The following is a 57671-nucleotide window of genomic DNA, read 5'->3' on the forward strand; positions in this document are numbered from 1 at the left end:
AGACGATCGCGGTCAGCCACTTCGGCCATTGGTGCATCGCTTAAAATCGAAAACGCCAGCGTTTGCAGGGCATCACCCGCGAGAATGGCATTCGCTTCGCCAAACTTGATGTGGCAGGTTGGCTGACCACGACGTAAATCGTCGTCGTCCATGGCCGGCAAATCATCATGGATCAGCGAATAAGCGTGAATGCATTCAACGGCAGCAGCCGGCGCATCCAGGGTGTTTTCGCTGATGCCAAACATCTTTCCGGTGGCGTAGACCAGGAACGGGCGCAGGCGCTTTCCACCCAAGAGTGCGCCATAGTGCATGGCCTCAACCAGTGGAGTGTTCTGAAAAGGCTGCGGCTCAATAAAGCGGCGCAACGCATCGTTGGCACGCACAACGCACGCCTGAAGCTGTGTGGAAAAATCCATTTACTCGGCGTCCGGTGTGAAAGGTGTTGTCGCGGCGTCTTCGGCTTCGGAGAGCAGGATCTGCACACGCTGCTCAGCCTGCTGTAATTTAATCTGCCCCTGGCGTGCGAGCTGCACCCCACGTTCAAATTCGTTGAGGGCGTCTTCCAGCGGCAGATCGCCACTCTCAAGACGGGTGACAATTTGCTCCAGTTCACTCAGCGCAGTTTCGAAACTGGCCGGTGCGTCATTTTTCTTCGGCATAGTGAATGTCTGACTCTCATATTTTCTGCCCTGTCATGGTAACGGACTCGGGCGGATAAGCAAATAACGCGCAATGTGCACAGGAGTCGCGCGATGGTGGTATACTTGCGCGCCTGGATGCAGCCTTCGGTATAGGGGCTGTTGTACTTTTCCATTACAAGCCTTAATAAGCTTGCCTAAGAAACATTGCCGCCATGAAGTTTATCATTAAATTGTTCCCTGAAATCACTATCAAAAGCCAATCTGTGCGTTTGCGCTTTATTAAAATTTTGACCGGGAACATCCGTAACGTTCTGAAGCATTATGACGAAACGCTGGCCGTTGTTCGTCACTGGGATCACGTTGAAGTTCGCGCCAAAGACGAAAACAAGCGTCTTGATATCCGCGATGCGCTGACCCGTATCCCGGGGATCCACCATATTCTGGAAGTGGAAGATGTCCCGTTTACCGATATGCACGACATCTTCGAAAAAGCGCTGGTGCAATACCGCGACCAGATCGAAGGCAAAACCTTCTGTGTCCGCGTGAAGCGTCGTGGTAAACACGAATTCAGCTCCATTGAAGTGGAACGTTACGTGGGCGGTGGTTTGAACCAGCACGTTGAGACTGCGCGTGTGCGCCTGACCAACCCGGACGTGACCGTTAACCTGGAGATCGAAAACGATCGCCTGTTGCTGGTGAAAGGCCGCTATGAAGGTATCGGCGGCTTCCCGATCGGGACGCAGGAAGATGTGTTGTCCCTGATTTCCGGCGGTTTTGACTCCGGTGTTTCCAGCTATATGCTGATGCGCCGTGGCTGCCGCGTACACTACTGCTTCTTCAACCTGGGCGGTGCGGCGCATGAAATCGGCGTTCGTCAGGTGGCGCATTACCTGTGGAACCGCTTCGGCAGCTCCCACCGCGTGCGTTTTGTGGCGATCAACTTCGAACCTGTGGTCGGCGAAATCCTTGAGAAAGTGGACGACGGCCAGATGGGCGTGATCCTGAAGCGCATGATGGTGCGTGCAGCCTCTAAAGTGGCTGAACGCTACGGCGTGCAGGCGCTGGTGACCGGTGAAGCGCTGGGCCAGGTGTCCAGCCAGACGCTGACCAACCTGCGTCTGATCGACAATGTGTCTGATACCCTGATCCTGCGTCCGCTGATCTCTCACGATAAAGAACACATCATCGATCTGGCGCGCGAAATCGGCACCGAAGATTTTGCCCGCACCATGCCGGAATACTGTGGCGTTATCTCCAAAAGCCCAACCGTAAAAGCGGTGAAGGCGAAGATCGAAGCGGAAGAAGAGAACTTCGATTTCGCTATTCTGGATAAGGTGGTGGCGGAAGCGTCCAACATCGATATCCGTGAGATTGCCCAGCAGACCCAGCAGGACGTGGTTGAAGTTGAAACCGTCAGCGGTTTTGGTGCCAACGATGCGATTCTGGATATCCGTTCTGTTGATGAGCAGGATGATAAGCCGCTGAAAGTTGACGGTGTGGAAGTGGTTTCCCTGCCTTTCTACAAGCTGAGCACGAAGTTTGGCGACCTCGACCAGAGCAAAACCTATCTGCTGTGGTGTGAGCGTGGGGTGATGAGCCGCTTGCAGGCGCTGTATCTGCGTGAGCAGGGCTTTGCTAACGTGAAGGTGTATCGCCCGTAGCGAAGTGCGGCCTGATGCCCTCACCCCGACCCTCTCCCACGGGGAGAGGGAGAAAAGATGAGCACGTGTGGGCCGGGTAAGGCGTAGCCGCCACCCGGCTTTTTTATGCTCTACGCTTCGTAGTAATTATAAATCCCCGCTGGCATGACCAGCGACGACGCAACCTCGTATGCCTTTTCACGCCCGGCCAGCAGGTCGATAATCTTCAGCGCAAAATCAATTGCGGTTCCCGGACCCTGGCTGGTGAGCAGGTTGACGCGCGGATCCCAGACCACGCGTTTATCGACCCACTGGTCTTCCGGGATACGGTCTTTCAGCGTCGGGAAACCGGTCATATTGCCGATCGGGAAAATATCGTGTGGTACCAGCACCGTTGCAGCCGCGGCGCAAATGGTGGCGACGATACGGCCGGAGAGGTGAAACTGCCTGACCGTTTCGACGAGCAGTGGACTGTCGCGAAAACACTCTGCACCCTTCAGGCCGCCGGGCAGAACGATAATGTCGTAATCACCGTCAGCCACCTGGACCAGTGGGGCATCCGCAAGGATTTTTACCCCGCGTGAGCAGGTGATAGCCAGATTACCATCGCTCGCAACACTTGCGGTGGTGACATTAATACCGCCACGCACCATCAGGTCGATGGTGGTGACAGCTTCCATTTCTTCGCTACCAGGGGCGAGGCATACCAGTGCCGACGCGCTCATACTCACTCTCCTTACGTTTAACCAGGTCATACAGGCGGGCGTTTTCCGGTACAGCAATACCGTGCGCACGGGCGCGCTTTAAAAGATAGCCGGTGATGTAGTCTATTTCGGTGTGGCGCAACGCCCGAACGTCCTGCAACATCGAAGAAATATTTTCTGCCGTACTATCAATAACCTGCTCGACATAATAGCGTAAATCGTCTGCCGACGTGTGTAAGCCTTCACGCTCAATAACAGAGGCCACTTCAGCGCACAGGGCGGCAACCTCTTGCGGATGGTTTTTTAGCTCGCCGTTAGGGCAATCCAACAGCGCCGTAAGCGGGTTAATGACGCAATTAACCGCCAGCTTGCGCCACAGCTGCGGGCGAATGTTGTTGTGCCAGGCGACGTCTGGCAGCACCTTTTGCAGAACGTCAGCCAGATAACTGTAATCACCATCCTGTTCGCGGGCCGGGCCAATATGCGTGACGCCGCTGGCGACATGCACAATGATATTGCCATCACGCCGTGCAGCATGGGTGGTTGTCGCCATCAGCAGCGGCTGCGGGATGCTTTTCAGCTCATCAATGGTTCCCATGCCGTTATGTAGCAGCAGGATGGGTGATGTCGGGGGCAGTTGAGCCGCCAGCGCTTTCACGGCATCCGACACCTGCCACGCTTTGAGCGTGACCAGCAGCAGATCGCTTTGCGCCAGGAAATCAGGATCGTTTGCAGTGAGTGATTCGTTAAAGATGCTTCCGTCTTCATCTATCAGGTTTACACTACAGTAGGGCTGGGGCACACGCAGCCAGCCTTGTACCTCGTGTCCGTGTTTGCATAGTGCCGTCAGCCATAATTGACCAAGGGCTCCGCATCCGAGCACTGTAATTTTCATTGTTCCTCCTCACCTGCAACTGCGCCAGGTGTTACGGCCTAAGTATAGCGCCGTCAGCTAAGCTTCTCGTTATGCCTCGTTGCGGGTATTATGCAACGCAACAAAAATGAAGGGAGAAGAAAAGATGCCATCTTTCGATATTGTTTCCGAAGTTGATATCCAGGAAGTTCGTAACGGCGTTGATAACGCAAGCCGTGAAGTTGAGTCACGTTTTGATTTTCGTGGTGTAGAGGCGACTTTTGAGCTGAACGATGCAAATAAGACTATCAAGGTTCTGAGCGAGTCTGATTTCCAGGTCAATCAGCTGCTTGATATTCTGCGTGCCAAGCTGCTGAAACGCGGCATTGAAGGCGCGTCTCTTGATGTGCCAGAAGAGTTCGTGCATAGCGGTAAAACCTGGTTTGTTGAAGCCAAACTGAAACAGGGCATTGAGAGCGCGGTGCAGAAAAAGCTCGTTAAGCTCATCAAAGACAGCAAGCTGAAAGTGCAGGCGCAAATTCAGGGTGAAGAGATCCGTGTGACCGGGAAATCCCGTGACGATCTGCAATCCGTTATGGCGCTGGTTCGCGGCGGCGATCTGGGACAACCGTTCCAGTTTAAAAACTTCCGCGATTAAGACAGAAATGCCCGGTTTAACCGGGCATTTTTTCAGGCTTTCAGCGCCTGCTCTACTTCAAAGCGGTTGGTCACTTTGCTGTCGATTTTGACATACGCACTGCGTTCATCCGGCACAATCATCACTTCGTTTACGCCGTCTGTGGCTTCCAGCCGCTGTTTAAGCGCATCGCTAATTTCAACGTCATCCGGGATTTCTACGCGCAGGCTACTGACATAGCGCGGCTCTTTCATGGTGCTGGCGACCAGCAGCCAGACCATTGCCAGCAGTGCGCCCGCCAGGAACACGGTTTGCGAATCAAACAGGCCATCCACCCAACCGCCTAGCGAGCCGCCAATAGCGACGCCGATAAACTGGCTGGTGGAGTAAATGCCCATTGCTGTGCCTTTATATCCCGCAGGGGACTCTTTGCTGATAAGCGAGGGCAGCAAAGCTTCCATCAGGTTAAATGCCAGGAAGAAGAGCTGAACGCCCGCCACCAGTTCCCAGAAGTGCGGGCCGGAACCCCACAGTACGATCTCCGCAATCAGCAGTAGCGCAACACAGGCGAGAAACACGCGTTTCATCTTGCGTTTCACTTCGGCGTAGATGATAAACGGCACGACGGAGACGAACGAAATCAGCATGGTCACCAGATAAATTTTCCAGTGCTCAGACGCCGGGAAACCCGCTGCCGCCAGCTGGCCTGGCAGGGCAACGAAGGTCGACATCAGCAGAATGTGCAGGCACATAATGCCAAAATTCAGCTTCAGCAGACGCGGCTCGACAATGACTTTGCTAAAGCAGCCTTTGACCATGCCGGACTCACGGTTCAGCACGTGGTTTTTACTGTCCGGCACGACCCACAGCGTTAACGCAATGCCGATGGTCGCCAGAATGGCAATCATCCAGAACAGGGCATGAAGACCCAGTTGATGCGTAATGATCGGGCCGAGCACCATCGCAATCGCAAAAGTCACACCAAAGCTTACGCCAATAAACGCCATGGCTTTGGTGCGGTTTTGTTCGCGGGTTAAATCCGACAGCAGCGCCATTACCGCGGCGGCAATCGCTCCGGAACCTTGCAACGCGCGGCCGAGAATAATGCCCCAGATGGAGTGGGAGAGGGCGGCTATTACGCTACCGAGCACAAAGACCAGCAGCCCGCCGACAATCAGCGGCTTACGGCCTACGCGGTCAGAAAGCAGGCCAAAGGGGATCTGGAATACCGCCTGTGCTAAACCATAGATACCAATCGCCAGACCAATCAGCGCTTCGCTGGCGCCTTGCAGTGCCATACCGTACGTGGTCAGAACAGGCAGGACCATAAACATGCCAAGCATCCGTAGCGAGAAAACAGTCCCTAAACCCCAGGTCGCGCGCAATTCGCCTGGCGTCATTTTATTATCGTTCATTACCACCTCAGTTCAAAAGCAGGCCATAGTGTAGGCGGGGTATAAAGCGCGGTAAACAGATGTTTGTTTAAGAGATATTACCGGTGTTATTCGAGCGAAAGATCCCGTAGGCCCGTGCAAGCGTAGCGCCGCCGGGCAAAAAAAAAGCCAGGTGATTAACCTGGCTTTTTCAATTCAGCACATTTACCAGACGTAAGTCAGCAGGTTGTGAGAATCTGGCACCATAAAGTCGACAGACATCATTACGGACAACGAGGTGATGGCAACGATTGAGAACACAAACAATTTGCGTGCCCAGACTTTGTCATCTTCCACTTTGTAGCCACGCAGAGCCATACCGAGCCACCAGACACTTACTGCGGCTGCAACCACCAGATATTTGTATCCAGCGTAACCGCCCAGAGAGAGCATCAGCGTCGCTACTGCGAAGGCAATGATGTACAGCGTGATATGGTTTTTAGCAACCGAGATACCTTTCACGACCGGCAGAACCGGGATGTTCGCTGCCTGATAATCCTTGAAGCGGAAAATCGCAATGGCGTAGGAGTGCGGCATCTGCCACAGGCTAAAAATAGCCAGCAGGATAGCCGCACCGCTGTCAAACTCGTTCGTGACGGCACAGTAGCCAATCACCGGCGGCGCAGCGCCGGAGAGAGAACCAATCAGCGTACCGTAGACGGAGTGACGTTTCATATACAGGCTGTAAACGCCCACATAAACCACGAACCCCATTACCCCCAACCAGCAGGCCAGAGGATTAGCACCAAACCACAGCAGCATAAAGCCAGCAATACCCAGCAAGGTGGCGTACACCAGCGAGACGGAAGGGGCGATCAGGCCTTTAACCAGCACCCGATTTTTAGTCCTTTCCATCTTCTTGTCGATATCCATGTCGATGTAGTTGTTAAATACACAACCGGACGCAACAACCAGTGACACACCGATCAGCGTATAGATAAAGAGGGTGTAATCAATGCTGCCCTTAGAGGCCAGCAGGAACCCTCCGATCACGGAGATCAGGTTGCCAAAGATGATGCCTGGTTTCGTTACTTGCAGGTATTGCTTAAACATACTCGCCGCTCTTAGTGAACCATCATGTTGTAGTTGAGGTTCCACATAATCCAGATGGAACCGACTACCAGGATAGCGATGATAATCACGGTAAAGATAAAGGCAGTCATATTCCAGCCTTCATCGGACTTGGTGTTCATGTGCAGGAAGCAAACCAGATGCACCAGAATCTGCACCACTGCGGTGACCAGGACAGTGCCCAGAATCGCCGCGTGAGAAGCAGAACCGCTCATCACCATCCAGAACGGGATAACCGTCAGGATGATCGACAGGATAAAACCTGTCATGTAGGTTTTTACGCTACCGTGGGAAGCGCCATGATCGGTTGAATGACTCATTACATCGCCCCCATCAGATAGACAACAGAGAACACGCAGATCCATACCACGTCCAGGAAGTGCCAGAACAAGCTCAGGCACATGATACGGGTACGGTTAGTGCTGGTCAGGCCGCGACGGGATACCTGGAACATCAGTACCGCCATCCAGATAAGCCCAGAGGTCACGTGCAGACCGTGAGTACCTACCAGTGCGAAGAACGCAGACAGGAAGCCGCTACGATCCGGGCCCATACCTTCGGCAATCAGGTGATGGAATTCATAGAGTTCCATCCCGATAAATCCAGCACCAAACAACCAGGTCAACGCCAGCCAGGAGACAACCTGGCTCTTGTTGTTTTTGTACATGGCGATAGCCGCCATGCCGTAGGTGATGGAGCTGAATAACAGCAGCGCAGTTTCTACCAGAACGAACGGCAGTTCAAAAATGTCCTTACCGGTCGGGCCGCCAGCAGTGCCGTTCACCAGAACGGCATACGTCGCGAACAGACAGCAGAACAGAATGCAGTCGCTCATCAGGTAGATCCAGAAACCGAATACTTTCGTCGGCCCTGTATCGTGGTGCGCATGGTCATGCGCGTGGGCAGTTGAGTGTGCCAAAGTATCAGTTGCCATTTTTCAGCCCCGCTTTAGAAATCTCATCGAAATGCTGGTTTTCCAGTTTTTCGACTTCACGGACTGGTACGTAGTAGTCCACGTCCTCGTCAAAGCTCTTCACAATCCAGCTGATCAGGATGCCGGCAAAGCCAACAATCGCCAACCACCAGATGTGCCAGATCATTGCGAAACCAAATACCGTTGCGAAGGCGGCAATAACAATGCCCGCACCGCTGTTTTTCGGCATGTGGATCTCTTCGTAATGAGCAGGTTGCTTGTACGCTTCACCTTTTTCTTTCATTTCCCAGAATGCGTCGCGCTCATGGATCTGCGGCACAATGGCGAAGTTATAGAACGGAGGTGGAGAAGAGGTCGCCCACTCCAGCGTACGGCCACCCCATGGGTCACCGGTCAGGTCACGGTTCTGTTCGCGGTCGCGAATAGACACGTAGTACTGAATCAGCTGGCACGCGATACCGCAGGCAATCAGCGCCGCACCACACGCTGCAACAACCAGCATTGGGTGGAACTGCGGATCAATCTGCTGGCTCAGACGACGGGTCATGCCCATGAAGCCCAGCACGTACAGCGGCATAAATGCTACGAAGAAGCCGATGATCCAGAACCAGAACGCGCGTTTACCCCAGGTTTCGTTCAGCGTGAAGCCAAACGCTTTTGGCCACCAGTAAGTCACGCCAGCGAAGCAGCCGAAGACCACACCACCGATGATAACGTTATGGAAGTGCGCAATCAGGAACAGACTGTTGTGCAGAACGAAGTCAGCACCCGGTACAGCCAGCAGTACGCCGGTCATACCACCCACGGAGAAGGTCACGATGAAGCCGATGGTCCACAGCATTGCTGAGTGGAACACGATGCGACCCTGATACATGGTGAACAGCCAGTTGAAGATCTTAACCCCTGTAGGGATTGCGATAATCATGGTGGTAATACCGAAGAAGGCGTTTACGTTCGCGCCTGCACCCATGGTGAAGAAGTGGTGCAGCCAAACGATGAACGACAGTACGGTAATACACACAGTTGCCCACACCAGAGAGGTGTAACCAAACAGGCGCTTACGTGAGAAGGTTGCTGCGATTTCGGAGAACACACCGAACACAGGCAGAACCAGGATGTACACTTCCGGGTGACCCCAGGCCCAAATCAGGTTGATGTACATCATCATGTTGCCACCCATATCATTCGTGAAGAAATGGGTGCCCAGGTAGCGGTCCAGGGTCAGCAGCGCGATGGTAACAGTCAGAATTGGGAATGAAGCAATAATCAGGATGTTGGCGCACAGAGATGCCCAGGTAAACACTGGCATCTTGAACATGGTCATGCCAGGGGCACGCATCTTGATAATGGTCACGAAGAAGTTAATACCGGTCAGGGTTGTACCGATACCGGAAAGCTGAAGCGCCCAAATCCAGTAGTCGACACCAACGCCAGGACTGTATTCAATTCCTGAAAGCGGCGGGTATGCCAGCCAGCCGGTCTGTGCGAATTCGCCCACACCCAGTGACAGGTTAACCAGAATTACACCGACAACCGTGAACCAGAAGCTCAGGTTGTTCAGGAACGGGAACGCAACGTCACGCGCGCCGATTTGCAGCGGCACAACCACGTTCATCAGACCGATAACCAGCGGCATCGCCACGAAGAAGATCATGATAACGCCGTGAGCGGTAAAGATCTGATCGTAGTGGTGCGGCGGCAGGAAGCCCGCTTCGCCCGCAGAGGCAAGCACCTGCTGGCTACGCATCATGATAGCATCCGCAAAGCCACGAATTAACATGACGATACCGACGATGCAGTACATGATACCGAGTTTTTTGTGGTCAACCGAAGTCAGCCACTCGTTCCACAGGTAGCTCCACTTACCGAAGTAAGTGATTAAGGCCAGTAAGGCCGCACCACCGATGATAATTGCAGCCACCGTAACCACGATAATGGGTTCATGGTAGGGCACTGCATCCAGTGTCAATTTTCCGAACATTTTCTTCCTCGGCCCCTTAGTGAGCGGTTTCCGCGTGGCTCATGTCCATGCCTTCCATACCTTCATGCGCGCTATGCTCGCCTTCTGGCTGGGACATGTTCATGCTCTTGCCGTGGTCCATAAATTTGCCAACAACATCTTTGAACAAATCTGGTTTCACGTTAGAGAAGTACTCCACCTTGTTGTATTCGCTAGGTGCAGCCACTTTGTCGAACGCCGCCATGTCAGACATGGTGTTCTGAGACTGCTTCGCTTTTTCAACCCACTGGTCGAATGCGGCACGGTCCGGCGTCGCGATAGCTTTGAACTTCATACCTGAGAAGCCCGGGCCGCTATAGCTGGCGGAGATACCATCGTAGGTGCCTGCTTCATTCGCGATCAGGTGCAGGTTAGTCTGCATCCCGGCCATCGCGTAAATCTGGCTACCCAGACGCGGGATGAAGAAGGAGTTCATCACGGAGTTGGAGGTCACTTTGAACTGAACCGGAGTGTTCGCCGGGAAGGCGATTTCATTCACGGTAGCAATGCCCTGTTCCGGGTAGATGAAGAACCATTTCCAGTCCATGGAGACGACTTCGATGGTGATAGGTTTTTCATCGTGAACCAGCGGTTTGCTTGGCTCAAGCGAGTGAGTGGTTTTCCATGTCAGCACGGCAAGGAACAGGATGATCAGAATAGGCACTGTCCAGACCACAGCTTCCACTTTATTGGAGTGTGACCAGTTAGGGCTATACTTCGCATCTTTATTGCTCGCACGATACTTCCAGGCGAAACCAACAGCCATCAAAACGGCAGGAATAACCACAATCATCATCAGGCCAAATGCCGTCAGAATCAATGAACGTTGTTCCAGTCCTATCTGTCCTTTGGGGTCAAGTAGTGCAGAATCGCAGCCACTGAGTAATACAGTGCTTGCAAATAATGACAACCATCCCAAACTTTTATTGTATTTCCTGAGTCTCATTTAACGACCTCAATTCCACGGGAGTCTGGTGGCGTTTAAAGTGTGGGGGCATTTTACGGGAAGGTTACATTACTGTAAACATCATTAGGCCTGTGTCAGGAAGGTGTTACCGGGTTCTGCCGCACATGTCACAAGTGTTGCAAATTATGTCGATTTTTAAGGCGAAAGCCGCGTGGTACGGGCGTTATAACGAAAGGACCCCCAAGCATACCCTAAAAGGGGCAATTGGTATAACCATTATCAAAAATATACAAATAATTAACAATTAATTATCAATAAAAAGACAATTAAAAAACGAAAATTCAATCTTTCAAATGCTGAATCGTTTAATGAAAAATAGCTCAGCGGAATGGGCTCCAATAATTTCCAAATTCTATCCCGCACAAAACAACAAATATTTTTTTTACCGACTGGCGGTTATTTCACCGTTATAATTTCGCCTGGTGATTACAACGGGAAATAACCTTTCGTTTTTTACTTCAGGTTGTGGGCATTTTACGTAATGCCAGGAAATCGAGCGCGCCGCCAGTCAGGATCCCGGCGATAGCCAGCAGGGCTCCAGCGTCGAGCAGAAGGGCTTCGAAGGGAAGCGTAAGAGGGGTTGTTGCATTAAAAATTAACACTACGAGCCATAATGCGAGCGCCAGGCAACCCACCATCAACAGGCGTAAAGCAAATCGATAGGCGTGTTGATATTCGGTGCGTGGCATAAAATGTTCGGTTTTCTGCGTATATTCCAGCGTCTGACGACAAACCAGTAACAATAAGATCCCCGGCACCGCAGCGACGACCGAGAAAAGATAGAATGTCGGCCAGCCGTGTGCTTCAACAAACCAGCCAGCAATCGGGCCAACATAAACACGCCCTACGGCCGAAAGCGCCGAGAGCAAGGCAAACTGGGTGGCGGAAAACGACTTATTGCACAAGGTCATCAGCAGCGCGACAAATGCCGCAGTTCCCATGCCGCCACACAGGTTTTCAAAGAAAACGGCGGTGGCCATGGTGATCATGTGCTTGTCGGTAATCGACAGCATCCAGTACCCGGCGTTTGAAATACCCTGCAAGATACCGAAGATTAACAACGCCCGGAACAGCGTCAGCCGTTGCATCAATACACCGCCGTACAGCGCGCCGACAATAGTGGCAAAGAGCCCCAGCGTTTTGTTGACCACGCCGACTTCACCCGCATCAAACCCGACGCCGCGGATCAGGAAGGTTGTCGTCAGGCTCATGGCAAATGCATCGCCAAGCTTATAAAGGACAATCAGCAGCAGAATAAGCCAGGCATTATTGCGGCCAAAGAAGTCACGCAGGGGTTCGGCAACGGCCTGTTCCAGGGAGCGAGGTACAGGGATCACATCGCTCGGTTCAGGTGCGAAGAGGGTGGCGATAATGCACGGGATCAGCAGTGCGGCCATTAGCCAGTACATGCCCTGCCAGCCGAGGTAACGGTCGGCAAGCCACAGCGCCAGCCCGCCGGAAACCAACATACCCAGACGATAGCCCAGCACGCTGATTGCCGCGCCAGCACCGCGCTCTTCTGCGGGCAGAACGTCCGTTTTCCAGGCATCAAATACGATGTCCTGAGAGGCAGAACAGAATGCAATCACCACGGCCAGTGCTGCCATCCAGCGCAGCTGGGTCGCAGGCTCCAGGAACCCCATGGCGGCAATCGCCAGCAACAGCAGAATCTGGGTCATCACCAGCCAGCCGCGACGACGCCCCAGGAACGGTGGGGTGTAGCGGTCCATAACCGGTGACCACAGGAATTTGAAAACGTACGCCTGCCCCACCAGAGAGAAGAAACCGATGGTTTTAAGATCGATGTTTTCTACTGTCATCCAGGCCTGAAGCGTGCCGGAGGTGAGCGCGAGCGGTAAACCGGAGGCGAAGCCGAGGATCAGCAGAATGGCTGATTTCGGTTGCTGGAAAATGCGTAAGTAGTGACTGGACATGAGTCTATAGCGCTGACCCGGCGAAGCGCCGGGTCAGGAAGCAGGATTAACGAGCGTTCTGCTTGATAAAGTCGTGGATGCTGGTGTCCTGAGCCATATCTGCGATGGTGTCGGTCAGCACGCTGTTAACAGCGTCAGCAATATTTTTGTTGGAAGCCTGGAAAGCCCCTTCAACGGAGTAGCTGGCGCGGTAGTTTTTGTTCATCTTATTGCCGTTCTTCGCGGTGGCGATGATGGCGATATCCGCTTTGGTGGCAATATTGTAACGCACGTTACCCTGGGAAACGTCTGCGTACAGGTTGTTGACGATGATCTGCAAATCAACAGCGCCGCTTGGGCCAACCATATAACCGCGCGCGGTCATTTGCTTCTCGAGCACTTCCTGCAACAGGAAGCGCAGGTCGCGGGAGGCGGTCAGCGTTACCTGCTGGTTGTCACGGGTCACTTTTGCCAGTGCCTGATCCTGACGCTGGTCAGCACCGTTAATGCTCACGGTCACGCCCATCAGACTAGGATCCTGCTGAGGCAGGGTGATTTTTGGTGAGACATCAATAGTTGTTGGCGGGGTAGCGCAGCCTGCCAGCATAAAAAGTGCTACCAACGGAAAGAAGATTTTTTTTAACATTTTCAGGTTCTCAACGAATCGTAAGCATATAGAGAGAAAAATTGCCGCCATCATAACATCGCCAACGGCCAGGGGAAGTGGTCAACGCATGTAAATTCATCGCCTTGTCTGAAAACTGACCAGCTTACTGTTTTTCTCCGCCTGTGAATGACAAAACGTATGAGCCTCACAGTGAACTTCATTCGTTTGGCTGAGAAAATCAGACGAAAGCTAAATATTTGTTGTGTTGTTGTAATGGAACCGGTAAAAGCGGCTAACATTTAAAGGGATGGGTGACATCTTAGCGTTGTCGGAGGAGTAATTTCATGATGATACGTGAGCAAATAGAAGACAAATTAAGGGCAGCGTTCAACCCCGTTTTCCTCGAAGTCGTCGATGAAAGCTATCGTCACAACGTACCGGCAGGGTCTGAAAGTCATTTTAAAGTGGTGTTGGTAAGTGACCGCTTCGCTGGAGAGCGTTTTCTTAATAGACACCGTATGATCTACGGCACGTTAACCGAAGAACTTTCGGCAACGGTTCATGCACTGGCGCTTCATACATACACCATCAAAGAATGGGAAGGCTTGCAGGATACGGTTTTTGCATCGCCACCTTGTCGCGGTGCAGGCACTATCGCCTGAAAAATCGTATTTGCAACCGCTGGAGTTTTTCCAGTATGTTGCTAGCAGATTACGTCAAAACGGCCTCCGGGCCGTTTTGTTTTGTCTGAGTTTTGAGCGTATGGTGCGTTTTTAAGGCTAAAAATAGCCTTAAAGTGTGAAAAAAGCCGCAGCAACATGCCCTAACCGTTCTCGACTCACCTAAGTGATGCCGCTATAATGCCGCGTCTTAATGAATGTCTTCGGGATGATTCTGGCGACAGGGAATGTGAATCTGCTAAATAGAGAGCATCCCGGTATTGCGAGACAGATTCAGAGTTGACCGAGCACTGTGATTTTTTTGAGGTAACAAGATGCAAGTTTCAGTTGAAACCACTCAAGGCCTTGGCCGCCGTGTAACGATTACTATCGCTGCTGACAGCATCGAAACTGCTGTGAAAAGCGAGCTGGTCAACGTATCAAAAAAAGTACGTATTGACGGCTTCCGTAAGGGTAAAGTACCGATGAATGTTGTTGCTCAGCGTTATGGCGCCTCCGTGCGTCAGGATGTGCTGGGTGACCTGATGAGCCGCAACTTTATCGATGCGATCATCAAAGAAAAAATCAATCCAGCTGGCGCGCCGAACTACGTTCCAGGCGAATACAAACTGGGCGAAGACTTCACCTACTCTGTAGAGTTCGAAGTGTACCCAGAAGTTGAGCTGAAAGGTCTGGAATCTATCGAAGTTGAAAAACCGATCGTTTCCGTTACCGACGAAGACGTAGACGGGATGCTGGATACCCTGCGCAAGCAGCAGGCGAACTGGAAAGATAAAGAAGGCGCTGTTGACGCGGAAGACCGTGTAACCATCGACTTCACCGGTTCTGTAGACGGCGAAGAGTTCGAAGGCGGTAAAGCGTCTGACTTCGTACTGGCAATGGGCCAGGGTCGTATGATCCCGGGCTTCGAAGACGGTATCAAAGGCCACAAAGCTGGCGAAGAGTTCACTATCGACGTGACCTTCCCGGAAGAATACCACGCTGAAAACCTGAAAGGTAAAGCAGCGAAGTTCGTTATCAACCTGAAGAAAGTTGAAGAGCGCGAACTGCCAGAACTGACTGAAGAATTCATCAAACGTTTCGGCGTTGAAGATGGTTCTGTAGCCGGTCTGCGTACTGAAGTACGTAAAAACATGGAACGCGAGCTGAACGGCGCTGTGCGTAACCGTGTGAAATCTCAGGCGATCGAAGGCCTGGTGAAAGCGAACGAAATCGACGTTCCAGCTGCACTGATTGACAACGAAATCGACGTTCTGCGCCGTCAGGCTGCTCAGCGTTTCGGTGGCAACCAGCAACAAGCGATGGAACTGCCGCGCGAACTGTTCGAAGAGCAAGCTAAACGCCGTGTGGTTGTTGGTCTGCTGCTGGGCGAAGTGATTCGTACCCACGAACTGAAAGCTGACGAAGAGCGTGTGAAAGGCCTGATCGAAGAGATGGCTTCTGCATACGAAGATCCGTCAGAAGTTGTCGAGTTCTACGGTAGCAACAAAGAACTGATGGACAACATGCGCAACGTAGCGCTGGAAGAGCAGGCTGTTGAAGCGGTACTGGCGAAAGCTAAAGTGTCCGAAAAAGCGATCTCTTTCAACGAACTGATGAACCAGCAGGCGTAATTTCGTCTCAACGGTTTAAAGTTTGAACAAAAAACCCGTTGCCTTCCGGCGACGGGTTTTTTTTATCGCACCAATAGCCCAGGAAGAGTGCTAAAACGCCCTTTCAGTGTTAGCGTAACAACAAAAGGTTGTTATGCTTGAAATAGGGCGTTGCGAACCCCATAAGTATGTAATGACGATGAATGAGACTGGCTGATAATCCGTCCATAAGGTTACAATCAGTACAGCAGGTGTTTTCAATTTTGATCCAGGAGACGGAAATGTCATACAGTGGCGAACGAGATAACTTTGCACCCCATATGGCTCTGGTGCCAATGGTTATTGAACAGACCTCACGTGGTGAGCGTTCTTTTGATATCTATTCCCGTCTGCTCAAGGAACGCGTTATCTTTCTGACCGGCCAGGTGGAAGACCACATGGCTAACCTGATCGTGGCGCAGATGCTGTTTCTGGAAGCGGAAAACCCGGAAAAAGACATTTACCTGTATATTAACTCACCTGGTGGCGTGATCACGGCGGGTATGTCTATCTACGACACCATGCAATTCATCAAGCCGGATGTGAGCACTATCTGTATGGGACAGGCGGCATCCATGGGCGCCTTCCTGTTAACCGCAGGTGCGAAAGGTAAGCGTTTCTGCCTGCCAAACTCCCGCGTGATGATTCACCAGCCGCTGGGCGGATATCAGGGCCAGGCGACGGATATCGAAATCCACGCACGCGAAATTCTGAAAGTAAAAGCGCGCATGAATGAACTTATGGCGCAGCATACGGGTCAATCCCTTGAGCAGATCGAGCGCGATACCGAGCGCGATCGCTTCCTCTCTGCATCAGAGGCAGTTGAGTACGGCTTAGTCGACTCCGTATTGACCCATCGTAATTGATGCCCGCGACGCGAGTGTGCCGCTATACTAAGGTAGGGCGGCACGCTGCTTGAGAGCAGCTTGCGTCTGAGAATGGCATTTGCGTCGTCATGTGCGGCACAAAGAACTTAAAAAGAGGTTTGGACTCATGACAGATAAACGCAAAGATGGTTCGGGCAAACTGCTGTACTGCTCTTTTTGCGGCAAAAGCCAGCATGAAGTGCGTAAACTGATTGCCGGGCCGTCCGTGTATATCTGCGACGAATGTGTCGACTTATGTAATGACATCATTCGCGAAGAGATTAAAGAAGTAGCACCTCACCGTGAGCGTAGCGCGTTGCCAACCCCGCATGAGATTCGTCATCACCTTGACGACTATGTCATCGGTCAGGAACAAGCTAAAAAAGTGCTGGCGGTGGCGGTTTATAACCACTACAAACGCCTGCGTAACGGCGATACCAGCAATGGCGTAGAACTGGGTAAAAGTAACATTCTGCTGATCGGCCCTACCGGGTCCGGTAAAACGCTGCTGGCTGAAACGCTGGCACGCCTGCTGGATGTTCCGTTCACAATGGCTGATGCCACCACGCTGACCGAAGCCGGTTACGTGGGTGAAGATGTAGAAAACATCATCCAGAAATTGTTGCAGAAGTGCGATTACGATGTGCAGAAAGCGCAACGTGGGATCGTTTATATCGATGAGATCGATAAGATCTCCCGTAAGTCCGACAACCCATCCATTACGCGTGACGTGTCGGGCGAAGGCGTGCAGCAGGCACTGCTGAAGCTTATCGAAGGTACCGTTGCTGCTGTTCCACCGCAGGGGGGTCGTAAACATCCGCAGCAGGAATTCCTGCAAGTGGATACCTCCAAGATCCTGTTTATCTGTGGTGGTGCGTTTGCGGGTCTGGACAAAGTTATCTCACACCGCGTTGAAACCGGCTCCGGTATTGGTTTTGGTGCGACGGTGAAGTCGACGTCTGAAAAACCGAACGAAGGCGAACTGCTGTCACAGGTGGAACCGGAAGATCTGATCAAATTTGGTCTGATCCCTGAGTTCATCGGCCGTCTGCCGGTTGTCGCAACGCTGAATGAGCTGAGCGAAGACGCTCTGATTCAGATCCTGAAAGAACCGAAAAATGCACTGACTAAACAGTATCAGGCATTGTTCAATCTGGAAGGCGTTGAGCTGGAGTTCCGTGACGAAGCGCTGGATGCTATTGCGAAGAAAGCAATGGTGCGTAAAACCGGTGCTCGTGGTCTGCGCTCCATCGTTGAAGCTGCGCTGCTCGATACCATGTACGATCTTCCCTCTATGGAAGATGTCGAAAAAGTGGTTATTGATGAGTCAGTCATTGGTGGTCAAACGAAGCCGCTGCTGATTTACGGTAAGCCTGAAGCACAGCAGGCATCTGGCGAATAATTCACCAAATCATACAAGCAGTTATTAAAAAAGGGGGGATTTTATCCCCCCTTTACTTTTTCCGTATTCATGGCGTTGAATGTGTGGGAAACATCCCCATATACTGCTTACATGTTAATGGTTGTGTGAAGCACAGTTACACAACCTGATTACCTGGCGGACACTAAACTAAGAGAGAGCTCTATGAATCCTGAGCGTTCTGAACGCATTGAAATCCCCGTATTGCCGTTGCGCGATGTGGTGGTTTATCCGCACATGGTCATACCCTTATTTGTAGGGCGGGAAAAATCTATCCGTTGCCTTGAAGCCGCCATGGATCATGATAAAAAAATCATGTTGGTTGCGCAGAAAGAAGCTTCAACGGATGAGCCGGGTGTAAACGATCTTTTCACCGTCGGGACCGTGGCCTCTATTTTACAAATGCTGAAACTGCCAGACGGCACCGTCAAAGTGCTGGTCGAAGGTTTGCAGCGTGCGCGTATTACCACTCTGTCTGACAATGGTGAACACTTCTCTGCAAAAGCAGAGTACCTCGATTCGCCGCAGCTTGATGAACGTGAGCAGGAAGTGCTGGTGCGCACGGCCATTAGCCAGTTTGAAGGCTATATCAAGCTGAACAAGAAAATCCCACCAGAAGTGCTGACGTCGCTGAACAGCATTGACGATCCTGCACGTCTGGCGGATACCATCGCTGCTCACATGCCGCTGAAGCTGGCAGACAAACAGTCTGTGCTGGATATGTCCGACGTGAATGAACGTCTGGAATATCTGATGGCGATGATGGAATCCGAAATCGATCTGCTCCAGGTTGAGAAACGCATTCGCAACCGCGTGAAAAAGCAGATGGAGAAATCCCAGCGTGAGTACTATCTGAACGAGCAAATGAAGGCGATTCAGAAAGAACTCGGCGAAATGGATGACGCTCCGGACGAAAACGAAGCGCTGAAGCGTAAGATCGACGCGGCAAAAATGCCGAAAGAGGCGAAAGAAAAAGCCGAAGCAGAACTGCAAAAGCTGAAAATGATGTCTCCGATGTCGGCTGAAGCGACTGTTGTTCGCGGTTACATTGAGTGGATGGTTCAGGTTCCGTGGAATGCCCGCAGCAAGGTCAAAAAAGACCTGCGTCAGGCTCAGGAAATCCTCGATACCGACCACTACGGCCTTGAGCGCGTCAAAGACCGTATCCTTGAGTATCTCGCGGTGCAGAGCCGTGTGAATAAGCTCAAGGGCCCAATTCTGTGCCTGGTAGGGCCTCCAGGGGTAGGTAAAACCTCTCTGGGTCAGTCTATTGCCAAAGCGACCGGGCGTAAGTACATCCGTATGGCGCTTGGCGGCGTGCGCGATGAAGCTGAAATTCGCGGACACCGTCGTACTTACATCGGTTCAATGCCGGGCAAACTGATTCAGAAGATGGCGAAAGTGGGGGTTAAAAACCCGCTGTTCCTGCTCGATGAAATCGACAAAATGTCCTCTGACATGCGTGGCGATCCGGCGTCAGCACTGCTTGAAGTGCTGGATCCAGAGCAGAACGTTGCGTTCAGCGATCACTATCTGGAAGTTGACTACGATCTGAGCGATGTGATGTTCGTAGCGACCTCTAACTCCATGAACATTCCGGCTCCATTGCTGGATCGTATGGAAGTGATCCGTCTGTCCGGTTACACCGAAGACGAAAAACTGAACATCGCCAAACGCCATTTGCTGTCTAAGCAGATTGAGCGTAACGCACTGAAAGATAGCGAGATCACGGTTGACGATAGTGCCATTATCAGCATTATTCGTTACTACACGCGTGAAGCGGGTGTCCGTAGCCTTGAGCGTGAAATCTCTAAACTGTGCCGTAAGGCGGTTAAACAGCTGCTGCTGGATAAGTCCCTGAAGCACATCGAGATTAACGGTGACAATCTGCACGAATATCTGGGTGTTCAGCGTTTCGACTACGGTCGTGCGGACAGCGAGAACCGTGTAGGCCAGGTTACCGGTCTGGCATGGACGGAAGTGGGCGGCGATCTGCTGACCATCGAAACCGCCTGTGTTCCGGGCAAAGGTAAACTGACGTACACCGGCTCCCTGGGTGAAGTGATGCAGGAGTCCATTCAGGCTGCGCTGACTGTGGTGCGCGCGCGCGCGGAGAAACTGGGTATTAACCCGGATTTCTACGAAAAACGCGATATCCACGTCCACGTACCTGAAGGTGCAACACCGAAAGATGGCCCAAGCGCGGGTATTGCCATGTGTACGGCACTGGTTTCGTGTCTGACCGGGAACCCGGTGCGTGCCGATGTGGCGATGACGGGCGAAATCACGCTGCGTGGTCAGGTTCTGCCAATTGGTGGTCTGAAAGAAAAACTTCTGGCTGCACACCGCGGTGGGATCAAAACCGTATTAATTCCGCACGAAAATAAGCGCGACCTGGAAGAGATTCCGGACAACGTTATTGCCGATTTGGACATCCATCCGGTGAAGCGTATTGAGGAAGTTCTGACTCTCGCATTGCAGAATGAACCCTCTGGAATGCAGGTTGTAACTGCAAAATAGTGACCTCGCGCAAAGAGCGTCAATAAAAACAAGGCTGGTAAGTCATTTCGGACTTGCCAGCCTTTTTTTGTATAGCTAATTTAGATTGCTGATTGGGCTAGCCATCAACAACGGGTGTTGTAAGGTCATGGCAGGCCTGATATAACTGCTGCGCGGTCGCGCTGTGAAGGATTCAGGTGCGATATAAATTATAAAGAGAGGAAGAGAACAGTGAATAAATCTCAACTGATTGACAAAATTGCTGCGGGTGCTGATATTTCTAAAGCTGCAGCTGGACGTGCGTTAGATGCTTTAATTGCTTCTGTTACTGAATCTCTGCAAGCTGGGGACGATGTTGCACTGGTAGGTTTCGGTACTTTTGCGGTTAAAGAGCGTGCTGCCCGTACTGGCCGTAACCCTCAGACCGGTAAAGAGATCACCATTGCTGCTGCTAAAGTGCCGGGCTTCCGTGCCGGTAAAGCGCTGAAAGACGCAGTAAACTGATTGCTTTCTCGTTTCAGGGAAGCTGAAAAGTACAAGGGCGCATCATTTGATGTGCCTTTTTTGTTTGTCCAGACCTGATTTGTTCGAGTTTATGCGAGTTGTGGGCTGACAATTGCCCCGGTTTCTTGTCACAATACGACTTTACGCGCGACGGTAAGGATTTTCCGTCAGCGTCAGGTAACCAGTCACCTACAGCGGAGTGTTGTTACACCATGATGGACAGCTTACGCACGGCTGCTAACAGTCTCGTGCTCAAGATTATTTTCGGTATCATTATCGTGTCGTTCATTTTGACCGGCGTGAGCAGTTACCTTATCGGCGCTGGCGCCAACTATGCCGCAAAAGTGAATGGCCAGGAAATCAGCCGTGGGCAGTTCGAGAACGCTTTCGCGGGTGAACGTAACCGTATGCAGCAACAGCTGGGCGATCAGTTCTCAGAGCTGGCGGCAAATGAAGGTTACATGAAAACCCTGCGTCAGCAGACGCTGAACCGCCTGATTGACGAAGCACTGCTTGACCAGTATGCCAGGAATCTGGGTCTGGGTATCAGCGACGAACAGGTTAAAAAAGCCATTTTCTCTACCCAGGCATTCCAGTCTAACGGCAAATTCGATAACGCACGCTACAACAGTATCGTTAATCAGATGGGCATGACTGCAGACCAATACGCCCAGGCGCTGCGCAATCAGCTGACAACCCAGCAATTGATCAATGCCGTGGTTGGTACCGATTTTATGCTCAAAGGCGAAACTGACGAGCTGGCTGCTCTGGTGTCTCAGCAGCGTGTTGTCCGTGAGGCAACCATTGATGTTGCTGCCCTGGCGGCGAAACAGCAGGTGAGCGATGACGAAGTTAATGCTTACTATGAGCAGAACAAGAACGCCTTCGTTGCGCCAGAACAGTTCCGTGTAAGCTACATCAAACTGGATGCTGCTGCGTTGCAGGAAACAGCCTCTGACGCAGACATTCAGTCTTACTACGATCAGCATCAGGATCAGTTCACTCAGCCTCAGCGTAACCGTTACAGCGTGATTCAGACCAAAACTGAAGCTGATGCTAAAGCCGTGCTGGATGAGCTAAACAAAGGCTCTGATTTCGCGACGGTAGCCAAAGCAAAATCCACTGACATTATCTCCGCAAAAAATGGCGGTGATATGGGCTGGCTGGAAGATGCAACCACCCCGGATGAACTGAAAAATGCTGGCCTGAAAGAGAAAGGTCAGCTGTCTGGTGTTATCAAATCTTCCGTTGGCTTCCTGGTTGCACGTCTGGACGACATCGAAACGGCGAAAACCAAGCCCCTGGCTGACGTTCGTGACGATATCGCCTCGAAAGTGAAACAGGAAAAAGCGCTGGATGCCTTCTATGCCTTGCAGCAGAAAGTGAGTGACGCTGCCAGCAATGACAACGAATCACTGGCGGGTGCAGAGCAGGCCGCAGGCGCGAAAGCGGTTGAGACGGGCTGGTTTGGCCACGACAACCTGCCGGAAGAGCTGAACTTTAAGCCAGTTTCTGATGCCATCTTTAACGGTGGTCTGGTGGGCGAGAATGGCACTCCGGGTAGCAACTCTGACATCATTACCGTGGACGGCGACCGTGCATTCGTTCTGCGTGTGACTGAGCACAAAGCAGAGGCGGTAAAACCGCTGGCTGAAGTGAAAGATCAGGTTGTCGCACAGGTTAAGCACAACAAGGCAGAGCAGCAGGCGAAACTGGATGCTGAGAAGATCCTGGCCGACCTGAAAGCAGGCAAAGATGATGCGCTGAAAGCGGCGGGTCTGAGCTTCGGTGAGGCGAAAACGCTGAGCCGCACGGGTCAGGATCCTGTCAGCCAGGCGGCATTTGGTCTTAGCCTGCCTGCGAAAGATAAGCCAAGCTTCGGTACAACCTCCGACATGCAGGGTAACATTGTTCTGCTGGCGCTGGATGAAGTGAAAGCAGGCACCATGCCGGAAGCGCAGAAGAAAGCGATGGTTCAGGGCATTACGCAAAACAATGCACAGATCGCGTTCGAAGCAATGATGAGCAACCTGCGTAAAGAAGCTAAAATCAAGCTGGGTGACATCATTACTCAGCAGCAATAATTACGTATCTGCTCGCAGATTTTCGTAACGTACTGCAATACCTAAAGGCCGCTTTCGCGGCCTTTTCCATTTCTGCAATCTGCTGTTTGTACATGTTTTGCGGCGCGGCTATCGTGATGTGGCTGTCAACAAACAAGGAGATAACAGCATGAAACGTGGAATCAAAGCTCTCTTCATTACTCTGGCGCTTGCCAGCGGCGGGATTGTACAAGTGGCGAATGCTGCGACGGCGGTCGATAAATCACCGGCTGTGCAGACTAAAGCCGAGTCATCGGTAAATGGGCAGTCAGTTTCGCCATCAAAAGCGGTGCCTGGCACCAAAAGCGCAGATGATGACGGTACGCGAGTCAGTATCAACTCAGCGTCTGCGGAAGATCTCGCCCGCGCAATGAACGGTGTCGGGCTGAAAAAAGCGCAGGCTATCGTCAGCTACCGTGAAGAGTACGGTCCTTTTAAAACCATCGACGATCTTAAGCAAGTTCCGGGCATGGGCAGTTCACTGGTTGAGCGCAACCTCTCACACCTGACGTTGTAATCACGCAATTACTTGCACAGCGGCAAAAATTTGCCAGGATAAAGAGGTCATACCAGCTATGACCTCTAATCCTATAACAACAGTAAAGGCTATTGCGCTATGCAGACAAAAATCAAAGTCCGCGGGTATCACCTCGATGTGTACCAGCATGTGAATAACGCCCGCTATCTCGAATTTCTTGAAGAGGCTCGCTGGGAAGGGCTGGAAAACAGCGAAAGCTTTCAGTGGCTGACTGCGCACAACATCGCATTCGTGGTCGTCAACATCAATATCAATTACCGTCGTCCGGCCGTGCTGGGAGATGTCCTTACCGTCACCAGCCAGGTTCAGCAGCTAAACGGGAAAAGTGGTGTGTTAAGCCAGGTCGTCACACTGGATCCTGAAGGGCAGGTGGTTGCCGATGCGCTGATCACCTTTGTCTGTATTGATCTTAAAACTCAGAAAGCGCTGCCGCTGGATGGAGAGTTGCGTGAAAAGCTGGAGTTGATGATCGTGTAGATTTTTTGTCTTTTATAAAAGACAAAAGGTTTTGTCAGGGATAGAATAATGGACAGGGACTACGTTGTTGAACGTTACCGGACCCGTGACGGGAAAGTGCCGTTTGAGGAGTGGGTAGCCAGAATGAATCGAAAGGATCCGGATATGGTTTTCCGGATCCTTATGCGGATTAACCGTGCGATAAAGCGTAATTTTGGCGATTACAGGTATCTCAGGGAAGGTGTCTGGGAGATGCGATTCGACAGTGGCCCCGGCTACAGAATCTATTTTTCAGTAGAGAATCGGCAGGTTTTATTGTTACTGATCGGTGGTGACAAAAAGAGCCAAAAAGCAGATATCAAACTGGCAATAGATTACTGGAAAGATCATCAAACAAAAGGACATTCCAATGAGCACCGCTGAACGAAAATATTCGAGCTCCGTTAGCCACCATGATGCTGTTGTGAAAATGCTGCGAGAGAATCCTTCCTACGCTCAGCGTTATCTGCAAACAGCCCTGGAAGAGATCTATGAAGACCAGGGGATCCCTGCCTATCTCATTGCACTCCGTCAGGTCATCGAAGCGCGAGGCGGTATCGGAGAAATTTCTACCAAAGCAGGTCTTTCCCGTCAGCAACTCTACCGAACCTTGTCTGACAACGGCAACCCAACGCTGACGACGCTAATGAAAGTCACGCGTGCTGCCGGTGTAAAACTGTTCGACAGCACGGCGAAGTAACTTATTTCAGCCCGGCTTTTTTCTGCAAAGCGGCCATCACGCCAGCTTTATCAGCCAGATAGTGGTTCAGCCCATTCGCGCGCAGATTACAGGCCGCGCACTGGCCGCAACCGTCGCCCTTAATGCCGTTGTAGCAGGTGAGGGTTTCGCTGCGGACCATATCCAGCTTGCCCCAGTAGTCGGCCAGCGCCCAGGTCTCTGCCTTATCGAGCCACATCAGCGGCGTTTCAAAGCGGATATCTTTCGCCATTCCCAGATTTACCGCGTGATTGAGCGCTTTAACAAACTCATCGCGGCAGTCCGGGTAGCCGGAGAAGTCGGTTTCACAGACGCCGGTGATCACGGCTTCGGCTTTCACCTGCCAGGCGTAAATCGCCGTCAGGGTCAGGAACAGGATGTTACGACCTGGTACGAAGGTATTCGGAATACCGCTGGCATCAGGTTCGTAGTCAGGAACAGGAATACTGTCGCGGGTCAGGCTACTGACGGCCAGTTCATTCAGCAGCGTAACGTCCAGTACCTTGTGCGCGCGCGCGCCCAGTTTCAGCGCCAGTTCGCGGGCAACATCGATTTCAGCACGATGACGCTGACCATAATCGAAAGTGACACAGTGAACTTCATCATACTGATGAAGGGCCTGAACCAGGCAGGTAGTGGAATCTTGTCCTCCGCTGAACACGACGACGGCACGTTTCATAAATTATCTCGACAGTGACGGTAAAAGCGTCATGTTACCGCCTGACCTCGACGGCGACCAGCTTCTTCACGATTTTGGTGCCGGCAACCAGGCCTGCGTGAAATCAAACCAGCCGCGGGTGTTCAGTTGTATACCGTTCACTCCAGGAGGGGCGCTGATTTGATACTGGTAGTTGAACAGGGGAGTCAGCACTGCGCTCTCCATTAATCCGGTGAATAACGCCTTCAGACCGATATGCCGGGCTTGCTCATCGGCCTGGGTCTGAACGGCATCCAGCGTAGCCTGCAAATGGGCAAACTGAGGGGCGCTCAGCAGATGCGGCCAGAGCGCATCGCAGCGTAGCCACTGCTCAAGCGTATATTCCGGCGCTTCGCCGATTAATCTGTCACCCATCATGATGTCCGCATCTGCAAGCCTCAGACAGCCATCCCACGTTTTGGCGTCGTGGAATATCACCGTAAGGTCACAACCGTGCTGCGCAAGATATTGTTTTAACTGACCAGCCATCGTGTGTAACTCGATGGGCAGATGGTAAATCAGGGTCAGCGTTTTCGGCAGTTGAACATCCCTGAGCTCTGGCCACTGCGGAATGCTCCATCCCGGAAGCATTTCCTGTGTTGGGGTAATCAACCCCTCATTCAGCGGCAGCGTATGCAGGAGTTCAGTGAGGTGGATGATATTGATGAGCCTTCTTGCCTGCATTTCGCTTAATCGCGGGCTCTGTTTCAGGGTGAGGTAGCAAAAGCCCAGACTGGTGCTGTTACTCACCAGACGCAGGCTGGCCAGTTCATCGGGCTCACCAATAGCGATTTGCACGGGATGACGGCAGCTTGTACCCAGCCCATAGTCAAAGAGTGTCGGTGTTATCCAGAACTCAATCGCTTTTAACAGGGGATGGCTCAGATGATATTGCTCGTGACTCTCCAGGCGAACCAGATCGGGATCATACACGGTCAGACGGAACGGCCCGCTGCCCGTCATGGCCTGTTCAGGATGCGCCAGGCGGCTGCAATACGTCGCCAGTCGGTGCGCAAGCCAGTAATCCGGCTGATGCAAAATAAAGGTCAGGCACTGGGGATGCGTCACGTCGATGCGTGAGACGCTCTGGAAAAGTTTACGCAGGGCTGGTATTGCCAGCAGTGCTGTCAGACTTTGCTGTAGCTGCACCGTTTCGACTTTATCACCGTTGTGCCAGTGCAGCGTGGAGCGGATGTAAAAATCCCAGCGCAGCCCATCGGCTGACACTTCCCAGTGGTGAGCAAGATCGCCCGTGGGTTCACTGCTGGTGCCGTTAAAACGCGTCAGCCCGGAGAACACTTGCCCTGCCAGGTGCTGCTCTGCTCGCCCGGGTAAAAAGCCCGGAACAAGGGGATCCAGGGAGCGGTAATAGGGGATCCGCAGCGTTGGCGTGTCATTTTGCCAAAGCCCGCCCAGATAAGGGTGGAGAAGCGCGCGCAAATCTTCCGGTGCAAGCTGCGCCAGTTCCAGCGCGTTATGCTGGTGCCCGCTTTTGAGCGCCTCTTCCATCATCTCATTGCGCAGCGATTCCGGTGTGGCATGAAACGTGAGAGAGCCGCGCTTACCGCGCCCGGACTGGGCCTGCCAGCTTAACCAGCCAGCCTCCTGTGCCTGGCGCAACAGTGTGCGCACATGCCGCTCACTGCAAAAACAGCGGCTGGCGAGCTCGGTTATGGTGACCTGCTGTGGCGCACCTGCTGAAGGTTGCCACAGGCGTTGATACTGGTTGAGGCGATTAAGCTGGCGCATGATAAACCCGGAACAATAATTTCCATCTATTCACTATTACTTCCGTATATCTCAGGCAATACTGATTCACAAGTTAAACGCATCACATTTTCGGGAGTAATCATGGCCAGGCTCGCTGCATTTGATATGGACGGCACGCTGTTAATGCCGGATCACCGTTTAGGCGATAAAACCCTGAACACCCTGAAGCGCCTGCATGAGCATGATATTACCCTGACCTTTGCGACAGGTCGTCATGTGCTGGAAATGCGCCATTTGCTCGGGGCCTTTTCGCTGGATGCGTTTCTGATAACCGGCAACGGGACGCGAATTCACTCCGTTGAAGGGGATGTATTGCATCGTCAGGATCTCAATCCGGAAGTGGCGGATATTGTGCTGCACAGCACCTGGGATACCCAGGCCAGCGTGCATGTCTTTAACGACGAAGGGTGGTTTACCGGGCGAGAAATACCGGAAATGCTGCACGCACATGTCTATAGCGGTTTTAAATATCAGTTAATCGATCTGCGCCGTATTCCCGCTCACACGGTGACGAAAATCTGTTTCTGCGGCGATCATGACGATCTGTGCCGTCTGCGCATTCAGCTTAATGAGACGTTAGGCAACCGCGCGCATTTGACGTTCTCGGCGGTAGATTGCCTGGAGGTGCTGCCCGTGGGCTGCAATAAAGGCTCGGCGCTGGCGGTGCTGAGCGACCATCTGGGCTTCACGATGCAGGATTGTATGGCGTTTGGCGACGCCATGAACGACCGCGAGATGCTGGGTAGCGTCGGCCGCGGTCTGATTATGGGGAATGCGATGCCGCAGCTTAAAGCGGAGCTCCCTCATCTGCCCGTTATTGGACACTGCCGTAACGAAGCCGTGTCCCACTTTTTGACTCATTGGCTGGACAAAAACAACCTCCCATATTCCCCCGAATAGTGAGACCCTTCCAGCAAGCCAGACTTCGGTCTGGCTTTTTTTATTTCAGCAGTTGAGCTATTTGTGTCTTCCAGGGGTCGATATCACCAATATTCGCCTGCACCCATTCTGCGTTGTAATAGGTATCAAGATAACGCTCGCCGCTGTCGCACAGCAGCGTAACGATAGAGCCGGTGCGACCTTCATCGCGCATCCGAGCGGCCAGTTGCAACGCACCCCACATGTTTGTGCCCGTAGAGGCCCCCACTTTGCGGCCGAGCTGTGTTTCCAGCCAGTGCGCTGTCGCAACGCTTGCCGCATCAGGTACGCGCAGCATTTCGTCAACGACATCAGGAATAAACGAGGGCTCAACGCGCGGACGGCCAATGCCTTCGATTTTGCTCCCCACCGGACTACGCAGGGCGGCATCGCGGGTCTGCCAGTAGTCGAGGAATACGGAGTTCTGCGGGTCAACCACCATCAGTTGAGTGTCGTAACCCTGGCAGCGGATGTAGCGGCCAATGGTGGCTGACGTCCCACCCGTGCCTGCGCTCATGACAACGTATGAGGGAACGGGATGAGGTTCGTGCGTCATCTGGCGGAAGATACTGTCCGCGATGTTGTTATTCCCGCGCCAGTCCGTCGCCCGCTCGGCAAAGGTGAACTGATCCATATAGTGACCATTGAGCTCGCGAGCCAGCATTTCAGAAGCGGCGTAAATTTCGCAGGCGCTTTCGACAAAGTGGCAGCGCCCGCCGTAAAACTCAATTTGCTCAATTTTGCGTTTGGCCGTGCAGTAGGGCATGACGGCAATAAACGGCAGGCCTAACAGCCGGGCAAAATAGGCTTCGGATACCGCGGTGGAGCCGGACGATGATTCAATGATCGTGGTGCCTTCTTTAATCCAGCCGTTACACAGACCGTATAAGAATAGCGAGCGGGCCAGGCGATGTTTCAGGCTGCCGGTAGGGTGGGTGCTTTCATCTTTCAGGTAGAGCTGAATGCCCGCAAATCCTGGCAGAGCGAGGCGGATTAAATGGGTATCTGCCGAGCGCTGATAGTCGGCATTGATTTCGCTGATGGCATGTTTAACCCAGGTGCTATTCATCGTGTGTATCCGTTTGTCATTTTGTGCCCAGCATAGCGAAAAGCACAGAAAAAATTGTTGCTATCTGACCTTTAAAATAGAATGAAGGGAGAAAAATTTTCTCTGCGAGGTGGGTATGCTAGATAAAATTGACCGCAAGCTTCTTTCATTGTTGCAAAGCGACTGCACCCTCTCTTTGCAGGCGCTGGCAGATGCCGTTAATCTGACCACCACACCGTGCTGGAAGCGCCTCAAAAAGCTGGAAGATGACGGCATTTTGCTGGGGCGTGTTGCACTTTTAGATCCCGAAAAACTGGGGCTTGGACTGACCGCATTTGTCCTGATAAAAACACAGCATCACAGCAGTGAATGGTATTGCCGCTTTGTCACTCAGGTCTCTGAAATGCCGGAGGTTCTCGGGTTCTGGCGCATGGCAGGGGAATATGACTATCTGATGCGTGTGCAGGTGGCCGATATGAAGCGGTACGATGATTTTTACAAGCGGCTGGTCAACAGTGTACCGGGCTTGTCGGACGTTACGTCGAGTTTCGCCATGGAACAAATAAAATACACCACAGCATTACCTATTGAATAACTTCGTAAAATACCTTCAGGAAAATACCGCGTGCGATTATTTGCCCAACTAAGCTGGTACTTTCGTCGGGAGTGGCAACGCTATCTCGGCGCAGTCTGCCTGCTTATTATCATTGCCATTCTGCAACTGATCCCGCCCAAAGTGGTGGGATATGTGGTGGATGGCGTCACCGAACAGCATTACACCACCGCACGGGTGTTGATGTGGATTGGCACGCTGGTGCTGACAGCGGTGATCGTCTATCTGCTGCGTTACGTCTGGCGCGTTCTGTTATTCGGGGCGTCTTATCAGCTCGCCGTTGAGCTGCGCGAAGATTTTTACCGCCAGCTGAGCCGTCAACATCCTGAGTTCTACCTGCGTCACCGCACCGGGGATTTAATCGCCCGCGCCACCAACGACGTTGATCGCGTGGTGTTTGCCGCCGGGGAGGGGGTGTTAACGCTGGTGGACTCCCTGGTGATGGGGTGCGCGGTACTGATTGTGATGTCGACGCAAATCAGCTGGCAGCTGACGCTGCTGGCCCTGCTGCCGATGCCGCTGATGGCGCTGGCGATCAATCGCTACGGCGAAAAACTGCATGAACGTTTCAAACTGGCGCAGGCGGCGTTTTCATCACTCAACGATCGCACCCAGGAGAGCATGACCAGTATCCGCATGATCAAAGCTTTTGGTCTGGAAGACAGACAGTCTGCGCTGTTTGCCGCCGATGCGGCGGATACCGGGGCGAAAAACATGCGGGTGGCGCGGATTGACGCACGTTTTGACCCGACGATTTATATCGCTATCGGAATGGCGAACCTGCTGGCTATCGGCGGCGGTAGCTGGATGGTGGTACACGACATGATGACGCTTGGCCAGTTAACCAGTTTCGCGATGTATCTGGGGCTGATGATCTGGCCAATGCTGGCGCTGGCCTGGATGTTTAACATTGTTGAGCGCGGCAGCGCTGCCTACAGCCGTATTCGCGCCATGCTGGCGGAAGCGCCAGTGGTTAACGACGGCAGTGAAACGGTGCCGGAAGGGCGCGGGATAATGAAAGCGGATATCGGTTCGTTTGCCTACCCGCAAACGGAACATCCGGTGCTTGAAAACGTCAATTTCACGCTGCAACCGGGGCAGATGTTGGGCGTTTGCGGCCCGACGGGTTCCGGCAAAAGCACTCTGCTTTCGCTTATCCAGCGTCACTTTGATGTGACTCAGGGCGATATTCGCTTCCACAATATCCCGCTGACACGCCTGCTGCTGGACGACTGGCGCAGCCGTCTGGCGGTGGTCAGCCAGACACCGTTTTTATTCTCTGACACAGTGGCGAATAACATTGCTCTCGGCCACCCAACGGCGACGCAGGAAGAGATTGAACATGTCGCGCGTCTTGCCAGCGTTCATGACGATATTTTGCGTCTGCCGCAGGGCTATGACACCGAAGTGGGTGAACGTGGCGTGATGCTTTCTGGCGGGCAAAAACAGCGTATTTCGATTGCCCGCGCGCTGCTGCTGAACGCTGAAATACTGATCCTGGATGATGCGCTTTCGGCAGTGGATGGCCGTACTGAACATCAGATCCTGCACAACCTGCGTCAGTGGGGCGAAGGGCGTACGGTGATCATCAGCGCGCACCGCTTGTCAGCGCTGACCGAGGCCAGTGAAATTCTGGTGATGCAACACGGGCACATCGCCCAGCGCGGGCAACACGACCAACTGACAGAACAACCCGGCTGGTATCGCGATATGTATCGTTATCAGCAGCTTGAAGCGGCACTGGATGATGCTCCGGAGCAGGATGAGGAGACCACCAATGCGTAAGCTGGGAACGATGTGGCCGACGTTAAAACGTCTGCTTTCCTATGGCTCACCGTGGCGCAAACCGTTGTCAATTGCCGTGCTTTTGCTGTGGATCGCGGCGATTGCTGAAGTGAGCGGCCCGCTGCTCATCAGTTATTTCATCGACAATATGGTGGCGAAACGCTATCTGCCGCTGGGGCTGGTGGCGGGGTTAGGCGTTGCCTACGTTGGGCTACAGCTGACGGCAGCCGGGTTGCACTATGCGCAGTCGTTGCTGTTTAACCGCGCGGCCGTCGGCGTCGTGCAGCAGTTGCGCACGGATGTGATGGATGCGGCGCTGCGCCAGCCGCTGAGCGAGTTTGATACTCAGCCTGTCGGGCAAGTTATCTCGCGGGTGACCAACGATACGGAGGTTATCCGGGATCTGTATGTCACCGTCGTGGCAACGGTGTTACGCAGTGCGGCGTTGATTGGCGCAATGCTGGTGGCGATGTTTAGCCTCGACTGGCGCATGGCGCTGGTGGCGATCACCATCTTCCCGGCAGTGCTGATTGTGATGGTTATCTATCAACGCTACAGCACGCCGATTGTTCGCCGCGTGCGTGCGTATCTGGCCGATATCAATGATGGCTTCAACGAAGTGATCAACGGCATGAGCGTCATCCAGCAGTTCCGCCAGCAGGCACGTTTTGGCGAGCGAATGGGGGAGGCCAGTCGTTCACACTACATGGCGCGAATGCAGACGCTGCGCCTGGATGGTTTCCTGTTACGTCCTTTGCTGAGTCTTTTCTCTGCTCTGGTGCTCTGCGGCTTGCTGATGCTGTTTGGTCTGACGTCGGGCGGCACCATTGAAGTGGGCGTGTTATATGCCTTTATTAGCTATCTTGGGCGTCTTAACGAACCGCTGATTGAGCTCACCACGCAGCAATCCATGCTGCAACAGGCCGTGGTTGCGGGAGAGCGCGTCTTTGAGCTTATGGACCGGCCGCGTCAGACCTACGGTGATGATGACCGTAGCCTGCAAAGCGGCGCTATTACCTTTGATAATGTCTCGTTTGCTTATCGTGATGACCGGCTTGTCCTCCAGGACGTTAGCCTTGATGTGCCATCACGCGGCTTTGTGGCGCTGGTGGGCCATACCGGCAGCGGTAAGAGTACGCTCGCCAGCTTGCTGATGGGTTACTACCCGCTCACGAAAGGGGAGATCCGCCTGGACGGGCGTCCACTGTCTACCTTGAGCCACAATGTCCTGCGTAAAGGGGTGGCAATGGTGCAGCAAGACCCGGTGGTACTGGCGGATACCTTCTACGCCAACGTCACGCTGGGCAGGCCTTATACGCATGAGCAGGTCTGGGCGGTACTGGAAACCGTGCAACTGGCAGAGCTGGCACGCGGTCTGTCCGAGGGTATCGACACCCGGCTGGGCGAACAGGGCAATAATCTCTCGGTTGGGCAAAAACAGCTGCTGGCGCTGGCGCGGGTGCTGATTGAAACGCCGCAGGTGCTTATTCTTGATGAGGCAACCGCCAGTATCGACTCCGGAACGGAGCAGGCTATCCAGCAGGCGCTGGCGGCCGTGCGTGATCATACAACGCTTGTCGTCATCGCACACCGCCTGTCAACGATTGTTGATGCCGATACTATTCTGGTGCTGCATCGCGGCCAGGCCGTTGAGCGCGGGACGCATCGCCAGCTGTTAGAGGCGAAAGGGCGTTACTGGCAGATGTACCAGTTACAGCTGGCGGGTGAAGAGCTTGCTGCCAGCGCGCGCGAAGAGGAGTCGCTCAGCGCCTGATGCACCAAAATCAGGCAACGCGCTAACACTCGCAACTGTTGGTGCAAAACTGAAACGCATCATGCACTGTCATGGTGCGTTTTTTTTCGCCACTCCGTCACTGAATGCCCTGGCGTGCTCATTGCGCCGCTTTTTCCTCCTTTTTTCAATTCTGGCACACCCCTTGCAATATCTCCTGCGTGTTAGCTGCGGCCATTACCGAATTCTGACTGGAGGGGATTTATGAAGCTGGTTACGGTTGTAATCAAACCATTCAAACTTGAAGACGTTCGTGAAGCATTGTCTTCCATGGGTATTCAGGGACTGACTGTCACCGAAGTGAAAGGCTTTGGTCGTCAGAAAGGTCATGCCGAGCTTTATCGTGGGGCGGAATACAGCGTTAACTTCCTGCCTAAAGTGAAGATTGATGTCGCAATCGCTGACGATCAGCTTGATGAAGTGATTGATGTCATTAGCAAAGCGGCCTACACCGGCAAAATTGGCGACGGCAAAATTTTCGTTGCCGAGTTGCAGCGCGTGATTCGTATCCGTACGGGCGAATCTGACGAAGCGGCATTGTAAGTAACTCCTGGCACACAGTGATAGGGATCGAGAAAATGAAGATAGCAACAATCAAAACGGGTCTGGGTTCGCTGGCACTGCTGCCAGGCCTGGCAATGGCTGCCCCCGCGGTGGCAGACAAAGCCGATAACGCTTTTATGATGATCTGCACCGCGCTGGTGCTGTTCATGACTATCCCGGGCATTGCGTTGTTCTACGGCGGCCTGATCCGCGGTAAAAACGTCCTCTCCATGCTGACGCAGGTTGCCGTGACGTTCGCACTGGTGTGCGTCCTGTGGGTGGTCTACGGTTACTCGCTGGCCTTCGGCGAAGGCAACGCCTTCTTCGGCAACCTCAACTGGGCGATGCTGAAAAATATCGAACTGACCGCGCTGATGGGCAGCTTCTATCAGTACATCCATGTCGCTTTCCAGGGGTCGTTCGCCTGTATTACCGTCGGGCTGATTGTTGGTGCACTGGCTGAACGTATTCGTTTCTCTGCGGTGCTGATCTTTGTGGTGGTCTGGCTGACGCTCTCCTACGTGCCGATTGCGCATATGGTGTGGGGCGGTGGTCTGCTGGCGACGCACGGTGCGCTGGACTTCGCAGGCGGTACTGTTGTGCACATTAACGCCGCGGTGGCGGGCCTGGTTGGTGCATACCTGATTGGTAAACGTGTGGGCTTTGGCAAAGAAGCCTTCAAACCACACAACCTGCCAATGGTGTTTACCGGTACGGCTATCCTCTACTTTGGCTGGTTCGGTTTCAACGCCGGTTCAGCAAGTGCTGCGAACGAAATTGCTGCGCTGGCCTTCGTGAATACCGTTATTGCCACGGCGGGCGCTATCCTCTCCTGGGTATTTGGCGAGTGGGCCGTTCGCGGTAAACCTTCTCTGCTGGGTGCATGTTCTGGTGCGATCGCCGGTCTGGTTGGTATCACCCCTGCGTGTGGTTATGTAGGTGTAGGCGGCGCGCTGCTTATCGGTCTGGTTGCGGGGCTGGCTGGCCTGTGGGGTGTGACTGCGCTGAAACGTGTTCTGCGCGTTGACGACCCTTGCGATGTGTTCGGCGTGCACGGCGTGTGCGGCATCATCGGTTGTATCATGACCGGTATCTTCGCGGCGAAATCGCTGGGTGGAGTGGGTTATGCAGAAGGTGTCACCATGGTTCACCAGGTGCTGGTACAGCTGGAAAGTATCGCTATCACCGTTGTCTGGTCTGCCGTTGTGGCCTTTATCGGCTACAAACTGGCTGACATGACCGTCGGTCTGCGTGTTCCGGAAGAACAGGAACGCGAAGGTCTGGACGTCAACAGCCACGGCGAGAATGCGTATAACGCCTGATAAACAGCAAAACGGCAACCTCAGGTTGCCGTTTTTAATGTTTGTACCCTCTCCCGGTGGGGGAAGGCATCAGGCCGCACAACATTACCCCCGATTTCGCATTACCCCTTCCTGCACCGTCGATGCCACCAGAACGCCATCCTGAGTATAAAACTCGCCGCGTACAAACCCGCGAGCGCTGGATGCTGACGTACTTTCCACGCTGTAGAGCAACCAGTCATTCATATCGAATGGTCGGTGGAACCACATGGAGTGGTCAATCGTCGCAACCTGCATCCCTTTTTCCAGGAACCCAACGCCGTGCGGTTGCAGGGCAACCGGCAGGAAGTTGAAGTCTGATGCGTAACCCAGCAGATACTGATGGACGCGGAAATCCTCCGGCACAGTACCGTTGGCGCGGATCCACACCTGACGCTTTGGCTCAGCAACGTGGCCTTTCATCGGGTTATGGAACTCGACAGGGCGAATTTCCAGCGGCTTATCGCACAGGAATTTCTCTTTCACCTGCGGTGGCAGCAGGTGTGCCAGCGCACGCGCGATATCGGTTTCTGATTTAAGCTCTTCCGGCGATGGGGATGGCGGCATCACTTTCTGATGCTCATAACCCGGTTCAGGCGCCTGGAAAGAGGCCGTCATATAAAAGATAGGTTTGCCATTCTGAATGGCGGCCACGCGGCGGGCACTAAAGCTGTTGCCGTCACGCAGCACTTCAACGTCATAAACAATCGGTTTGGCGCTGTCGCCAGGGCGTAAGAAGTAGCTGTGAAAAGAGTGCACCAGACGGTCTGCCGGGACGGTCTCTTTAGCGGCATACAATGCCTGTCCAACGACTTGCCCGCCGAAGACCTGGCGTAAGCCCAAATCTTCGCTCTGTCCACGAAAGAGTCCTTCCTCAATTTTTTCCAGGTTCAGTAATGTCAGCAGATTGTTCAGTGCCTGACTCATAGTTGTCCTCAATAAAACGCCGTGGCGAAAGATAAGCAGAGTATAACGCAGATTTGAAAGTGGTCCGATGGGTAGAATAATCTGAATATCGGGCTGAAATTAGGCATTAATCAGTGATTTGTGCCACACTTGTTACGTTATCTAAATGTTAACGACATCGGGTGGGATCGATCCCGCTGGTGCATTGATGATAAGGAGACTTCAATGAAACTCGTGCACATAGTAAGTGGTTTAGCGATAGCGGTGGCATTGACGGCCTGCGCAGGTAAGCACGCCAATACCCAGGCGCCAGCGCCGGATCCAAATACTGTTGACACGCTTTCACAGCAGACCTCTCAGCAGCCTAACGTTTCTGGTACGGTATGGATCCGTCAGAAAGTGGCTTTACCGCCAGACGCTGTGTTAACGGTCACCCTTTCGGATGCCTCCCTGGCTGATGCACCTGCCAAAGTGCTGTCGCAAAGAGCGGTGCGTACCATCGGTAAACAGGCTCCGTTTAGCTTCGTGTTGCCGTACAACCCGGCTGAGATCCAGCCTAATGCGCGGATATTGCTGAGTGCAGCAGTTACCGTTGACGGTAAACTGATGTTTATCACGGATACGGTTCAGGAAGTGATTAACCACGGTGGGACAAAAGCCGATCTGAATCTGGTTGCGGTACAGCAGACAGAAGTTCCTGTTTCAGCGCAGCCGCCAGTTGCCGCTGAGCCACCTGCCTCAATCCAGCAGTAATGACCTATGCCCTCTTCCTGGTGAAGAGGGCTGCTTTCTAGTACACCCAGCGATATTTCTCTAAATCGATTTTCCCGCCCCCCGACACCTGTACGCCTTCAGCGAGCAATGCCTGACGCTGGCGCTGTAAATCCGGGCCTGTCAGTGAGATGGTTCCGTGACGGTTCACCACCCGGTGCCAGGGCAGGGTGCTGCCTTCCGGTAACCGTTTCAACACGCCGCCGACTTGACGTGCCGCGCGGGGTGAGCCTGCCAGCCGGGCGACATCTCCGTAAGTGGTTACGTAGCCTTCGGGAATAGAGGCGACAATCTGCCAGACTCTGACAGGGAATGAGTCAGGTAACGGTTCGGGAATCGAATCGAAAGCGTCCATTGTGTTTACCAGACAAGAAAAACCACAGGATAAGCGACCCCTGGCAGATTGTGAAGGCGCAATGACCTTGCTCAGGAGGGCTGCTGGACGGTGAATTCCAGCGCCAGGCCGATCACTTTTGTGCTGCTTGCCGCGGGCTGTTCACGCATTGCCACCAGGCTTTCGAGAAACTTCAGTTTCCTTGCCTGGGTATTAATGATGAGTTTGGCACGCAGGTCGGGCAGGGCCTGAGAACAGATTGGATAAATCACCCGCCCGGAAACGGCGACAGGAATTCTGCGCAGATTGACGTAACGCACCACGCCGACGGTGGAATAGAGCACGGCAACAGGCGTGACAAAAAGCATCGGCTGTTCGCTGATGGTCACGAAATCCAGCAGCAGTTCAGGACGCAGGTAATTCAGCCCCTTGTGGTGAAGGGTTACGCCATCGATGGCTGGCATAGCGAGCGTCAGTGTCTGGGGTAATGTGCTAATCATGGATGTGCCCTGCATAAATGAAACGCATTCGAACAGTGTGGCAGAGGTGAGCTAATTTACTGCGAAGAGACTCTCAATCTGTACTTCTCTGGCTGTTACCTGCCTTAAGTTGCATCACGGTTGTGCAATAAACCGTCATCCGAATGCCAGCGGCTTGCAATTGCCGGGCAGCACAGGGATAATGCGCCAGCGCGTTGGTTAACAACGCTCTCAATGGGGGCTCTGTTGGTTCTCCCGCAACGCTACTCTGTTCACCAGGTCAGGTCCGGAAGGAAGCAGCCAGGGCAGACGACGTGTGTGCCGGGATGTAGCTGGCAGGGCCCCCACCCATTTCTGCTCTCCTCAGATTTTACCGAACCTCTTTCGTATCCCAAACCTTGTGCTTGTTGCCTAATTCCACAGGAATTAAAGGTATTTAATTCAATATGTAATATATCATTCATCCAACTGAAATATTATTGTCATAAACATGTAATAATAGACTGCCATTTTATATTCGGGTGTCTTTTTTCTGTCATAAGTAAAAAATATAAATCTGGATTACATTGTTAACTTCGTGTATTAAATAAAGAACTTATTCCGAAGGGAAGTGACAATCATGGCTACTGCGGTATTAAACGTTAAGATTGATGAAGCGCTAAAAGAAAGACTTCGCCACTACGCAGAAGTAAATAATGAGAATTTAAGCGTGACCACAGAGAAACTGCTACAGCTGGCATTTGAAGCGGTAGAAGAGGTGGGAGTATCGGAAGAGGATATTGATAATCAGCATACGGAAGAAGAGAGTGTAACTCCTTTTACTCCTAAAGAAATCAAGGCTCTACGTAAACTTCTGAAGAAGAGAAAATGAAACAACAACTGTCAACTGCCAATGACTACAAAGAGGCCTGCGATTTGTTGCGTTCAGGCTATGTGAAGCATGTGCGTCTTGGCTGGAATGTAGGTAGTGATGAGTTCTTTCGGATTGCGTCTGACTGGTGTGATACCGGCGCAAAAATAAAGAAAGAAGGAGAAAGCTTCGTTATTTCTCTTAAGGGTTTCCCTATTCCTCCTCAGCACTAAGTACCATTCTGTGAAAACTGCTGACTGCATTCATTTCAGTCAGCAGTTTTTATTCTTAATTTCGCTGTGAAATTATCTGTGATAATAATCACGGGTTATTATGTAATCAGCGTAAATTTCAACCCCAGATTTAATCTTCATCACATTAAACAATGCTCCTTTTGATGGCTGGGGCCGCGGTTTTATTTAATGCCGTCCACAGCGGCTTGATTCTCATCAGCGCGCTCTCAAGCTCTGCCGGGTCAAGTGTAAAGGGCATACGTAAATAGCGGTCAAACGCCCCCGACAGGCCAAAGCGTGTTCCGGTACCCAGATTGATCCCCAGCGTTTCTGCCCGTGCGGCAAGCTGTGTTGCCTGCATCCCTGGTAGCTCCACCCAGTAAGAAAGCCCGCCTTCCGCGTCGTGGAAAGTCCACTCCGGGAAATGTTCGCGCAGCAGTTCACTGCACCGCTTACGGCGTTCGGCCAGCATTTGCCGCCGGGCAGGCAAAAACGAATCGCTGTTTTCGATAAGCCACAGTGTTGCCAGCTGTTCCAGCACCGGTGAACCCAAATCCAGGGTATCACGGGTCTGGGCGAGGGTAGCAATGGTGCGCGATGACGCGCGGATCCAGCCCAGACGCAGGCCACCCCAGAAACTTTTTCCTGCCGAGCCCAGGGTGATGACCGTCGCCTCCGGGTTAAACGATGCCAGCGGCGGGGGCGGTGGAGAATCAAACCAGAGATCCACCATGGTTTCATCGACCACCAGCGTGGTGCGGGTCTGTGCGGCAATGTCGGTTATCGCTTTGCGGGTCGGGATGTCCATACAGCGCCCTGTCGGGTTATGGAAATCCGGCATCAGGTAGGCAAGGCGTGGCGCAGTTTGCGCAAGCGTTGCGGCAAAACCGTCGGTATCCCAGCCCGTTTGTGGCAAGGAGACGCCAACCGGCCGACAAAGCGCCCCCTGGATAGCGGCGATGGCCAGCGGGTAGGTTGGGTGATCCACCACAACGCGGTCGCCGGGGCCCGTCATCATGCGTAATACCAGCGCGAAGGCACTGACCGCGCCGTTGACAACCATCACTTCGTCTGCCCGGGTCGCCAGCCCGCGTGCGGTATAGCGTGCGGCAATGGCTTCCCGCAGGGCCAGTAATCCGGACTGATCGTAACCCGTGAGCGAAAGATACTGCGTAATGGCCGATAGCGCGTATGTATAGGCCTGGTGAATTTCCGGCCCGGCGTTGAGTGCCGCGGTGGAAAGATCCAGGGCTACGCTTGCCGCTGAAAGGGTCGGTACGGCCCGGGAATCCGGCAGGATCACGCGTGAACCGCTGCCATGACGGCTCTCCAGATAGCCCTCATCACGCAGGCGGGCTAATGCGGTACTGATGGTCGTACGGCTGACGTCCAGCGCAGAGGCCAGTTCGCGCTCGCCCGGCAAACGGGTGTTAAGCGCCAGTCGACCATCAAGAATAAGCAGGCGTAAGGCATCTGCCAGCTGTCGCCAGAGCGGTGTGCGGGATGTGGTTTGCTGCCAGTGGCCTAATAAGCGTACCAGTGACTGACTACCAAAACGACGAGATGACATATGCAGTCCACTATTTGAAAACTGGACATTAATCATAAGACCATTTTGGCCGAAGATGAAAGCCTGGTTCTTCGGAGAAGATAAAAATGTTACGTCGTCTGGTACAACTTTATGTCGGATTAGGGCTGTATGGCCTTTCAACCGCAATGTTTATTCGTTCCGATCTGGGTGTCGATCCGTGGGACGTCTTTCACCTCGGGGTAGCTATACAGCTGGGTATGAGCATTGGCACGGTGATTATTTTAACCGGTGCCGCGGTGTTGCTGCTCTGGGTTCCGCTGCGCCAGTGGCCTGGGCTTGGCACGATAAGTAACGTCATTTGTATTGGCCTGGCTGCCGATGCGACGATGGCGCTGATCCCTGAGCTGACCTCACTGCCCCTGCGTGTCGCGATGATGGTGGCGGGCATTGTGGTTAATGCGATAGCGACGGGGATGTATATTGGCGCCGGTTTTGGGCCTGGCCCGCGCGATGGCCTGATGACAGGCATTCATGCCCGGCTGGGCTGGTCCATCCGCAGTGTGCGTACGTCCATCGAGGTATCGGTGTTACTGATTGGTATTCTGCTGGGCGGGTCGTTCGGTGTCGGTACGGTGCTGTATGCATTAACCATTGGCCCGCTGATCCAGATCTGCCTGCCGTGGTTTCGCCAGAAGCCGCAGGTGCAAAAGATACCTCAGCCTGAGCAAGTTGTTTAATTATGCGAAGCGCTCACAAGTATTAACAGCCCGGCTGTGCCAGAATAGCGGCATCTCTTGTCGCGATGTCAGAATGCATGAAAGCTATCACTCTTTATGACGTAGCCCTCCTTGCAGGGGTTTCTTATCAGACCGTTTCCCGCGTGATTAATGATGCGGAGCATGTCTCCGCCCGCACGCGGGAAAAGGTGCAGCAGGCCATGGCGGAACTGAACTACGTACCTAACCGTGGCGCACAACAGCTGGCGGGTAAACGCACCCGCACGCTGGGTCTGATTACAACCGACCTGGCACTTCACGCCCCTTCGCAAATTGCTTCTGCGGTAAAAACCCGCGCGGTGGAGAAGGGGGCGAGTGTGCTGATTTCTATGGTGGAACACCCACAGCGCTGCCAGGCCGCCGTGCAGGAACTCCTGGCGCAACGTGTTGACGGGCTGCTGGTGAACGTGCCGCTGGAAGACACAGAAGCCGAGCAACTCAGGGCATTGGCATCACCCGTGCCGGTGCTGTTTTTGGATGTTTCACCCTCGGCGCAGGTTAATAGCCTGGTCTTTGACGCAGCCCAGGGAGCACAGCTGGGGGCTGAACATCTTATCTCGTTGGGCCATCAGCGTATTGCCCTGCTGAATGGGCCTGAAAGCTCAGTCTCTGCCAGAGCCCGCCGGGTCGGGTGGCTGGCGTCCCTGACGCAGGCCGGGCTTGAACCTGCCGGCGTAGCATTCGGTGACTGGAGTGCCGCCTCCGGCTACGAAAAGGGTCATCAGCTTATATCGGGCCCGGCGCTGCCGGAAGCTATTCTGGTGGCGAACGATCAGATGGCGTTAGGGGTGATGCGCGCCTGTGCGGAAAAAGGCATTGCTGTACCCGGGCAGATCTCCGTTGTGGGTTTTGATGACACAACCGATAGCGCATGGTTCTCTCCGCCCCTGACCACGGTTCGCCAGGCGTTTCGTGAGGCGGGTGAGCGCAGCGTTGAGTGGCTGCTGACCGCGTATTCCGGCAACGAATGCTGGCAAACACAACTTCCGGTGACCCTTATTACCCGTCACTCCAGCGCCCGCCGTACGTCACAGCAGGCCGATCGTGAAGATCTGGCCCGGCAGCTGAAAACCCTGGCACTGCTGGCTGAACAATTAGCACGCGAATAGGACTTTTGTGATCTGACTCGCTTCGCCGCGATCGGACGCTTTACCGCAAGGTTTTGCCAGGGCATGTTGACATAAATTGTGAGCGCTTCGCATAGAGGGTAATATGTCAAACACATCGCCGCTGACACTCAGCGCACTTCTGGCTCGTCGGGACTGGGAAAATCCTGGTGTTACACAGTGGAACCGGCTGGCGGCCCATGCGCCGTTTCACAGCTGGCGTGATGAACAACACGCCAGAGATGAGCGGAAAGCCCTGAGTAAGCGTTCTCTTAACGGGGAGTGGCGTTTCAACTTTTATGCCGCGCCAGAGCGTGTTCCACAAGAATGGGTAGATGAAGACTGCGACGACGCTGTTCCGATGCCCGTGCCGTCTAACTGGCAGATGCAGGGCTTTGATACCCCAATCTATACCAACGTCACTTATCCTTTTGCCGTTAACCCGCCCTTTGTCCCGCAAGAAAATCCTACCGGTTGTTACTCGCTCACATTTGAGATGGACGATGCATGGCTGTTGAGCGGGCAAACCCGAATTATCTTTGATGGAGTGAATTCAGCTTTTCATCTGTGGTGTAACGGCCACTGGATTGGCTATTCCCAGGACAGCCGTCTGCCTGCTGAATTTGATCTCTCGACAGTGCTTCGTCCGGGCCTGAACCGCGTGGCAGTCATGGTGCTGCGCTGGTGTGACGGGAGCTATCTTGAAGATCAGGACATGTGGCGGATGAGCGGTATCTTCCGCGATGTGTCGTTGCTGCATAAACCGGAAACGCAGATTGCGGATTACCACGTTGTCACCGAGTTAAATACCGAATTAGATCGGGCGGCGCTCAGGGTGGACCTGGCGCTTGCCGGAAGCCAATACGCTGAGTATGAGGTGGCGCTTACCCTGTGGCGAAACGGTGAGCCGTGCGCCAGGGCAACCCGGCGTCCAGGCTCAGAGATTGTCGATGAGCGCGGCAACTGGGCCGAGCGCTTAACGGTGTCGATGCCTGTTGAGGTGCCTGAATTATGGAGCGCAGAAATTCCGGCGCTTTATCGCCTGACGATTGCATTGAAGGATGCACAGGGGCGGGTCATCGAGTGCGAGGCCTGTGACGTGGGCTTTCGTCGTGTAGAGATAAGCAACGGCCTGCTTAAACTCAATGGCAAACCGCTACTGATCCGCGGCGCTAACCGTCATGAACATCACCCGGAAAATGGGCAGGTGATGGATGAAGCCACCATGCGCCGTGACATCGAGTTGCTGAAGCAGCACAATTTTAACGCGGTGCGCTGCTCGCATTATCCCAACCATCCGCTGTGGTACACGCTTTGCGATCGCTACGGCCTGTACGTGGTAGATGAAGCCAACATTGAAACGCACGGCATGGTGCCGATGAGCCGTCTGGCTGACGATCCGCGCTGGTTGCCCGCCATGAGCGAGCGCGTCACCCGCATGGTGCTGCGCGACCGTAATCATCCGTCGATTATCATCTGGTCGCTCGGAAACGAATCCGGCCACGGCGCTAACCACGATGCGCTCTATCGCTGGCTGAAAACCACCGATCCGACCCGTCCGGTGCAATACGAAGGCGGTGGTGCAAATACCGCTGCAACCGATATTGTGTGCCCGATGTATGCGCGCGTTGATCAGGACCAGCCGTTCCCGGCCGTACCGAAATGGTCAATCAAGAAATGGATCGGGATGCCGGATGAAACGCGTCCGCTGATCTTGTGCGAATACGCTCATGCTATGGGCAACAGCTTTGGCGGCTTTGCAAAATACTGGCAGGCGTTTCGCAGCCATCCGCGTTTGCAGGGCGGGTTCGTCTGGGACTGGGTTGACCAGGCGCTGACGAAGAAAGACGAAAACGGCAATTCGTTCTGGGCGTATGGCGGTGATTTTGGTGATAAACCGAATGACCGACAGTTTTGCCTGAACGGGCTGGTGTTCCCTGACCGCACGCCACATCCGGCACTGTATGAAGCCCAGCGTGCGCAGCAATTTTTCACCTTTAGCCTGGTAAGTACCTCGCCACTGGTGATTGAGATTAAAAGTGACTACCTGTTCCGCAGCACCGATAACGAACAGCTGAAATGGACGATCATCCGGGAAGGGAATGTGCTGGGTGCGGGCGACATCACTCTGAACATGGCTCCGCAGGGGACACAGCGTGTAGAGATCGCACGGCCGGAGCTACAGGCTGCGCCGGGCGACGTCTGGCTGAATGTGGAGGTGTACCAGTCGCAAAGCACGCCGTGGTCGTCAGCAAACCATCGCTGCGCCTGGGAGCAGTGGCCGCTACCTGTACCACTGTATATTGCGCCAGCCCCGCAGCCGGGCGTGACGCCGTTGTTAACGGTGAAAGAGACGGTGCTGGAAATTACCCATCAGCAGCAGCGCTGGCACTTTGACCGCGTTTCAGGGGATCTGACGCAGTGGTGGAATGAGGGCGCCGAAACCCTGCTTTCCCCGTTAAGGGATAACTTTACCCGTGCGCCGCTGGATAATGATATTGGCGTGAGTGAGGCAACCCGCATTGATCCTAATGCCTGGGTCGAGCGCTGGAAAGCGGCGGGCATGTACGACGTGTCCGCCCGGTTATTACAGTGTGACAGTGAGCAGCATAGCAGCGATGTTGTTGTCAGCACGCTTCATGCCTGGGAACACCAGGGCAAAACGCTGTTCCTCAGCCGCAAAACCTGGCGGGTCGATAGCAATGGAGTATTGCACGGTGATGTGCGGGTGCTGGTTGCATCTGATATTCCGGAGCCAGCGCGTATCGGGCTGGATTGTCAGCTTGCCCAAACGCCTGAAACCGTGAGCTGGCAGGGACTTGGGCCGCACGAAAACTACCCGGACCGAAAACTGGCGGCGCAACAGGGACGCTGGGCGTTACCGCTTGAGGCCATGCAAACGCCTTACATTTTCCCGACGGAGAATGGCCTGCGTTGCGATACCTATGCGCTTGAATTTGGCGCTCATCAGTTCGCCGGGGATTTCCACTTCTCGTTGAGCCGCTATAGCCAGCAGCAGCTGCGTGATACCACACATCAGCATCTGCTGAGGGAAGAGCCGGGTTGCTGGTTAAATCTGGATGCCTTCCATATGGGCGTGGGGGGGGATGATTCGTGGAGTCCGAGCGTGTCGCCAGAATTTATCCTGCAAAAACGCCAGTTGCACTACACCTTTAGCTGGCAGCAAAAGACGCAGTAACGCAAAAGAGGCGGCCACGTTTTGTGGCCGCCTGTCTCAGGCGAGGATCCCGGTTAACCCGTGGATGCTCATATAAATTCCCACTACCGTTATCAGTGCCGCTGAGATCCACGGCGCTTTTCGAGAAAACTCACTGAATCCCGGCCAGCGTTTGGTGGCATGTTTAAGGCTCAGGGCGGCAATGGCGCCTGAGGCAACCAGAGTTAATGCCAGACCAATACTGAAACTCAACACCAGCGTGGCTCCCAGCGCGAAATGCTTCAGTTGCAGGCAGATCAGCAGCACCGTAATGGAGGCCGGGCAGGGGATGAGTCCACCGGTCAACCCGAACATGGCTATTTGCCCTGTGGTGACAGTCTGTCCCTTAAAGCGACGGTTAATGTCCTGGGCATGTGCGCGCTGGTGGGCGTCTTGCCACTCTTCATCAACCAGTTGATGTGAATGATCGTGGTGATCATGGTCATGGTCATGGTCATGATGGTGATCGTGATGATGTTCATGGTGGTGATCGTGTGGCTGGCTCTCTTTCCAGGTTCGCCATGCCATCCATAGCGCGATCAGAATAATCATCACGCCTGAAATCAGCTGGAACCAGGGCTCAGAGGTATTTGCATCCCAGCCACGGCCAAACCATAGACCTGCCATCGCAATGATCCAGACCACCGCCGTATGGGAAAACGTTGCCGCCAGCCCCAGCAGGATCGCCTGTTTCAGCGTACCGCGGATCGCCACAATAAATGCGGCCATCATCGTTTTTGAGTGCCCAGGTTCAAGGCCATGCAAAGCACCCAGCAGAATTGCGCTCGGCACAAACAGCCACGCGTTGCCTTGTTGCAGGAGCGAAGTGAAATCGTTCATTAAGAATACCGGGGAAGAAAATGTGCTCTGATACTACTCCCCCCCAGTAGTCTAATACTACCCCCCAGTAGAAAAATACTCAGGGGGAGTAGAGCATGTTATGCTTCAGTGGCAAAAAATGAGGGAGAGTGAGATGTCGCATACGGTTCGCCACAAGAAGATGTTATTGACCCGCCTGAAGAAAATTCAGGGGCAAAGTTCCGCGCTGGAAAAAATGCTCAACAGCGATCATGAGTGCGCTGAGGTGCTTCAGCAGCTGGCGGCGATCCGCGGCGCGGTGAATGGCATGATGATGCAGGTGATCGAAGGGCACTTAACCGATCACGTGGTTAAAGAGCCCGAAGAGGAGCAGCGCGAAGCCGATCTTGGCGTGGTTTTGCAGGTGATGAAATCCTATCTCAAATAGAGATTGCGCCTTATGTGTGTGCGAGGTTGTTTTCCGCCCAGAGTATAAATTCCAGTTTTGGGAGTGCCTTACTGTAATACCATCCCTGCCCGTACTGCACGCCGTGGCTGCGCAGCCACGTGAGCTGCCCCAGCGTTTCAATACCTTCCGCCACCATCGCCAGATTAAGAGATTTCGCCATTTCAATGATATGCGGCGTCACGTTTTTGTACTCCAGCGCATCGACGAAGGATTTATCAATTTTGAGCGTATCGACATCCAGATCCTGAAGATAGCTGAGGCTGGAATAGCCGGTTCCAAAATCGTCAATATAAATCGCGTGCCCGGAACGGCGGAATGCCGCAATGGCCGGTGCGCTGATTTTCGGATCGGCAAAGCCGCGCTCGGTCAGTTCAAGGGCAATTTGCTGCGGGTGAACCCGCCACTGGTTCAACAGCCGGCTTAACAGTGGCGGCAGCTTACCGGACGTCAAATCGGCGGGGGCCAGGTTAACAGAGATATGCTGGCCGGGATGCTGCTGTAACCAGCTTCCCATATCCTCGAAAACTTTCTCGAAAACCAGCTGGGTTAATTGCGAAATAAGCCCGGTCTGCTCGGCCAGCGGTACAAAAATATCGGGTGAAAGGTGGCTTCCGTCCGGCTGCGGCCAGCGCGTCAGCGCCTCGGCACCCACCAGTTTCCCACTGCCTAAAGCGATAATCGGCTGATAGTGAACGACAAATTCACGGCTGTTAATGGCATCAAGCAGGCGATTTCTCGGTGACTGGATCCGGCGCAAGATACGCAGAACAAAAAGCGCGGCGATAAGGCTCACCAGAATGCCAAAAGGCAGCCAGAACAGAAGCTGCTGATGCCAGCTTTCATCGAGTGGTTTTAGCGTGGCCCAGGCGACAATGGTAAAGCCCAGATCGGGGACCGGTTTCGTGACGTACATTGCGCCCTTGTATTGCAGATGTGTCACCTCCCTGTTTTCCAGGAGCTCACGGACGTGGGGATCAAGCGTGCTGCTGCTGGCAAAAATGCTGTTGCTGGCAAGGCCAATCAGGGCGGCATCAACAGGGAGTGCGCCAAAAGGAATCACATCGACCAGCGAGGCAGGGTCGACCATCACCAGGTAATGCCCGTGTCCCAGCGCGGCCATGTAGCGATTAAATCCGAGATCGTTTTGCGGCGTCAGCCAGGCGTTGTAGCCATCAGCGGTGATCCGCATCGGCGGCGGGAACGAAGAGGCGTTACTGGCTTGCTCAAGGGAAGAGCATAGCGGTTTCAGGTTATCGAGATACATCACTTCCTGAATGTAGCGCGCAGAGAACGCCACCCGGCGCATTTCGCGCATTTGCAGCGGGCTACAGGGAACACCTTCGAAACTCTCTAGCTGCTTCAGCGCATCCTTGGCCTGCTGAACAACCCTTTCCGTGCGGATCAGCACGCGTGATGAATAGCGGTCCAGCGCGTCGATAAATTCATGTTCCGCCTGGCGGTGAGCCAGCCAGACGCTAAGACAAATGGGAACGAGCACGGAAAAGATCAGAATACCGGTCACCAGGCTGACCAAATGTCGGGTTCTCATGCTGCTGTTTCCTTTCTCAGATGCCCGCTTCCGGGACACAGAGTCTGCTCGCCATAGGAGAAATATTTTATCGCGAAATGATATAGTTATAGCACGTGATGGGGATGGATTTCAGTCCAGTGAAGGTGAATCAGAAAAAAACAATGGCAGGATGACGCATTGTACAGGGTTGTTTTTGCAGCATGACTCGGATAGTATTTTGTTATGTTATAACAAAACATGAAAGGTCTACGATGAAACCAAATATCCACCCAGCCTATCGCACCGTCGTTTTCCACGACACCAGTGCCAATGAATATTTTAAAGTCGGTTCGACTATCAAAACCGATCGCGAAATTGAACTCGACGGTGAAACATTCCCGTATATCACCATCGAGGTATCGTCAAAATCGCATCCGTATTACACCGGTAAGCAGAAGTCATTCTCAACCGAAGGCAGTGCGGCACGTTTCCGCCAGCGCTTTGGTGGCTTTCTTAACGCCAAACGAGGCTAATCATGCAGGTACTTAACTCACTACGCAGTGCAAAACAGCGTCATCCCGATTGCCAGATAGTCAAACGCAAAGGGCGTCTGTACGTCATTTGTAAGTCCAATCCGCGTTTTAAAGCGGTGCAGGGACGTAAGAAAAAACGCTAAAAACGTGTTTCGCGCCAATTTTCCAGGGATCTTATCTGCTTGCCATCGGCCGTAAAATTGTCGGTGGCAAGCCAGTTCTGAAAAGCACAGTCCAGGGCCTGCCACTCTTTATCAAGGATGGAAAACCAGTCGGTATCCCGGTTATGGCCTTTTACCACCAGCGCCTGACGAAAACGCCCTTCATACTGGAACCCCAGACGCAGCGCGGCGCGTCGTGAGGGTTCGTTCAGGCTATTGCACTTCCACTCGTAACGGCGGTATCCCAGCTCGTCAAACACGTAACGCATCAGCAGGTATTGCGCTTCTGTGGATAACGGTGAGCGGCTCATGAGCAGTGAAAAATGCACATGCCCGACTTCCACCACTCCATGCTTAGGATCAATGCGCATCAGGGCCAGAGAGCCCACCGGCGACTGCGTTTGGTTGTCGATGACGGCGAAATGAATCGGGTCGGATAACTCACATACGCTGGCAATCCACTGAGAATATTCAGCAACCGTTGTATCCGGTTCACGTAATAGCCAGGTCCAGCTGCGGGTGTCTTCAGCCTGCTGATAGGCGGCAAACAGCGCCACGGCGTGCTCCACACACAGCGGCTCAAGGCGGCAGTAACGGCCATTAAGTACCACTCTGGCCGGATGCTGGCGTGGCTGCCAGTCGACAAGTTCTTCCCCGATGGGTTGCCCAAACTGATTGAATGTATTCATGTTAATTCCCGTGGCGGTGTAAAGACATTCAGGTTATGGAATAACTGGTTCCTTAAAAAGAACCACCAGGATATGTTTTGTTGGTACCACGGAGGAAAGATGAATATACCCGGCGATGAATTTTATACCCTGATCCTGGATACGCTGAAAAAGCGCGGAGCAGAAACGTTGCAACGCGCGCTCTACCTCGCTTTGCGGGAGGCTATTTTGCACGGACGGTTGCAGGCGGAATCGCGATTGCCCGGCTCTCGTGTCATCGCGCAGCAGCTCGGGCTTTCACGCAACACGGTGAATGCCGCGCTGGAGCAGCTTACGCTTGAAGGCTATTTGCTGCGAAACCGCCAGGGTACGCGGGTAGCGCTGCTGGCAAAGCGTAATATTGCCCATCCTTCACCCGAGCCTGCCGTCACGCTCGCAAAACGCGTTTTATTATTGCCTGCGCCTACGCCACGGGGAACGCCGGTTCCTGCATTTACTCCGGGAACGCCCGCCATTAACTATTTTCCACTGCCATTATGGCGGCGTTTATACGACAGGGTACTGCGGGAAGAGGGCAGTGCCCTGTTGGGCTATGGCGACCCCGCAGGGGAGCTGTCCCTGCGCGAGGCCATTGCCCGACACCTTGCGTTATCGCGCGGGATCACCTGCGATGCCAGCCAGATTGTCATCACCGAAGGCGCGCTCGAAGGCGTTAACCTGTGCACGTTGCTCCTGAGCGAACCCGGGGATATCGCCTGGATTGAAGATCCCGGCTATGCAGGGGCAAAAAGCGCATTCGCCAAAACGGGACTTACGATGGTCGGGATGCCCGTTGATGATGAAGGAATGCGCTGGGAGGGGCAGCGTTCAGACGCTCCCTCACTCATTTTTACTTCACCTTCACACCAGTTTCCTTATGGCAGTGTACTCAGCGCCCGTCGGCGTCTGGCGCTGCTGGAGCTGGCTCAGGCGCAAAAGGCGTGGATTGTGGAAGATGACTATGACAGTGAATTTCGCTACACCGGTGAGCCGGTTCCGGCTATGTCAGGCATGATAAAGCACGCGCCGGTGGTTTATCTGGGTACCTTCAGCAAAACGCTTTTTCCCTCACTTCGTATTGGCTTTATGGTGTTGCCGCCTGCGCTTGCGAAGGCGGCGCTGCCGGCAATTGGCGCATTACTGCGTGGCGGGCATCGCGCGGAACAGCGCACGCTGGCGTTGTTTATTGAAGAGGGACATTACGCGCGACACCTTGCGGCAATGCGTCGACTTTATCGTAAACGGTACAGGCAGCTACGTGAGGCACTAAGCGCAGAGCTTCATGTTGAACACCGGGTTCTGGCCGGTGAGGGCGGAATGCATCTGACGGTGGCTATTGACGGGATTGATGATAAAGCCATTGTGCAGCAGGCAAGAGCTTTTCAGCTGGCACCTGCTGCATTGAGTGGATACTACCTTGATACCAATCAGGGGCAAACCGGCCTGGTATTAGGGTACGGTAATACCTCCGCTTCTCAGTTCATGTCCGGTATCCGGCGTTTACAACACCTGATTACGCTGCAACAGGGCGGGACAGCGTAAAGACATCGTAGAACGAGAGTTCACCTTTGGTGGCGACCATTTTTTGCAGCTTCTCTTTTTGCCCGGCGTTTACATCGGGTGAGTGGAGAATGCTGTCGATGAGCTCAGAGGGCACAAAGCGGGTGTTGTACCATTCGCCGTTATAACAGACGCGAAAATCGAGTACGTCGATATCTTCGTAACGATAACGAGGATTAACGTCGAAGAAGAAGAACGCGTTAAACACCACAAACAACACAACCAGAAGCCAGACCGAATCCACCAGGGTTTCAGAACGCAGCATCACAATCAGCGTGGCAAGCCAGGCGGCGTACATCGCAACAAACAGACCAGGATGTTTACGAATAAAGCTAATGCTAAAGCGCGGGCGATTGTCACGCTTTTCGCGAATGTTCAGGTCGTCGATGGTGGCGGTGAGCAGGCGCTGTATCTCTGTCATTTTTTGCCTTCATGAATTTTGAAAATACAGGGGATCTGCCTATTTTAGTGGAGCGGATAGGGTGAAAAAAGTAACAGTTATGCGGGGAAAGATCATAACAGTTACCCGACACACCCTTACAGCATTTTGATGATCTTGGCGGGATTACCACCGACGACCGCATTAGCGGGAACATCTTTTGTGACAACGGCCCCAGAAGCCACCACCACATTATCACCAATCGTCACGCCAGGGTTTATCACCGCACGTCCGCCGATCCAGACGTTATTACCGATGGTCACCGGTTTACCATACTCAACACCGCTGTTACGTTCGGTGGCATCCAGTGGATGTGTTGCCGTATAGATGTGAACGCCTGGCGCGAGCATACAGTTATCACCAATATGGATTGGGCAGACATCGAGCATCACGCAGTCAAAGTTAGCGTAAAATTCTTTACCGAGGTAGATATTGTAGCCGTAATCGCAGCGGAAACTTGGCTCAATATAGGCCCCTTCGCTTTGTCCCAGTAATTCCGCCAGGATCGACTGGCGTTCAGGTTTGTCGTCTGGCGACGTGTGGTTGTAACGATGAACCAGCTGGCGGGCACGCAAGCGATCGGCCCGTAATGTATCGTCACCGGGACGATAGTGTTCACCTGCAATCATTTTTTGCTTTTCTTCACTCATGGGAGCCTCACTGGAAAAATCGATCACCTACAGGGTAATGGTCATAAACCAGAATGGGAACGTTCCCGAAAACGGAGTGTGATTACAGTCACAACATTGTTGCGGATGAGCACATTTGTTAAGGGGGCCTGTCCGGCTCACAGGGTTAGCAATGCGAAAGGTGAATTCAGCTTAGAAAGTGGTGTTCAGTCTCAACGGTCAACAGTTCGTGATTAACGGACAAACTTCCATACAGAGGAAGGGATTTTGTCATACAACTTATTCATGGTGAGTTCTGCAAGACGGTGGTCAGCCGCTGAATAAAATACAGCCAGTTCATTATCAGAAAGCTCGTATTTATTTTTTTCAATAACACGTTCAAGCGTGTCTATTGACTGACAACGTCGCAAACGCAGCAAATAATCGATTTTGGTTAATGGTTTATCAGACATAAAATTCACCTTAGTCATTGTAATAATTTTAACAGGATAAACTAACAGGGTTCGCTCTGCTCACGTTGACGAAACAGCGGAATAGGCGGTTTCCCGATTTACGCCATTTTTGCAAATCCTGTGCGTTAATGCCGTAGCTGCTGAACAACATAAAGGTGTCATCCAGGTATTCGTCAATTTGCTCAATCAGTTTATTATCTTCATTGTACTTAATTTTATAATTAAGTGCGAAGGTCGCGATATGTTCTATCAACTCATTTAGCTGTAAATTGATGGCAGAGGTTGGATCATTCACCCAGCCGTGGTTACTTTCATCAAGATTGGCAAGGCAGTCATGGTACAAGGATTCGCAGAGAAATTTCAACTGCGCGATATCATGCCTTTTTGGCGAGTACTCGTCCATAGCGCATCCCCTTCTGAGTGATTTCTTACTCACCGAACATCATTGTCGGGATGGATACAACATACTTAGCCGCAACGTGCTGTGTTCCTGATAACTCTAACTATAAGCCACTCCTTTCAAGATTTCACCGCGCTATTACGAAAAATTACAATTAAAAAGCAGGTTTTCGAGCCTGCACGCAATAGCAAGGTTTATGTGTGGCATTTTTAACTTTATCAGCGCATGCTTTTAACCGGATCCTTATGATTCATCGGGTTAGCATTAACCTTCAAATGAAGTCCAGATTCAGACTTTCTTCACTTCCGTGTTCTTTATTAGGATTATTCCTAATAATCTAAGCGGAGAAATGAAATTAAAAAAACCATAAGCTCGTCGATTAAGTTAACGGTTAAATATGATATACCTTATTAAGATGGCAGAAAATAAATAATCCGACAATAAGCGTAATTTATGATTTTTAGTGTGAAATGAAAAAGGCCGCTAATGCGGCCTTTTTATCGGGTGAAACCGGTATCAGTGATGTTCTACTGAGTGACTATGCTCAACATCTTCATTCTTACGGCTGAAGCGGCGACGAACCACCACGAAGAACACCGGTACGAAGAAGATAGCGAGAACGGTGGCGGTGACCATACCGCCCATTACACCTGTACCTACTGCGTTCTGCGCGCCGGAGCCAGCACCAGAGCTGATAACCAGCGGCATAACGCCGAGGATAAACGCCAGTGACGTCATCAGGATTGGGCGTAGACGCATACGAACCGCGTCAAGCGTCGCTTCAATCAGGCCTTTACCTTCTTTCTCCATCAGATCTTTGGCGAATTCCACGATAAGTATCGCGTTCTTCGCCGACAAGCCAATGGTTGTCAGCAGGCCCACCTGGAAGTAAACGTCGTTAGTCAGACCACGGAACGTTGCGGCAAGCAGTGCGCCGATAACACCCAGTGGAACAACCAGCATAACGGAGAACGGAATCGACCAGCTCTCATAGAGCGCTGCCAGACACAAGAACACGACAATCAGTGAAATTGCGTACAGGGCAGGGGCCTGGTTACCGGACAGACGTTCCTGATAGGACATACCCGTCCAGTCATAGCCAATACCCGAAGGCAGCTTGCTGGCCAGTTGCTCCATCATTGCCATTGCTTCACCGGTACTCTTGCCTTCAGCAGCCTGACCGAGGATTTCCATCGATGGCAGACCGTTGTAACGCTCCAGACGCGGTGAACCGTATTCCCAGTGCGACGTAGAGAAGGCGGCGAACGGTACCATCTGGCCGTTAGTGCCGCGTACGTACCAGTTATTGATATCGTTCGGCAACATACGGTATTGCGCTTCAGACATAACGTACACTTTCTTCACACGACCACGGTCGATGAAGTCGTTGACGTAGCTTCCGCCCCAGGCAGCGCCCAGCGTGGTATTGATGTCACTGATAGAAACACCCAATGCCTGCGCTTTCTCCTGATCGATATCGACCTTGAACTGCGGCGTATCTTCCAGACCGTTCGGACGAACACCAACCAGCAGATCAGGGTGTTTAGCAATTTCACCAAACAGCTGGTTACGTGCCTGCGTCAGTTTTTCATGACCCAGACCCCCCTGGTCAATCAGCTGGAAGTCGAAGCCGGTAGCCGTACCCAGTTCAACGATCGCTGGCAGGTTAAAGGCGAAGACCATCGCATCTTTAATTTGCGAGAAGGTGCCCATCGCACGGCCGGTGATGGCTTCAACCTTGTTCTCTTTGCCCGGACGATCTGCCCAGTCTTTCAGAGAAACGAAGGCGATACCGGTGTTCTGACCGCGACCTGCAAAGCCAAAGCCGTTAACCGCAAACACGGATTCAACGTTGTCTTTCTCTTTGGTGAGGTAGTAATCGGTCACTTCATCCAGCACTTTCTGGGTACGCTCTTGCGATGCACCTGCCGGAAGCTGCGCCATTGTCAGGAACACGCCCTGGTCTTCGTCTGGGAGGAACGAGCTTGGCAGACGAACAAACAGGTAAGCCATGCCCACCACGATGATGATATACAGCACCAGGTAACGACCGGTACTGCGCAGGATGTTACCTACGCTGTCGGTGTAGTGGTGCGTGCTCTTATCAAACATGCGGTTAAACCAGCCGAAGAAGCCTTTATGTTCGCCATGGCCGCCTTTCTGAACAGGCTTCAGCATGGTGGCACACAGGGCAGGTGTCAGAATCAACGCCACCAGGACTGACAGCGCCATCGCCGAAACGATGGTGATGGAGAACTGACGGTAAATCGCACCGGTAGACCCGCCAAAGAAGGCCATCGGGATAAATACCGCAGACAGCACCATTGCGATACCGACCAGCGCGCCCTGGATCTGCCCCATCGATTTACGGGTGGCTTCTTTCGGTGGTAGCCCTTCTTCGGCCATCACACGCTCGACGTTTTCTACCACCACGATGGCGTCATCCACCAGCAAGCCGATGGCCAGCACCATCCCGAACATCGTCAGGGTGTTTATCGAGTAGCCGAATGCCGCAAGGATGGCAAATGTCCCCAACAGAACAACCGGTACGGCGATGGTTGGGATCAGCGTCGCACGGAAGTTTTGCAGGAACAGGTACATCACCAGGAATACCAGGATGATCGCCTCGACCAGCGTTTTAACCACTTCGTGAATCGAGATTTTTACAAACGGCGTGGTGTCATACGGGTAAACAATTTTCAGACCTGACGGGAAGTACGGCTCCATCTTCTTCAGTTCTGCACGGATAGCTGTCGCCGTGTCCAGGGCGTTTGCACCGGTGGCCAGTTTAATACCCAGACCCGAAGCCGGTTTGCCGTTAAACTTCGCCACGATGTCGTAGTTTTCACCACCCAGTTCGACTTTCGCTACGTCACGCAGGCGTACCTGTGAACCGTCCTGATTCACTTTCAGCAGAATTTTGCTGAATTCTTCCGCTGAGGTCAGACGCGTTTGCGCGATGATGGATGCGTTAAGTTGCTGGCCTTTCACCGGTGGCGTACCACCTAACTGACCGGCTGCAACCTGGGCGTTCTGCGCTTTAATGGCGCTGATCACGTCGACAGGCGTTAACTGGAAGTTATTCAGTTTATTCGGGTCCATCCAGATACGCATCGCGTACTGAGAACCGAACAGCTGAACGTCACCCACACCAGAAGTACGGCTGATAGCATCCTTCATGTTGGCGCCCACGTAGTCGGAGATATCCTCCTGGGTCATGGTGCCGTTGGTGTTGATAACGCCGACAACCATCAGGAAGCTACTGGACGATTTCTCGACGCTCACACCCTGTTGTTGTACTTCCTGTGGCAGCAGCGGCATTGCCAGCTGCAATTTGTTCTGTACCTGAACCTGGGCGATATCCGCATCAGTACCTGACTGGAAGGTCAGGGTGATTTGAACCGTACCGGTTGAGTCACTGTTTGAGGACATGTACATCAGGTTATCGATACCGTTCATGTTCTGTTCGATAACCTGAGTCACGGTGTCCTGCACCGTTTTGGCATCAGCCCCAGGATAGGTCGCGGTGATTGAAACGGCTGGTGGCGCAATCGTTGGATATTGCGCGACCGGCAGCTTCAGGATCGCCAGACCCCCTGCAAGCATGATGATAATGGCAATCACCCACGCAAATATGGGGCGATCGATAAAGAAATTAGGCATGTCTTAACGGCTCCTGTTTAAGTTAAGACTTGGTTTGTTCTGACTGACCGTCGGCTGCGGCTTTTTGTTGAGTGTCAGAAGCGACTTCCTGTGCTTTTACCTGTGCGCCAGGACGTACTTTTTGCAAACCAGTGACAATCACGCGATCGCCATCTTTCAGACCTTCCGTTACCAGCCATTTGTCGCCAATCGCCTGCGTTGCAGTGATATTGCGCGTTTCGACTTTGTCATCTGCACCCACAACCAGCGCGCTCGCATCGCCACGTGGCGTACGGGTCACACCCTGCTGCGGAACCAGAATAGCGGTTGGGTTGGTCCCTTCTTCCAGACGTGCGCGAACAAACATACCCGGTAAGAGGGTGTGGTCAGGGTTCGGGAAAATGGCACGCAGGGTGATAGAACCGGTGGTCTGATCAACGGTGACGTCGGAAAACTCAAGTGTACCCGCCTGCGGGAATTTAACGCCGTCACTGGTGACCAGCTCTACTTTCGCCTTACCGTTTTCCTGTTTCAGCGTACCGTTTGCCAGCTCTTGTTTCAGACGCAGGAAATCGTTGCTGGATTGGGTAACGTCAACGTAGATAGGATCAAGCTGCTGCACGGTGGCCAGCGCAGTAGTTTGTCCATTCTGGACCAGCGCGCCTTCCGTGACGGAAGACTTACCAATACGACCACTGATAGGAGAGGTCACTTTGGTATACGCCAGGTTGATACGTGCAGTTTCAACGGCAGCTTTAGCCGCGACGACGGCTGCATTGGTCTGTTGTGCATCGGCCAGGGCAGTATCGT

At 53.2% G+C, this 57671-nt stretch carries 57 protein-coding genes and 1 other RNA gene (2 of these 58 cut by a window edge); 30 read left to right on the top strand and 28 right to left on the bottom strand.

Annotated features, from left to right (window positions below):
• On the bottom strand, positions 1–416 hold the start of the coding sequence (gene ispA / locus N1249_RS04820; protein ID WP_182059819.1) for a (2E,6E)-farnesyl diphosphate synthase. The gene continues 484 nt to the left of window position 1, outside the view; 416 of the gene's 900 nt are visible here — the first part of the coding sequence; its start codon is at positions 414–416; its stop codon lies off the left edge, out of view.
• Positions 417–659: an exodeoxyribonuclease VII small subunit gene (gene xseB, locus N1249_RS04825; protein WP_014069112.1), complete on the bottom strand. Its 243-nt coding sequence runs from the start codon at positions 657–659 to the stop codon at positions 417–419.
• A gap of 194 nt (positions 660–853) precedes the next feature.
• Between xseB and thiI the strand changes: the two genes are divergently transcribed.
• Positions 854–2302: a tRNA uracil 4-sulfurtransferase ThiI gene (gene thiI, locus N1249_RS04830; protein ID WP_259834978.1), complete on the top strand. Its 1449-nt coding sequence runs from the start codon at positions 854–856 to the stop codon at positions 2300–2302.
• A gap of 110 nt (positions 2303–2412) precedes the next feature.
• Here the strand turns inward: thiI and yajL are convergent, their stop codons facing one another.
• Complete coding sequence (gene yajL / locus N1249_RS04835) at positions 2413–3006, bottom strand: protein deglycase YajL (protein WP_259834979.1); 594 nt, start codon at positions 3004–3006, stop codon at positions 2413–2415.
• Positions 2969–3880 (bottom strand): 2-dehydropantoate 2-reductase, encoded by a 912-nt coding sequence (panE, locus tag N1249_RS04840; protein WP_259834981.1) that lies wholly within the window; start codon positions 3878–3880, stop codon positions 2969–2971. The genes yajL and panE overlap by 38 nt, the downstream gene beginning before the upstream one ends.
• Positions 3881–4004: 124 nt before the next feature.
• Here panE and N1249_RS04845 point away from each other — a divergent pair, with 124 nt between their 5' ends.
• Positions 4005–4496 (top strand): YajQ family cyclic di-GMP-binding protein, encoded by a 492-nt coding sequence (locus N1249_RS04845; RefSeq protein WP_182059823.1) that lies wholly within the window; start codon positions 4005–4007, stop codon positions 4494–4496.
• A gap of 32 nt (positions 4497–4528) precedes the next feature.
• On the opposite strand, the gene N1249_RS04850 is transcribed toward N1249_RS04845, so the two are convergent.
• The 8 genes from N1249_RS04850 to N1249_RS04885 form a co-directional block, all read right to left on the bottom strand.
• Positions 4529–5890, bottom strand: a complete 1362-nt coding sequence (locus tag N1249_RS04850; RefSeq protein WP_259834984.1) for an MFS transporter — start codon at positions 5888–5890, stop codon at positions 4529–4531.
• Between the two features lie 183 nt (positions 5891–6073).
• On the bottom strand, positions 6074–6961 hold the full coding sequence (gene cyoE, locus N1249_RS04855) for a heme o synthase (RefSeq protein ID WP_259834986.1): 888 nt from the start codon (positions 6959–6961) through the stop codon (positions 6074–6076).
• Positions 6962–6972: 11 nt separating this feature from the next.
• Positions 6973–7299, bottom strand: coding sequence for a cytochrome o ubiquinol oxidase subunit IV (locus N1249_RS04860; protein WP_014069118.1), 327 nt, complete (start codon positions 7297–7299; stop codon positions 6973–6975).
• Positions 7299–7913, bottom strand: a complete 615-nt coding sequence (locus N1249_RS04865; protein WP_014069119.1) for a cytochrome o ubiquinol oxidase subunit III — start codon at positions 7911–7913, stop codon at positions 7299–7301. The genes N1249_RS04860 and N1249_RS04865 overlap by 1 nt, the downstream gene beginning before the upstream one ends.
• Complete coding sequence (cyoB, locus tag N1249_RS04870; RefSeq protein ID WP_259834988.1) at positions 7903–9894, bottom strand: cytochrome o ubiquinol oxidase subunit I; 1992 nt, start codon at positions 9892–9894, stop codon at positions 7903–7905. The genes N1249_RS04865 and cyoB overlap by 11 nt, the downstream gene beginning before the upstream one ends.
• Positions 9895–9910: 16 nt before the next feature.
• Positions 9911–10858, bottom strand: coding sequence for a cytochrome o ubiquinol oxidase subunit II (gene cyoA / locus N1249_RS04875; RefSeq protein WP_259834990.1), 948 nt, complete (start codon positions 10856–10858; stop codon positions 9911–9913).
• Positions 10859–11337: 479 nt separating this feature from the next.
• A complete protein-coding gene (ampG, locus tag N1249_RS04880) occupies positions 11338–12813 on the bottom strand; it encodes a muropeptide MFS transporter AmpG (RefSeq protein WP_259834992.1) in 1476 nt (491 codons plus the stop codon).
• 46 nt (positions 12814–12859) lie between these two features.
• Positions 12860–13438: a lipoprotein gene (locus N1249_RS04885; protein ID WP_014069123.1), complete on the bottom strand. Its 579-nt coding sequence runs from the start codon at positions 13436–13438 to the stop codon at positions 12860–12862.
• 305 nt (positions 13439–13743) lie between these two features.
• On the opposite strand from N1249_RS04885, the gene bolA reads away from it, so the two are divergent.
• From bolA to N1249_RS04940, 11 genes are all read left to right on the top strand, one after another.
• Positions 13744–14061 carry a transcriptional regulator BolA gene (gene bolA / locus N1249_RS04890; protein WP_041162004.1) on the top strand — a complete coding sequence of 106 codons (318 nt, stop codon included), beginning with the start codon at positions 13744–13746 and terminating at the stop codon, positions 14059–14061.
• 332 nt (positions 14062–14393) lie between these two features.
• The gene (tig, locus tag N1249_RS04895) at positions 14394–15692 is read left to right on the top strand and encodes a trigger factor (protein WP_259834996.1); all 1299 of its coding nucleotides are present in this window, start codon (positions 14394–14396) and stop codon (positions 15690–15692) included.
• Between the two features lie 260 nt (positions 15693–15952).
• On the top strand, positions 15953–16576 hold the full coding sequence (gene clpP / locus N1249_RS04900; RefSeq protein ID WP_020885210.1) for an ATP-dependent Clp endopeptidase proteolytic subunit ClpP: 624 nt from the start codon (positions 15953–15955) through the stop codon (positions 16574–16576).
• Between the two features lie 127 nt (positions 16577–16703).
• Positions 16704–17978, top strand: coding sequence for an ATP-dependent protease ATP-binding subunit ClpX (clpX, locus tag N1249_RS04905; protein WP_010428107.1), 1275 nt, complete (start codon positions 16704–16706; stop codon positions 17976–17978).
• Positions 17979–18161: 183 nt separating this feature from the next.
• Positions 18162–20516 (top strand): endopeptidase La, encoded by a 2355-nt coding sequence (gene lon / locus N1249_RS04910; RefSeq protein WP_259834997.1) that lies wholly within the window; start codon positions 18162–18164, stop codon positions 20514–20516.
• 210 nt (positions 20517–20726) lie between these two features.
• On the top strand, positions 20727–20999 hold the full coding sequence (gene hupB, locus N1249_RS04915) for a nucleoid-associated protein HU-beta (RefSeq protein ID WP_002444653.1): 273 nt from the start codon (positions 20727–20729) through the stop codon (positions 20997–20999).
• 212 nt (positions 21000–21211) lie between these two features.
• A complete protein-coding gene (ppiD, locus tag N1249_RS04920) occupies positions 21212–23083 on the top strand; it encodes a peptidylprolyl isomerase (protein WP_259834998.1) in 1872 nt (623 codons plus the stop codon).
• Positions 23084–23231: 148 nt separating this feature from the next.
• The gene (locus N1249_RS04925) at positions 23232–23618 is read left to right on the top strand and encodes a helix-hairpin-helix domain-containing protein (protein ID WP_259834999.1); all 387 of its coding nucleotides are present in this window, start codon (positions 23232–23234) and stop codon (positions 23616–23618) included.
• Positions 23619–23717: 99 nt separating this feature from the next.
• Entirely contained in the window at positions 23718–24116 is a 399-nt protein-coding gene (locus N1249_RS04930) for a YbgC/FadM family acyl-CoA thioesterase (protein ID WP_259835000.1), read from the top strand.
• Between the two features lie 48 nt (positions 24117–24164).
• The gene (locus N1249_RS04935; protein ID WP_259835001.1) at positions 24165–24518 is read left to right on the top strand and encodes a type II toxin-antitoxin system RelE/ParE family toxin; all 354 of its coding nucleotides are present in this window, start codon (positions 24165–24167) and stop codon (positions 24516–24518) included.
• Complete coding sequence (locus tag N1249_RS04940; RefSeq protein ID WP_259835002.1) at positions 24505–24834, top strand: addiction module antidote protein; 330 nt, start codon at positions 24505–24507, stop codon at positions 24832–24834. The genes N1249_RS04935 and N1249_RS04940 overlap by 14 nt, the downstream gene beginning before the upstream one ends.
• A gap of 1 nt (position 24835) precedes the next feature.
• Here N1249_RS04940 and queC read toward each other — a convergent pair whose 3' ends face one another.
• Together queC and N1249_RS04950 are read right to left on the bottom strand one after the other, a co-directional pair.
• The gene (queC, locus tag N1249_RS04945) at positions 24836–25531 is read right to left on the bottom strand and encodes a 7-cyano-7-deazaguanine synthase QueC (RefSeq protein ID WP_259835004.1); all 696 of its coding nucleotides are present in this window, start codon (positions 25529–25531) and stop codon (positions 24836–24838) included.
• 66 nt (positions 25532–25597) lie between these two features.
• Positions 25598–27298 carry an SgrR family transcriptional regulator gene (locus N1249_RS04950; RefSeq protein WP_259835005.1) on the bottom strand — a complete coding sequence of 567 codons (1701 nt, stop codon included), beginning with the start codon at positions 27296–27298 and terminating at the stop codon, positions 25598–25600.
• 102 nt (positions 27299–27400) lie between these two features.
• On the opposite strand from N1249_RS04950, the gene cof reads away from it, so the two are divergent.
• Positions 27401–28219 (top strand): HMP-PP phosphatase, encoded by an 819-nt coding sequence (cof, locus tag N1249_RS04955; protein WP_259835006.1) that lies wholly within the window; start codon positions 27401–27403, stop codon positions 28217–28219.
• 40 nt (positions 28220–28259) lie between these two features.
• Here cof and N1249_RS04960 read toward each other — a convergent pair whose 3' ends face one another.
• The gene (locus tag N1249_RS04960) at positions 28260–29306 is read right to left on the bottom strand and encodes a PLP-dependent cysteine synthase family protein (protein WP_259835007.1); all 1047 of its coding nucleotides are present in this window, start codon (positions 29304–29306) and stop codon (positions 28260–28262) included.
• 115 nt (positions 29307–29421) lie between these two features.
• Between N1249_RS04960 and N1249_RS04965 the strand changes: the two genes are divergently transcribed.
• The 5 genes from N1249_RS04965 to amtB all read left to right on the top strand — a co-directional run bounded on the left by N1249_RS04965 (position 29422) and on the right by amtB (position 35340).
• Positions 29422–29880 carry an Lrp/AsnC family transcriptional regulator gene (locus N1249_RS04965; protein ID WP_008503307.1) on the top strand — a complete coding sequence of 153 codons (459 nt, stop codon included), beginning with the start codon at positions 29422–29424 and terminating at the stop codon, positions 29878–29880.
• A 30-nt stretch (positions 29881–29910) separates the two neighbouring features.
• Positions 29911–31683: a SmdA family multidrug ABC transporter permease/ATP-binding protein gene (locus N1249_RS04970; protein ID WP_259835008.1), complete on the top strand. Its 1773-nt coding sequence runs from the start codon at positions 29911–29913 to the stop codon at positions 31681–31683.
• The gene (locus N1249_RS04975; protein WP_259835009.1) at positions 31676–33457 is read left to right on the top strand and encodes a SmdB family multidrug efflux ABC transporter permease/ATP-binding protein; all 1782 of its coding nucleotides are present in this window, start codon (positions 31676–31678) and stop codon (positions 33455–33457) included. Before N1249_RS04970 ends, N1249_RS04975 begins: the two co-directional genes overlap by 8 nt.
• Before the next feature lie 222 nt (positions 33458–33679).
• Positions 33680–34018 carry a P-II family nitrogen regulator gene (gene glnK, locus N1249_RS04980; RefSeq protein ID WP_008503304.1) on the top strand — a complete coding sequence of 113 codons (339 nt, stop codon included), beginning with the start codon at positions 33680–33682 and terminating at the stop codon, positions 34016–34018.
• Positions 34019–34053: 35 nt separating this feature from the next.
• A complete protein-coding gene (gene amtB / locus N1249_RS04985; protein WP_014069138.1) occupies positions 34054–35340 on the top strand; it encodes an ammonium transporter AmtB in 1287 nt (428 codons plus the stop codon).
• Between the two features lie 84 nt (positions 35341–35424).
• Here the strand turns inward: amtB and tesB are convergent, their stop codons facing one another.
• Entirely contained in the window at positions 35425–36285 is an 861-nt protein-coding gene (tesB, locus tag N1249_RS04990) for an acyl-CoA thioesterase II (protein WP_259835011.1), read from the bottom strand.
• Between the two features lie 204 nt (positions 36286–36489).
• Here tesB and N1249_RS04995 point away from each other — a divergent pair, with 204 nt between their 5' ends.
• A complete protein-coding gene (locus N1249_RS04995; RefSeq protein WP_259835013.1) occupies positions 36490–37017 on the top strand; it encodes a YbaY family lipoprotein in 528 nt (175 codons plus the stop codon).
• Positions 37018–37054: 37 nt separating this feature from the next.
• Here the strand turns inward: N1249_RS04995 and N1249_RS05000 are convergent, their stop codons facing one another.
• Together N1249_RS05000 and N1249_RS05005 are read right to left on the bottom strand one after the other, a co-directional pair.
• Entirely contained in the window at positions 37055–37390 is a 336-nt protein-coding gene (locus tag N1249_RS05000; RefSeq protein ID WP_259835015.1) for an MGMT family protein, read from the bottom strand.
• A 71-nt stretch (positions 37391–37461) separates the two neighbouring features.
• The gene (locus N1249_RS05005) at positions 37462–37869 is read right to left on the bottom strand and encodes a hypothetical protein (RefSeq protein WP_014069142.1); all 408 of its coding nucleotides are present in this window, start codon (positions 37867–37869) and stop codon (positions 37462–37464) included.
• Between the two features lie 223 nt (positions 37870–38092).
• On the opposite strand from N1249_RS05005, the gene ffs reads away from it, so the two are divergent.
• The 3 genes from ffs (at position 38093) to N1249_RS05020 (ending at position 38931) form a co-directional block, all read left to right on the top strand.
• Positions 38093–38189: signal recognition particle sRNA small type (ffs, locus tag N1249_RS05010), an RNA gene on the top strand.
• 278 nt (positions 38190–38467) lie between these two features.
• Complete coding sequence (locus N1249_RS05015; RefSeq protein WP_014069143.1) at positions 38468–38719, top strand: hypothetical protein; 252 nt, start codon at positions 38468–38470, stop codon at positions 38717–38719.
• Positions 38716–38931, top strand: coding sequence for a hypothetical protein (locus N1249_RS05020; protein WP_166717255.1), 216 nt, complete (start codon positions 38716–38718; stop codon positions 38929–38931). Before N1249_RS05015 ends, N1249_RS05020 begins: the two co-directional genes overlap by 4 nt.
• 145 nt (positions 38932–39076) lie before the next feature.
• Here N1249_RS05020 and N1249_RS05025 read toward each other — a convergent pair whose 3' ends face one another.
• Positions 39077–40501 (bottom strand): PLP-dependent aminotransferase family protein, encoded by a 1425-nt coding sequence (locus tag N1249_RS05025; protein ID WP_259835017.1) that lies wholly within the window; start codon positions 40499–40501, stop codon positions 39077–39079.
• Between the two features lie 86 nt (positions 40502–40587).
• Between N1249_RS05025 and N1249_RS05030 the strand changes: the two genes are divergently transcribed.
• From N1249_RS05030 to N1249_RS05040, 3 genes are all read left to right on the top strand, one after another.
• Complete coding sequence (locus N1249_RS05030) at positions 40588–41199, top strand: YitT family protein (RefSeq protein ID WP_259835018.1); 612 nt, start codon at positions 40588–40590, stop codon at positions 41197–41199.
• 77 nt (positions 41200–41276) lie between these two features.
• Positions 41277–42347: a LacI family DNA-binding transcriptional regulator gene (locus tag N1249_RS05035; RefSeq protein ID WP_259835019.1), complete on the top strand. Its 1071-nt coding sequence runs from the start codon at positions 41277–41279 to the stop codon at positions 42345–42347.
• A 103-nt stretch (positions 42348–42450) separates the two neighbouring features.
• Positions 42451–45543 carry a beta-galactosidase gene (locus tag N1249_RS05040; RefSeq protein WP_259835020.1) on the top strand — a complete coding sequence of 1031 codons (3093 nt, stop codon included), beginning with the start codon at positions 42451–42453 and terminating at the stop codon, positions 45541–45543.
• A 36-nt stretch (positions 45544–45579) separates the two neighbouring features.
• Here N1249_RS05040 and N1249_RS05045 read toward each other — a convergent pair whose 3' ends face one another.
• Positions 45580–46401: a nickel/cobalt efflux protein RcnA gene (locus N1249_RS05045; protein WP_259835021.1), complete on the bottom strand. Its 822-nt coding sequence runs from the start codon at positions 46399–46401 to the stop codon at positions 45580–45582.
• 133 nt (positions 46402–46534) lie between these two features.
• Between N1249_RS05045 and N1249_RS05050 the strand changes: the two genes are divergently transcribed.
• Positions 46535–46807, top strand: a complete 273-nt coding sequence (locus tag N1249_RS05050; RefSeq protein WP_259835022.1) for a metal/formaldehyde-sensitive transcriptional repressor — start codon at positions 46535–46537, stop codon at positions 46805–46807.
• Between the two features lie 10 nt (positions 46808–46817).
• Here the strand turns inward: N1249_RS05050 and N1249_RS05055 are convergent, their stop codons facing one another.
• Entirely contained in the window at positions 46818–48377 is a 1560-nt protein-coding gene (locus N1249_RS05055; protein ID WP_259835023.1) for an EAL domain-containing protein, read from the bottom strand.
• 233 nt (positions 48378–48610) lie between these two features.
• Here N1249_RS05055 and N1249_RS05060 point away from each other — a divergent pair, with 233 nt between their 5' ends.
• Both N1249_RS05060 and ykgO read left to right on the top strand, forming a co-directional pair.
• Complete coding sequence (locus N1249_RS05060) at positions 48611–48871, top strand: type B 50S ribosomal protein L31 (protein ID WP_014069152.1); 261 nt, start codon at positions 48611–48613, stop codon at positions 48869–48871.
• Positions 48872–48873: 2 nt separating this feature from the next.
• Positions 48874–49014 (top strand): type B 50S ribosomal protein L36, encoded by a 141-nt coding sequence (gene ykgO, locus N1249_RS05065; RefSeq protein ID WP_006818844.1) that lies wholly within the window; start codon positions 48874–48876, stop codon positions 49012–49014.
• On the opposite strand, the gene N1249_RS05070 is transcribed toward ykgO, so the two are convergent.
• Positions 49011–49721 carry a GNAT family N-acetyltransferase gene (locus N1249_RS05070; RefSeq protein WP_259835026.1) on the bottom strand — a complete coding sequence of 237 codons (711 nt, stop codon included), beginning with the start codon at positions 49719–49721 and terminating at the stop codon, positions 49011–49013. The two genes, ykgO and N1249_RS05070, sit on opposite strands and share 4 nt — an antisense overlap.
• Positions 49722–49820: 99 nt before the next feature.
• On the opposite strand from N1249_RS05070, the gene N1249_RS05075 reads away from it, so the two are divergent.
• Entirely contained in the window at positions 49821–51281 is a 1461-nt protein-coding gene (locus N1249_RS05075) for a PLP-dependent aminotransferase family protein (protein WP_259835028.1), read from the top strand.
• Here the strand turns inward: N1249_RS05075 and N1249_RS05080 are convergent.
• From N1249_RS05080 to acrA, 6 genes are all read right to left on the bottom strand, one after another.
• On the bottom strand, positions 51253–51720 hold the full coding sequence (locus N1249_RS05080; protein ID WP_259835030.1) for a YlaC family protein: 468 nt from the start codon (positions 51718–51720) through the stop codon (positions 51253–51255). The genes N1249_RS05075 and N1249_RS05080 overlap by 29 nt on opposite strands.
• 116 nt (positions 51721–51836) lie before the next feature.
• Positions 51837–52388 carry a maltose O-acetyltransferase gene (gene maa, locus N1249_RS05085; RefSeq protein ID WP_259835031.1) on the bottom strand — a complete coding sequence of 184 codons (552 nt, stop codon included), beginning with the start codon at positions 52386–52388 and terminating at the stop codon, positions 51837–51839.
• Positions 52389–52600: 212 nt separating this feature from the next.
• A complete protein-coding gene (locus N1249_RS05090) occupies positions 52601–52819 on the bottom strand; it encodes an HHA domain-containing protein (RefSeq protein WP_014069157.1) in 219 nt (72 codons plus the stop codon).
• Between the two features lie 28 nt (positions 52820–52847).
• Positions 52848–53222 (bottom strand): Hha toxicity modulator TomB, encoded by a 375-nt coding sequence (gene tomB / locus N1249_RS05095; RefSeq protein WP_008499288.1) that lies wholly within the window; start codon positions 53220–53222, stop codon positions 52848–52850.
• A gap of 513 nt (positions 53223–53735) precedes the next feature.
• Positions 53736–56882, bottom strand: a complete 3147-nt coding sequence (gene acrB, locus N1249_RS05100) for a multidrug efflux RND transporter permease subunit AcrB (protein ID WP_259835033.1) — start codon at positions 56880–56882, stop codon at positions 53736–53738.
• Positions 56883–56904: 22 nt separating this feature from the next.
• Positions 56905–57671, bottom strand: partial view of a multidrug efflux RND transporter periplasmic adaptor subunit AcrA gene (acrA, locus tag N1249_RS05105; RefSeq protein ID WP_259835034.1) — the 3' portion only. The gene runs 427 nt beyond the window's last position; the window shows 767 of its 1194 coding nt (coding positions 428–1194); its start codon lies beyond the right edge, outside the window; the stop codon is at positions 56905–56907.

This window comes from Enterobacter sp. CP102 (assembly GCF_025152625.1).
Lineage (GTDB): Bacteria > Pseudomonadota > Gammaproteobacteria > Enterobacterales > Enterobacteriaceae > Enterobacter > Enterobacter soli.

Coding starts and splice junctions, on each gene's coding strand:
- N1249_RS05080 (WP_259835030.1), bottom strand. CDS start 51,720: ATGACAGAGATACAGCGCCTGCTCACCGCCACCATCGACGACCTGAAC.
- N1249_RS05075 (WP_259835028.1), top strand. CDS start 49,821: ATGAATATACCCGGCGATGAATTTTATACCCTGATCCTGGATACGCTG.
- N1249_RS05040 (WP_259835020.1), top strand. CDS start 42,451: ATGTCAAACACATCGCCGCTGACACTCAGCGCACTTCTGGCTCGTCGG.
- clpP (WP_020885210.1), top strand. CDS start 15,953: ATGTCATACAGTGGCGAACGAGATAACTTTGCACCCCATATGGCTCTG.
- N1249_RS04845 (WP_182059823.1), top strand. CDS start 4,005: ATGCCATCTTTCGATATTGTTTCCGAAGTTGATATCCAGGAAGTTCGT.
- yajL (WP_259834979.1), bottom strand. CDS start 3,006: ATGAGCGCGTCGGCACTGGTATGCCTCGCCCCTGGTAGCGAAGAAATG.
- acrB (WP_259835033.1), bottom strand. CDS start 56,882: ATGCCTAATTTCTTTATCGATCGCCCCATATTTGCGTGGGTGATTGCC.
- N1249_RS05090 (WP_014069157.1), bottom strand. CDS start 52,819: ATGTCTGATAAACCATTAACCAAAATCGATTATTTGCTGCGTTTGCGA.
- xseB (WP_014069112.1), bottom strand. CDS start 659: ATGCCGAAGAAAAATGACGCACCGGCCAGTTTCGAAACTGCGCTGAGT.
- N1249_RS04950 (WP_259835005.1), bottom strand. CDS start 27,298: ATGCGCCAGCTTAATCGCCTCAACCAGTATCAACGCCTGTGGCAACCT.
- N1249_RS04935 (WP_259835001.1), top strand. CDS start 24,165: ATGGACAGGGACTACGTTGTTGAACGTTACCGGACCCGTGACGGGAAA.
- N1249_RS05005 (WP_014069142.1), bottom strand. CDS start 37,869: ATGATTAGCACATTACCCCAGACACTGACGCTCGCTATGCCAGCCATC.
- panE (WP_259834981.1), bottom strand. CDS start 3,880: ATGAAAATTACAGTGCTCGGATGCGGAGCCCTTGGTCAATTATGGCTG.
- tig (WP_259834996.1), top strand. CDS start 14,394: ATGCAAGTTTCAGTTGAAACCACTCAAGGCCTTGGCCGCCGTGTAACG.
- N1249_RS04975 (WP_259835009.1), top strand. CDS start 31,676: ATGCGTAAGCTGGGAACGATGTGGCCGACGTTAAAACGTCTGCTTTCC.
- N1249_RS04865 (WP_014069119.1), bottom strand. CDS start 7,913: ATGGCAACTGATACTTTGGCACACTCAACTGCCCACGCGCATGACCAT.
- N1249_RS04925 (WP_259834999.1), top strand. CDS start 23,232: ATGAAACGTGGAATCAAAGCTCTCTTCATTACTCTGGCGCTTGCCAGC.
- cyoA (WP_259834990.1), bottom strand. CDS start 10,858: ATGAGACTCAGGAAATACAATAAAAGTTTGGGATGGTTGTCATTATTT.
- N1249_RS05025 (WP_259835017.1), bottom strand. CDS start 40,501: ATGTCATCTCGTCGTTTTGGTAGTCAGTCACTGGTACGCTTATTAGGC.
- N1249_RS04850 (WP_259834984.1), bottom strand. CDS start 5,890: ATGAACGATAATAAAATGACGCCAGGCGAATTGCGCGCGACCTGGGGT.
- thiI (WP_259834978.1), top strand. CDS start 854: ATGAAGTTTATCATTAAATTGTTCCCTGAAATCACTATCAAAAGCCAA.
- amtB (WP_014069138.1), top strand. CDS start 34,054: ATGAAGATAGCAACAATCAAAACGGGTCTGGGTTCGCTGGCACTGCTG.
- N1249_RS04965 (WP_008503307.1), top strand. CDS start 29,422: ATGCTAGATAAAATTGACCGCAAGCTTCTTTCATTGTTGCAAAGCGAC.
- maa (WP_259835031.1), bottom strand. CDS start 52,388: ATGAGTGAAGAAAAGCAAAAAATGATTGCAGGTGAACACTATCGTCCC.
- tomB (WP_008499288.1), bottom strand. CDS start 53,222: ATGGACGAGTACTCGCCAAAAAGGCATGATATCGCGCAGTTGAAATTT.
- N1249_RS04930 (WP_259835000.1), top strand. CDS start 23,718: ATGCAGACAAAAATCAAAGTCCGCGGGTATCACCTCGATGTGTACCAG.
- N1249_RS05070 (WP_259835026.1), bottom strand. CDS start 49,721: ATGAATACATTCAATCAGTTTGGGCAACCCATCGGGGAAGAACTTGTC.
- N1249_RS05020 (WP_166717255.1), top strand. CDS start 38,716: ATGAAACAACAACTGTCAACTGCCAATGACTACAAAGAGGCCTGCGAT.
- N1249_RS05000 (WP_259835015.1), bottom strand. CDS start 37,390: ATGGACGCTTTCGATTCGATTCCCGAACCGTTACCTGACTCATTCCCT.
- ppiD (WP_259834998.1), top strand. CDS start 21,212: ATGATGGACAGCTTACGCACGGCTGCTAACAGTCTCGTGCTCAAGATT.
- queC (WP_259835004.1), bottom strand. CDS start 25,531: ATGAAACGTGCCGTCGTCGTGTTCAGCGGAGGACAAGATTCCACTACC.
- N1249_RS05030 (WP_259835018.1), top strand. CDS start 40,588: ATGTTACGTCGTCTGGTACAACTTTATGTCGGATTAGGGCTGTATGGC.
- ampG (WP_259834992.1), bottom strand. CDS start 12,813: ATGTCCAGTCACTACTTACGCATTTTCCAGCAACCGAAATCAGCCATT.
- bolA (WP_041162004.1), top strand. CDS start 13,744: ATGATGATACGTGAGCAAATAGAAGACAAATTAAGGGCAGCGTTCAAC.
- N1249_RS05045 (WP_259835021.1), bottom strand. CDS start 46,401: ATGAACGATTTCACTTCGCTCCTGCAACAAGGCAACGCGTGGCTGTTT.
- N1249_RS04940 (WP_259835002.1), top strand. CDS start 24,505: ATGAGCACCGCTGAACGAAAATATTCGAGCTCCGTTAGCCACCATGAT.
- N1249_RS05060 (WP_014069152.1), top strand. CDS start 48,611: ATGAAACCAAATATCCACCCAGCCTATCGCACCGTCGTTTTCCACGAC.
- N1249_RS04885 (WP_014069123.1), bottom strand. CDS start 13,438: ATGTTAAAAAAAATCTTCTTTCCGTTGGTAGCACTTTTTATGCTGGCA.
- clpX (WP_010428107.1), top strand. CDS start 16,704: ATGACAGATAAACGCAAAGATGGTTCGGGCAAACTGCTGTACTGCTCT.
- cyoE (WP_259834986.1), bottom strand. CDS start 6,961: ATGTTTAAGCAATACCTGCAAGTAACGAAACCAGGCATCATCTTTGGC.
- N1249_RS04860 (WP_014069118.1), bottom strand. CDS start 7,299: ATGAGTCATTCAACCGATCATGGCGCTTCCCACGGTAGCGTAAAAACC.
- glnK (WP_008503304.1), top strand. CDS start 33,680: ATGAAGCTGGTTACGGTTGTAATCAAACCATTCAAACTTGAAGACGTT.
- ykgO (WP_006818844.1), top strand. CDS start 48,874: ATGCAGGTACTTAACTCACTACGCAGTGCAAAACAGCGTCATCCCGAT.
- N1249_RS04960 (WP_259835007.1), bottom strand. CDS start 29,306: ATGAATAGCACCTGGGTTAAACATGCCATCAGCGAAATCAATGCCGAC.
- N1249_RS04995 (WP_259835013.1), top strand. CDS start 36,490: ATGAAACTCGTGCACATAGTAAGTGGTTTAGCGATAGCGGTGGCATTG.
- tesB (WP_259835011.1), bottom strand. CDS start 36,285: ATGAGTCAGGCACTGAACAATCTGCTGACATTACTGAACCTGGAAAAA.
- N1249_RS05015 (WP_014069143.1), top strand. CDS start 38,468: ATGGCTACTGCGGTATTAAACGTTAAGATTGATGAAGCGCTAAAAGAA.
- N1249_RS05055 (WP_259835023.1), bottom strand. CDS start 48,377: ATGAGAACCCGACATTTGGTCAGCCTGGTGACCGGTATTCTGATCTTT.
- cyoB (WP_259834988.1), bottom strand. CDS start 9,894: ATGTTCGGAAAATTGACACTGGATGCAGTGCCCTACCATGAACCCATT.
- cof (WP_259835006.1), top strand. CDS start 27,401: ATGGCCAGGCTCGCTGCATTTGATATGGACGGCACGCTGTTAATGCCG.
- lon (WP_259834997.1), top strand. CDS start 18,162: ATGAATCCTGAGCGTTCTGAACGCATTGAAATCCCCGTATTGCCGTTG.
- N1249_RS05050 (WP_259835022.1), top strand. CDS start 46,535: ATGTCGCATACGGTTCGCCACAAGAAGATGTTATTGACCCGCCTGAAG.
- N1249_RS05035 (WP_259835019.1), top strand. CDS start 41,277: ATGAAAGCTATCACTCTTTATGACGTAGCCCTCCTTGCAGGGGTTTCT.